Raw genomic sequence first — 56025 nt, 5'->3', positions numbered from 1 at the left:
CCGCAAGGGAAGGGATCACCCGGGCCGACGAGGAGCACATGGCCCAGCCGTGGACGCTCCTGTATGCGGGCAAGCCGGTCTTCACGCTGACCCGGTCGGCCGTGCTCCGGCAGATCATCATCAACCACATGATCCACCACCGCGCGATCCTCTGCGTCTACCTCCGGCTGAACGACATCCCGGTGCCGGGGATGTACGGCCCTTCGGGCGACGAGTAACGCACGGACGACCCTATTCGCGGCCCCAACGTCTCGAGGATCACCTAATGCCCAAAGTCGTGGTTCGCAACTTCGCCTGCTCCATAGACGGTTTCGGAGCCGGCCTCCACCAAACCCAGTCCGAACCCTTCGGCAAGAACGCCTCCCAGATCATGGACTGGTTCAAGTCCACCCGGACCTTCAAGTCCATGATCGGCGGCGAGGGAGGCAGCACGGGCCTGGACGACAGCTACGCGGCCAGGGCTTTCGAGGGCGTGGGCGCCTCCATCATGGGCCGCAACATGTTCAGCCCCCTCCGCGGCCCCTGGGAAAACGAGGATTGGAAGGGCTGGTGGGGCGACAACCCTCCCTTCAAGCACCCGGTCTTCGTGCTGACGCACCACCCCCGGCCCACGCTCGAGTTCGGGAACGGCACCTCCTTCCACTTCGTCGACGGCTCGCCGGAACGGGTCCTGGAGCAGGCCCAAGCCGCGGCTGGGGATCAGGACGTCAAGGTCAACGGCGGCACCGCCACGGTCCGCGCCTTCTGGAAAGCCCGGCTCATCGACGAGCTGCACCTCGTCATGGCGCCGGTCTTCGTGGGGGAAGGCGAGCGGCTCCTGGGCGGGGTGGAGGGCTACGAGGTCGCGGGCTTCGAGGCCTCCGAAGCGGCCGTGCATTACCGGATCGTGAAGAAGGGCTGAACGGGCCCCAGAGGCGGGAAACCATGTCAGTCAAACGGATGGACAACGTCCTCATCGTTGTCGACGATCTCGAAGCCACCAAGGCGTTCTTCATCGCACTGGGCCTCACGCTCGAGGGCGAGACGACGGTCGAGGGGCCTTCGGTCGGGGCGTTGGTCGGGCTGGAGGATGTCCGCTCCACCATCGCCATGCTGCGGACCCCCGACGGACAGGGCATCGAACTGGACAAGTTCCACACGCCCGACGCGGTCAGGTTCGGCCCCACGGCCGCGCCGGTGAACGCGTTGGGCTACCGTCGCGTCATGTTCGCCGTCGAGGACATCGACTCCGTCGTCGCTCGCATGGTCTCCCTCGGGGCCGAGCTCATCGGCGAGATGAAGTACGGGGATTCGTACAAGCTGGCCTACATTCGCGGGCCCGAGGGCATCATCGTCGGGCTTGCCGAGCAGCTCGGCTGAATCGCCAACCACCCGAGTTAGCGACCCCCCACGCCACACGGAGACTCGACATGAGGAAGGTCAGGATTTTCGCGCATGTCTCGCTGGACGGCGTGATCTCCCCGAGCAGCCAGGGCGAGGACAGCGACCACGCGCATGGCGGCTGGACGGCGCCCTATCGATCCCCGGCCGGGGCGGCCCTCGTCACCAAGTCGTATGGCACGGGCTTCGACCTCCTCCTCGGCCGCCGCACCTACGACCTCTGGTCCGGCTTCTGGCCGAAGGCACCGAGCAGCCCGATGTCGGACGGCCTGAACGCCGCGACGAAATACGTCGCCACCCACAGGCCGGAGAGCCTTGGCTGGGGCCCGGCCCGCGACCTCGGGGCCGACATCGTGGAAGGGATTCGCGGCCTCAAGGCGGGCGACGGCCCCGACCTGGTCGTCAGCGGGAGCACGACCTTAACTTCCATGCTGTTCGAGCACGGGCTGGTCGACGAGGTCATTCTCGCGGTGTACCCGGTGTTGCTGGGCCGGGGCAAACGCCTTTTCTCGGAGAGTGTCGACCCGCGCGGACTCGTCTTCGTCAGCACGCAGGCCACGCCCACGGGGGTTTTGTTGAACAGCTATCGGTACGTTGGGCCGCTACAATCGGGATGAGGACAACGCTCATGGACTCCAGCGACTCCCAGGAGCTTGCCCTCGGCTTTGGCGACGCCGAGGAGAGCGCGCACATGGGGGCTGCCGACTTCCGGGTCGGCGGCCGCATCTTCGCGACCCTCGCCCATGAGCATCTGGGGTTCGGGAATCTGATCCTCTCCGCCGAACTTCAGCAGGCCCTGATCGCCTGAGGCCCCGGGCGTGTTCCTCCCCGTCGCCGGCGGCTGGGGGAGGATGGGCCATCGCCGCGCCAACGCCTGGTGGGCGCGTCGCCACACCGACCAACCCAAGACCTCGTCGGTCTCCGGCAGGCGTCCCCATAACAGGCGGACCAGGAGCCGACGGGCCTCGGGCACCGTCAGGGCGATCAACTCCGGCTCCTGGGCCGACTTTTTTTCGGCGGCCCCTCGGCGAGCCTTCGGATCGCCGCCAGGACGGCATGGGCCAGGAGGGCCAGGGTGACGTGCCGATGCCAGCCGGTCGAGCTCCGGACCTCGTAGTCGGCCAGCCCGGCCTCCTGCTTGGCCGACTCGAAGCCGCCCTCGATCGACCAACGAGCCCCGGCGGTCTGGGCCAGCCGGGTCGACGTCGTCCGGCAGGGGCCCGCCGCGATGTAGTACGCCAGATCCTCGGGATCGCCCCGGCTCTTGCGGACCAGCGGCCACCGCCGCCATGCCGGGCCCAGGTCGCTGTTGGTCTCCAGCCACGCCCAGGCGTACCGCCTGGGCCCCTTGCTACCCGCCGCGATGGTGATCCCGTGCCAGGCCCGCTTCGGCAGCGCTTTGGCCAGGGTAGCAACCGTGGCCTGACCGGACCCCGCCCAGCCGTACTGGTTGGCCCGGACCGCCAGCGCGTAAGGCCGTCTCCGCTCCTCCAGCCACCGCCGCAACTCCCACACGCCGTAGACCTCATCGCCGGCGACCCACGCCGCCGGGACCCCGGCGGCGAACGCCCGCTCGAGCATCGCCTTGGCCAGCCGGATCTTCGTCGAGAAAGCAGTCCCCTCAGGGACGCCCGCCGCGACGCACCGCTCGGGGTCGCCGGTCCATCCCTCGGGCAGGTACAGCGTGCGGTCGAGGAACGCCACGCCATGCCGGCCGGCGTAGGCGAGGAAGACGCCGACCTAGGCGTTCTCGATCCGGCCCGCGGTACCGGTGTACTGCCGGGCGACGCCCGCCGACTTGGTCCCCTTCTTGAGGAAGCCGGTCTCGTCGAGGACCAGGACGGCGTCCGGGTCGCCGAGCGACTCGACGACGTAAGCCCTCAGGTCGTCGCGGACGGCGTCGGGGTCCCAGCCGGCCCGACCCATCAGGTATTGGACGCCGTAGGGGTCGGCGTCGCCGATCCGCTCGGAGACCTGCCAGGCGTTCTTCCGCTGGACCGGCCCGAGCAGCCCCCTGAGATAGGCCGCGACCCGACTGCGGGTCTCGCCGCGGGCGAACCGCCGGCCGACCCGCCCGGCCACGGCGTCGAGCTCCTCGCCCCATCGCTGGACTTCCTCCAACTCCACCGCCGTCCCGGTCGCCGCCATGCCAGGCCTCCTGATTCGAGGATCTCCTCGGGCCAGGATAGCCGCCTAAAAGCCGAGTTACCGCTGTAGTACTAGTGGGTCAAGTGCCATGCCCGTAGCCATAAGACCTGAGTGCGAGTACAATCGGTGGCTTCTCGCACCAGGGAGGCCGCCATGTCGCGCCAGAAGAAGGACCCGCTCCGCGAGCTGACCGACGCGGAGCGACGGGAGTTGGTCCAGTTCAGTCGGTCCTCGGCCGCCCCGGCCGCCGAGGTCGTCCGCGCCAAGATCCTGCTGGCCGTCGCCGCCGGCGACGACTACCAGGACGCGGCCCGCGCCGTCGGCCGCCGCTCCGGCGACGCCGTCTCGCACCTGGTCGCCCGCTTCAACGCCGAGGGCCTTGAGGCGTTGAAGCCCCGCCACGGCGGCGGGCGGAGCCCGACCTACGGCCCGCAGGAGCGGGCGCGGATCGCCGCCGAGGCGGCCCGGGCGCCGACCCCGGAGGGCGACGGCACCGCCACCTGGTCGCTCTCGACGTTGCAGCGGACGCTCCGCGCGGCCGCCGACGGCCTGCCGAAGGTCTCGACCTATACCATCCGCCGCGTCCTGCGCGAGTCCGGGGCCAGCTACCAGCGCACTCGGACCTGGTGCCCCACCGGCAAGGCGCTGCGCCGCCGCAAGGTCGGGCCGGTCCAGGTCGCCGACCCGGATTCTGATGCGAAAAAAATTTGATCGAGGCGGCCTACCTCACGGGTACGTCGTCGGGGCTGGAGGTCTGGTGCACCGACCAGGCCGGCCCCTACCAGACGGTCCCCTACCCGGGACGGTCGTGGCGCCCCGAAGGGGACCCGGCGCGCCAGCCGCACGAGTACCTCCGCGACGGCACGGCGAAGGCCCTGACGCTGTTCCGCCCGGCCGACGGCCACGCCCGCGTCAGCGGCGTGACGGCCTGCCCCAACGCCGTCCTGCACCCCTGGCTGAAGCGCGAACTGGCGGCCATCCTTGCCGCGATGCCCGACCCTCCGGCGACGCCGGACGACGGCTGGCGTGGGGCCTGGGAACGCTGGCAGGAGGGCCTCACGGTCGTGCCGACGCTCCCGGAGGCACCGCCGCCGTTGCGGATGCTCTTGGTGCTCGACAACCTGGCCGGCCACAAGACGCCCGAGCTGGTGTGCTGGCTGTTCGACCACGGGATCATGCCGCTGTACACGCCGGTGGGCGGCTCCTGGCTGAACATGGCCGAGAGCCTGCAGCGGATCCTCAAGCGCCGGGCGCTGGACGGGCAGTACCCGACCGACGCGGCCCAGATCATCGCGTGGTATGAAGCCGCGGCGCGGCACTGGGACGCGGCGCCGACGCCGTTCCAGTGGGGCGGCAAGCGGGCGGCCCGGCGGCGGCGGCAGCGTGAGCGCCGTCACCACCTCGGCGGCTCGGGGGCCTGCTCGCGTGTCCCGGTCCCGCGGCGTGCCGACTTATGGCCACAGGCAATCCAAGTGACCCACTAGGTTCTGTCTGACGGCTCGATGAGCCGGAAGCAACGGCGGATCATGGCGAGCTTGACCATGGCCAGGAAGTTGACCGCGAGCTTCTCGAACCGGGTCGCCAGGCGGCGGTTCTCCTTCAGCCAGAGGATGCACCGCTCGACGATGTTTCGTCGGCGGTAGGCCCCGGCGTCGAACTTCGGGTTCCTCCGCTGGTCCTTGCGGGTCGGGATCACCGCCTTGATCCCCCGCCGTCGCAGGTAGCGGCGGATGCGCCGATAGCTATACCCCTTGTCGCCGGCCAGGCGGCGGGGCCGCCGTCGCGGCCGGCCCCGGCCCGGCCGCTTGATCCGCACCGCCTCCAGGGCCGGCTCCAGGGACTTCGATTCGTGGGCCCGGCCCGCCGTGACGACGGCCGAGAGCGGGACGCCGCCGGAGTCGACGACCAGGTGGAGCTTCGTCCCGAAGCCGCCGCGGGAGCGGCCGAGGGCGTGGTCGGCCGGCTCGGCCGTCCCCCTTTTCCCCCCCGGCCCCGGCGGCCGCGCGGCTCGCCCGGATGGAGGTCCCGTCGACGCACCAGAGGTCGAAGTCGATCCGCCCCGAGGCGTCCAGCTCCAGGTGGAGCCGCTCCAGGATTCGGTCGATGGTCCCGTCTCGGGCCCAGCGGTTGAAGCGGTCGTAGACGCTCTTCCACTTCCCGTAACGCTCCGGGAGCTCCCGCCACTGGGCCCCCGTGTGGAGGATCCAGAGGACGCCGTCGAGGGTCGTCCGGTGGTCGTTCCAGCGACCCCCCGGCCTCCCGACCGGCGGCAGAAGGTCGGCGATCAGGGGTGAATTCCTCATCCTTCAACTCGTAGCGACGCGTCATCGCGGCCTCCTTGGGGAAGCCGCCATGGTAACGCTCTACGAGCCGTCAGACAGAACCTAGTACTAAACGGCGATCCGCATACCTTTTGGCTTTTCACCAAAGGTAGCCAGTGCGTGAAGGGCGAGGGCCGTACTGACAAGGAAGCATTGGTGGAAGTGTGTCGCGCCCTACCGCCCACCCGCGACGATGGCGGGCTGGTGGAGGCGTTGGAGAAAATCGCGGCTTCGACCGCTCCATGCCCGGACGATGAGGACTCGATTCCAGCCTATACCAAGGTTATCGACGACTACACGAGACGCGTGGCCCTCGCCCTCGCCCGCCACAAAGCCCAGCGAGGGTGGCGGAGGCGGTATGAGGATTAGTATTACAGTTGCGCTTTGCCTTACGGCGAATGGCCGCGGCTCCGGTAGTGGCATCGCATGGCCTCGGCCTGGTGGCGGCGTCGCCACTGCGACCAGTCCAGCCAATGGTCCGCGTCGCGGGCGACCGGCCAGACCGGACGCGTGAGCAGGCGACGGACTTCGGGGACCGTCAGCGGGATCAGCTCGGCGAAACGCCTCTTCGTCCTCTTTTTGGGGGCGGCGGGCCCGCCTCGGCCCGCAGGGCCTCCAGGAAGGCGTGCGCCAGCAGCGACAAGGTCACGTGGCGATGCCAGCCGGCCCAGCTCCGCACCTCGTAGCCGTCCAGGCCGACTTCCTGCTTCGCCTGCTCGAAGGCCGATTCGATGGCCCAGCGACAGCCCGCCACGCGGGCCAGCCCCTCCACGGTCGTCCCCTTCCGACCCCGGCAGAGGTAGTACGCCCGCTCGTGGGGCTCGGCGATCGAGCGGCGGACCAGCAGGCCCTTGGTCCACGCCCCGTCGGACTGGAAGGCGAACTCGACGAAGGCCCAGTCGTAGAGCCTCTGCCCCTTCGAGCCGGCCCCGCAGCTGAGGCGGAGCCAATCGTCCGCCGGCAGCCCGGCGGCCAGGGCGTCGGCCCGGCCGTAGAAGCCGCCGAGGAACAGCCGTTGGGCCGAGGAGACGGCGACGACGTAGCCGAGCCCCGCCTGCTCGACCAGGCTGCGGAACTTGTAGTCGGAGCCGTAGACCTCGTCGGCCGTGACCCAGGCGGCCGGCACGCCGGCCTTCAGGGCGCGACGCAGCATGGCCCGGGCCTGCTCGGGCTTGGTCGCGAAGGCGACCCCCTCCGGGACGCCGGCCTCGCGGCGGCGGGCCGCGTCGCCGGCCCACGACTTCGGCAGGTACAACGCCCGATCCAGGAAGGCGGCCCCGCGGCCCGTGCGGTAGGCGAGGAAGACGCCGACCTGGCAGTTCTCGATCCGCCCGGCCGTGCCGGAATACTGCCGCTGCACGCCGACCGACTTGGTCCCCTTCTTGAGGAAGCCGGTCTCGTCGACGATCAGGACGCCGTCGGCCTCGCCGAGGCGTTCGACGACGTAGCCGCGGAGGTCGTCGCGGACGGCGTCGGCGTCCCAGCGGGCGCGGCCCAGGAGGCGCTGGACGCCGTGCGGCGTGGCGTCTCCGAGGGCCTCGGCCAGCTGCCACGAGTTCTTGCGATCGACCCGGCCCAGGAGGCCCCGCATGTATGATTCGGCCCGCCGCCGGAGGTCCTTGCGGCCGAACCGCGGGGCGAGCCGTTCGGTCACCTCCTCGAATCGTTCCGGCCAGGCGGCCGCGACGTCGGCGGTCGGCATTCGGAGCCTCCTTGATGGAAGCCCCAGACTACCTCAGAATGAAGCGCGACTGTAGTATTAGCCTGCAATCGTCCGTCGCACCCATGGTTCTGACCAGCGCCGGCACCCTTCCGCCTTTCTCCTTCAGCGGCCCCGTGTACCTGCCGCCGAGCAAGAAAAAGACTGGAGCTCTGAAGCAGCGGCGGGCGTCGAAGAGGCGGAAGAATCGGAGGCGGTCGTGACCGCCGCCCTTCAGACGTTGCTCAGCTCTGCTCGACGTCTTCCTTCACCAGGGCGTGCTGAACGGCACCCCCCACCATGCTGCCGTCCGACACGGCCCCGGTCACGTTCATCATGCCGGTGGACGACGCGTCGCCGATGACGTACACCCCGGGGACCGAGGTCGCGCCGAACGCGTCCGTCTCGACGATGCCGGCCTGCCGGCCCTCCGTCAGCACCTTGCACCCTAGCTTCTTCGGCAGTTCGGAGCGCTGGATCGGCTCCGGATGGACGAACACCGCTCGAACTGCGAGCGGCTGACCGCCATCGAACATTACGGTGTCCAATCGCCCGTTCTTTCCGTCCAGCCCGGCGATCTTCTCCTCCCGCACGGCGACCTGATGGTCCTTGAGCCACTTCACCTGGTCGGCGGTCGGCCGCGGCCCGCCGTTGGTGAGGTAGGTGAGGGACTTGGCCCAGCCCGAGAACAGCGTCGCCCGTTCGACCGCGGACTCGGCCGGGGCGACGTATGCCCACGGCTCGTCCCGCACCTCCCAGCCGTGGCAGAACGGACAGTGGAGCACTCCAGTGCCCCACCAGTCCCGGACACCCGGGATGTTGGGCAACCTGTCAGTGATGCCGGCGGCGAGCACAAGCTTCCGCGCGACGACGGCCTTGTCTTGACCCAGCCGCACCCGGAACCCGGCCCCCAGCCTCGTCGACCCGGCCGTCGTGCCACTCGACGGCGTATGGCTTGAGCTGCTCCCGGCCGATCTTGAGCAACTCGGCCGGGGCGATCCCGTCCCGCGTGAAGAAGCCGTGCACGGCGGGTGAGGTGTGGTTTCGTGGGCTCCCCGCGTCGCAGACCAGTACCTTGCGGCAGGACCGGCCCATGACGAGCGCGGCGCTCAGGCCCGCCGGCCCGCCTCCGACGATCACCACGTCGTAGTCGAACTTCTGTTGAGGGGCCTTCTGTTCCTCGGCGAGGGCGTTGCTCCCGGCGGCCAGCAGCCCGGCCGTCGTCCCGCTAGCCAGGAGGGCGATCGCCTCCCGGCTGCTCAGGTCCTTGGTCTCTTTCATGGCGTTCTCCTTGCCCAATAGGTCCCGTCGGTTCGTGCTCCGTCATCGGAATCGGCGGGGATCAGGCGTACGCCACCCACCCTCGGAAGGTGAACCCGGCGTAAAACAGGCCGACATCCTTGAACCCCGCCTCGCGGAGGACGGCCTCGTCATCCTCCGGCGTGAGCATGGTCAGGTGGGCTTCGACCGTCGTCCGGGCGGTTTGCGCGTCTTTGATCGCCGCGCCGGACGATGCGGCGAAGGCGACGTAGCGCGACAGCCACTCCGACCGCGCGTCCCCGGCTGCGGGGACGCTGACATGGACCGACACGAACGGCGCACCGGGCCTGAGCCGGCGGCGGATCTCGGCCGCCGTGCGCCGCCGCTCATCGCGGGACAGGAAGTGCATCGTGAGCAGGCAGGTCGCCGCGTCGAACGGCCCGTCCGGCGCAGCATCGACGGTGCCCGTGTGCAACCGGACCCGCGAGGCGAGCGAGCCGAGGGTCTGCTCGGCAAGCTTGAGCATCTCAGCCGAGGGGTCGACCCCCTCGAACGTCCAGCCGGGATGGGCGGACGCGAATGTCCGGAGTTCCAGCCCGCCGCCGGCCCCGACGACCAGGACCCGGCCGTCCTCGGGCACCCGCTCGGCGAGCAGGAGTGTCGCCATGCGGTGCATGTCGGCGAACCCCGGCACGAAACGCGGCGGGCCGTCCGCGTAGCGGGCGACGTGCTCCGGGTTCGCGAACGCGGCCTGCGGGGTGAATGGCTCAGGAGTCATGGGCTTGCTCCGTACTCTCCGGTGACTGGCCGCGGGCGATCATTCGGGCGTGGAAGTCGGCGCTGAGCATCGCCAGCGTGACCCGCCCGAAATGGCTGAGCAGCATTTCCTCGGCCTCCCGGAATGCCTCTCCGAGCGCGGCGTTCACGGCCTGCTCGACGAGGCAGCCGGGGGCTTCCGTGCGGTTGCCGATGGCGAGCGTCGCGGGGCTGCCGAGCGCGACGTGGATGTCCCGCAGGGTGACCGCAGAGAGGTCGCACGCCAGCGTCCACCCGCCGCCGTGCCCCTTCTCCGATCGCACGTAGCCCTTCTGGCGGAGGCCGGCGAGGATCCGCCGGACCACGACGGGGTTGGTGTCCATCATCCTTGCCAGGTGGTCCGAGGTGACCGGGTCCGGCCGCTCGGCGATGTGGAGCAGGATGTGGAGCACCCCGGAAAGTCGGCTGTCGCGTCTCATGAAACATTTCTAGTTGCATGACCTGGGCGAGTCAAGTCCCCGGCTCAGAAGCCGTGGACGAGAGATGTCGCGAGCGGGAAGCCAGACAGGGGGAGCCGCATCCCCGGCACAGGAGAACAGGGTGGTGCTCGTGAGGGGTGAGTGTGACGCTCAAGCCCCGACGCCCCCGAGCCGATAAGAGCTGTGTGCTCTGACAGTGCTCCGCGCCAAAAACTCATGCTCCTCGGCGGTTCGCCCGCCCAGGATTGCACACCGCCGCGAGCGGCAGTCGGGGCACCCACAACCGAGGCCGGGTAGGCATCTCCTACCCGGCTTTCGGTGTTTCTGGGGTTCAGCAATCCCGCTTGCCCGTCGCCGGGTCGGCCTCGCAGTCCTCCCCGCCGCCTGCCTCAGCCCGCAAAACCTAAGAGGCGACTTCGACCGCCCGGCGATCACCGGCGTGCATCGCGCCCGTGTCGCGAGAATCGATGACTCTCGCGACGTCCTGCTTCAGCAGGTAGACGGACGCGGCAAGGAGGACGACGTCCTTCATCAGAAAGGCCACGTCGCCCTTCATTGCCGGAAAGCCCGCGGCCGCGTCCCAGCCGTCCGGCATGAACGGGATGATGGTCACCGTCGTGACGAAGGTGCCGACGGACAGGAAGGCCCCAATGACGCCCGCCCTGGGGCTCCAGTAGCCCCAGACCAGCAGCGCCGCCGTCAGCCATTCCGACACGCCCAGGAACCAGGTCGCCCCATGCAGGCCGAACACCGGGTACATCCAGGACGTCAGCGGGCCGTTCCGGATGAAGGGGATCAGGGCCTGGGCCTCGTACTCGAACCATTTCTGGTACCCGAAGAGCACGAAGATCAGGATCATCGAGGCCCGAACGAGGTGTTGGTTCAGGTGGTCCCTGAGGAGCCCGGACTTGGCGAGGACTTTGATCAGCAGGTTCAAGATCTATTCCTTTGGCGGCGACACGGCCGAAGCGGCCGCTTCCAGTGGAAAACGAAACTACGAACGCGAGCGGTCACGCCCGCATCCGGGGTGAGAAGACGCCGCCCTCGTCGTAAACCGTGACCTGACTTCCGGATGGAGCCCCGCTGATCATGCGATCGGAGGCCCCGGCCAAGCGAAGCCCGAGATCAGCCGTTCGGTACCGATCCAAACAGCCCGGCGAGCCCTTCGGCCATCGTCGGGTGGGTCAGGACGGCGTCCCGCAACGCCGTGTACGGCAGGCCCGCCAGGATCGCCACCTGGACGACGGCCATGACCTCACCAGCCTCGGGCCCGAACGCGGTGAATCCTAGGATGCGCTCGCCGTCCGCCTCGACCAGGGCCTTGAAGAATCCCTGCGTCTCGGAGAGGGTCCGTGCCCGCAGCACGCCCTGCATTGGGAGTTTGGCCAGGCGGTAGCTCACGCCACTTTCCTTGGCCTCCCGCTCGCTCAGGCCCACCCGGGCCAACTCCGGGTCGGTGAACAGGCAGTAGGGGACCTGCCGCCCGGTCGTCACGCGGTCACCGCCGGTGAGGTTGGCCAGCAGCACGCGGAAGTCGTCCTCGCCGATATGCGTGAAGTAAGGGCTCCCGGCGCAATCGCCCGCCGCCCACACGCCCTCCGCCGTGGTCCGCAGCCGCTCGTCGACCTTGATGTGGCCCCGTGCGTCCACTTCCACCCCGACCGACTCCAGCCCGATGCCGTCGGTGTTCGGGGTGCGCCCGCCGGCGACGAGCAGGTGCGTTCCCTCGATCGCACCTCCCGCCGTATGCAGGCGGACGGAATCGCCGGACGTCCCCTCGACGCGCTCGACCGCCGTGCCGGTCCGTATCTCGATGCCTTCGTCGCGCAGGAGCCGCTCGACGGCCTTGGTCACGTCCTCGTCTTCGCGGTGGATCAGGGCACCGTTGCGCTCGACGATCGTCACGCGGCTGCCGAAGCGGCGGAAGGCCTGCGCCAGCTCCAGCCCCACGTAGCCGCCGCCCAGTACGAGCAGGTGCTCAGGCAGCCGGTCCAGCTCCAGGGCCTCGACATGCGTGAGGGGGCCGGACTCCGCGAGGCCGGGGGTGTCGTCGAGCCGGGCCCTCGAACCGGTGTTGATGACCACCGTCTTGCCGCGGAGCGTCCGCGAGCCCCCTTCGTTGAGCGCGACCTCGATGGTCCTGGGCGCGACGAAGCGCCCGCTACCCATGACGAGTTCGGCTCCGCTCTCCCGGTACTTCGCCAGGTGCATCTCGACCAGCCCGTCGACCATCTTCCGCTTGCGGTCGCGGACGGCCGCCATGTCGACCTGCCACTCGCCGCGCGAGATGCCGAACTCGGCGCTCCTGCGGACGAGGTCGGCGACCCTGGCGTCGTGGATGATGTTCTTGCTGGGCAGGCAGGCGATGTTCGGGCAGGCACCGCCCACGTAGCGCCGCTCGACGACCGCCACCCGTTGCCCTCGCGAGGCGAGCGCCCAGGCGACCAGCTTGCCGGGGGCCCCGCTGCCCAGGACGACCACGTCGTAATCTTCGGGATGCGCCATGACCTTCTCCTCGGATTCGATGACCACTGTGGCCGGTCAATCGTGGACGACCACCATTTTGCCGCCGGCCTCGTTCGCTTCCATGACCCGATGCGCCTCGCGGATCTCCTCGAAGCGGAAGACGCGCGACGGCTTGGCCTCCAGGCGGCCCGCCGCCACGTCCTCGGCGATCTGCCCGAGCGGGACGTCGGAGAGCGGGAAGCCCGGTGTCCCGAAGACGAAGCTGCCGAAGAAGGTCAGGTAGACGCCGCTGGCCATCTGCAGGAGCGGGTTGAAGTCGGCGATCGGCGCGAGGCCGCCCAGCCAGCCGGCGAGGCAGGCCCGGCCCCCGCGGCGGAGCATTCTGAGCGAGTCGAGGATGGTGCTGTTGCCGACGAGGTCGAGCACCGCGTCGAGCTCTTTGGCCTCGGAGATCCGCGTCGAGAGGTCCGGCAGTTCCTGCTCAGCCCGCACGATCCCCAGCTTCTCCAACATGGGGAACCGTTCCCGGCTGCGGCTGGTGGCGATCACCTTCGCCCCGGCGTTCACGGCCAGCTTCACGGCCGCCTGGCCGAAAGAGGAGGTCGCGCCCCGGATGACGAGCGTCTGGCCCGGCTGGATGTCGAGGTTGCGGAACAGGCAGGTCCAGGCCGTGGCATAGGTCTCCGGCAGCGCGGCCAGGTCGGCCCAGGGGAGGTCCGCCTCGATCAGGGCGACGTTCGAGACCGGCACGCGGGTGAACTCGGCGTAGCTGCCGTTGATGGTCCGCCCCAGGCCACCCATCAGCGCGGCGACCTTGGCACCGATCGGGAACTCGCCGCCGGGACAGGACTTCACGACCCCTACGCACTCGATGCCGCTGACATCGGCGATCTCGGCCCACTCCCCCTTGCGCGTGTGCAGCTCGGCGTGGTTGAGGCCGAACGCCTTGACCTGGATCACCGCGTGGCCCTCTTTGGGCTCCGGCTCCGGGATCTCGCGGATGACGAGGACATCCGGGCCACCGAACTCCGTCCTGAGAATCGCACGCATGGGACGCCCCTCTCGCAGTAGTGAGTTGGCATTTTCAGCGAGGCTACCGAACACTGACAGCGGGCATCCCGGCTTCGCCGCGAATCCATCTCGTTTTCAACAGTTCGTCTCATTGGCTTGCCAGTGGACGCCGCCGGACCGCGACTTCCGGCTCATCCGGCCAGGAATTCCCGAATCGCCACGGCGATCGGACCCGCATGCGTCTCCAGCGCGAAGTGCCCGGTTTCGAAGAGGCGGATGTCGGCGTCCGGGATATCGCGCTTGTAAGCCTCGGCACCGGCGGGCAGGAAGAACGGGTCGTTCCGGCCCCAGACCGCCAGGAACGGCGGCCGGTGCGTGCGGAAGTAATCCTGGAAGGCGGGATACAGGGCCACGTTGCTCGCATAGTCGCGGAACAGGTCGAGCTGGATCTCGTCGGCCCCGGGTCGCGCCAGGTAGAAGTCGTCGAGCGAGTAGCCGTCCGGCGAGACGGCGGTCGCGTCGGGAACGCCGTGGGTGTACTGCCAGAGCGTCGCCTCAGGTCTCAGGAAAGACCGGAGAGCGTCCCGGTTGGCCGTCGACGGCTCGCGCCAGTAGGAACGGATGGGGTCCCAGCCGTCGCTCAGCCCATCCTCATAGGCGTTGCCGTTCTGGGAGATGATCGCGGTGATCCGCTCCGGGTGCCGCATCGCGACGCGATAGCCCGTCGGGGCCCCGTAGTCGAAGACGTAGACCGCGAACCGGTCGAGGCTCATGACCTCGGTGAAGCGTTCCACGACTCGGGCGAGGTTGTCGAAGGTGTAGGCGAACGCGTCTCGGGCCGGCATCGCCGTGCGGCCGAAGCCCGGGAGGTCGGGCGCGATGACGTGGAAACGATCTGCCAGGAGCGGCATCAGGTCGCGGAACATGTGGCTGGAGCTGGGGAAGCCGTGGAGCAGCAGCAGATTCGGGGCCCCGGGTTCCCCGGCCTCCCGGTAGAAGACGTCGAGTCCGTCCACGTCGATCGTGCGATAACGCATCGGTCCGCCTTGCCGTGTGGTACCCTGGACGAGAGGCTATGCTAACCGCATCGCCGGCATACGTGAGGTTACGCCGGCCGTCATAACCGGTCAAGTGGGTTCAGTCTGGTTACAAGTCGGATGGGGATCCCGATGAGCACGCAGAAGCCCCCGGCGTTCTTTATTTCCGGCTGGCCGGGGCTCGATTTCCTCAACACCCTGGCCACGTCGGTGGACGTCCAGGTCGACTGGATCGACTCCGGCGACGGACTGCTCGCCTGGCTGGAGGAGGCGGGGCTCGCGACGGCGGAGGAGCTTAAGGCGTTGCGGGACCGAGCGATCCCGGGCGAGTTCGACGCCGTCGCCGCCCAGGCCCGGGGCCTGCGGGAGTGGTTCCGGGGATTCGTCCGGGAGCGGAGCGGCAGGAAGCTCGGCCCCGACGACGTGCGCGAGCTCGAGCCGCTGAACCGCCTCCTCGACCGGGACGAGCGGTTCTACCAGGTCGTGATCGGGCCAGAAGGCGTGAAGCCAGCCCTGGAGCTCAAGGCGCGCCGACGCCTGCGGACTCCTGAGGCCCTGCTGCTGCCGATCGCCGAGGAGATCGCCCGATTCGTGTGCAGCGAGGACTTCGAGTACGCCAAGGCGTGCGAGGGCTCGACCTGCACGCTTCTATTCGTGGACCGCACGCGAGGCCGCGCCCGTCGATGGTGCAGCATGGCCATCTGCGGGAATCGGGCGAAGCAGGCGGCACACCGCGATCGCCGGAAGGCGGGGGAGTGATTCGGCGACTGTCGAACCGCCCTGAAACGCCTGTTAGGATAAGAGTTTGCGTCGATCTTCCGTGCAGCGGGACCGGAGATATTCCAGGCCCCGGCGGACGCACCCATGATCGACGAAACGCTCGAATTGGCCGCCGGCGACCTCGACGAGGCGCGGGGCAAGATCACCGCGACCCGCGAAGCGTTAGAGCGGGCCCTTGAGGCCGCCGATAGCGACGAAGTCCGGGCGGCGATTGCCCGGCTGGAGAGGATCGAGGCCGAGCTCGCGGCCGTGGAGCGGAAGGTGGCGGGGCAGGCGGTGAAGGTCTGAGCCCCAATGACCTGCTCCCCCTAGGTTGATCCATCTGGTATGAGAGTCGTTCTGGCCCATGAGGACGGAAAGACTCATCAGATGAAACGAATCCGACACACGCCCGAGCAGATCGTCCGCAAGCCGAGGGAGGCCGACTCCGAGTCGGCCAAGGGGACCGGCGTCGCCGAGATCCGCAAGGCCCTGGGCGTCTCCGAGAACACGTATCACCGCTGGCGGAACCAGTTCGGCGGGATCAAGGTCGACGAGGTGAAGCGGCTCAAGGAGTTGGAGGAGGAGAACGCCAGGCTCAAGGCCCTGGTCGCCGAACCGGCCCTGGACAAGGCGATCCTCAAGGAGGCCGCCCGGGGAAACTCGTGAGCCCGGCCCGGAGGCGTGAGGCCGTCGCCAAGGTGATGAGCCAAGCGGATGCTGTCGGTCATCACCAAGCGGGTGTACTCGGCCGAGCAACTGGCGACTATTAACAAGCACGCCACCCCCACCGAGAGGCTGCTGCTGTACCTGGGGCTGAACTGCGCCATGGGGGCGGCGGAGGGGGGACGTCTGGCCAGGGGAGACATCCTGCTGGGCCACCGCCACGAATACGCCGAGCGGTTGCACTTCTCCTCGACGGTCGAGGACAGCTTCGTTCGCCTCCTGCGCTCCAAGACCGAGGTCTTCGGGGAGTGGCTGATCTGGCCCGAGACGGCGAGGATGCTCCGGTGGAGACTGGAGCGGTCCAGGAATATCGGCTCGGAACTGCTTCTCGTTTCCGAGGAGGGCATGCCCTGGTACAGGGAGCATGAGACCAACGCCCAGTACCACTTTGCGAACGTCTGGACCCGCCTGCTCAAGCGGGTGCGGAAGTCCGACCCCGAGTTCCCGATCCTCCCCTTCGGGATGCTGCGGGACACGCTGCCGGACCTGTTGAGGCATCGTGAGAGCGACGACCTGGCCTCGCTCTGCCTGGCCCACGGACAGCCGTTTCAGGGCGACAACCTGCTCGAATGCTACGGGAATCGACCGTTCGGACGGTTGCACGATGCCTGCGGAGGATGCACGCCTACTTCGCCCCGGTCTTCGCCGCCTCCCCCGACGACCCCACCGAGGAGGTGAAGCAGTACTTGTCGGCGGCTGTCCGGGAGAAGGTGCGGGCGCTCATCGCCGAGGGGAAGAAGGCCTCGACCATCGCCAAGGAGTGCGGCGTGTCCCCCATGACCGTCTATCGTGAGATGGGCCGGTACGATTAGTGATGGACCTCATGGGCGACGACGAACTGGAGCGATCGGCGGTCGTCGCCAACTGCCGGATGAACCGGGAGCGGGGCCTCCTCGGCTCCAACGGCTATGATCGGGAACTCGGCTTCAACCCGCTCGACGTGCTGAAGAAAACGTCGAGCGAGGGCCGCCCGGCCGCCTGGCTCGACCTCTGCTGCGGCTCGGGCAAGGCCCTGATCGAGGCCTCCCGAATGGCCCACGACGAGGCCCCACCGCTGCGGCGTCGGATGGCCGGAAGGAGGAGCGGGTCGGTGTAGGTCGCTCGCAATACGGGCTCGGTGGCCCGGCGACGGTCCTGCCGGCGATGGGGGCGGGCGGGCCGGGCGTCGTGGCGATTCGTTTGGCGCGGCCGACGCCCCGCCGATCCGTCGGGCTCCTGCGGCGTCGTGGCTGCGTCCCGCCGCGCACCCGCACGGCCTTCTCCGAGGCGATCCGGGCCGTCGTCGGCCGGGGAGGACGACACGCCGACCCGTGATCCTCTACGTCGCACGGACCCGTTCCATCAAGTGTCGGCGTGGGACGAACCTGTGCCGGAGTGCGAACCGGGCGGGCGTCTACGATGTCCGTCATGCCACACGCGCCCGAAGTGGGCCGACCGTGCGGGGAGGGCTGGATGTGGACGCCAGGGACCGACTGAGGGAGCTGTACGAGTCGCTCGACCGCCGTCGGCGTCCCGAGGACGTGGCCGAGCTGATCGTCGGCGAACTCGACGACCTCGCCCCCAGGGAGCTTCGCACGCTCCAGAAGGTCGCCGGGGGCTCGTTGAAGCGGGGATGGTGGGGCTTCGGCTTTTCTTCGATGGCGGAGGACTTCCGCCGCCCGGTCGGCATGGACCGGCAGCTCGACGTGGCCGAGTCGCTCTTCCATGTCGGCGATCGGCCCTCGGGGACGGACCTGGAAGGCGTCAAGGATTACCTCGTCCAGGCCGGGGCGACGATCGGCAAGGCGTTCGGGCGGGGCGACTTCAAGTACGACCGCCTCGACCGCCCGACCCGCAAGTCGGCCGGGTTGGAGATCCCGAAGCGGCAGTACAACAAGCGATTCCGCCTCGCCGCCCGGATGGAGCGCAAGCGGGATCGTCTGGCGAGGGAGGTCGAGAAGCGGGAGTTCACCCTGATCGGCAAGAGCCGGCTGGCGTCCACGCTCACCTGGGAGGAGTTCTCGAAGGACCGCAACGCCGCCTGCTTCGTCGCCTACCTCACGGCCCGCTGCAACCTCCGCAGCGAGTTCACCATCGCCGGCCAGCAGCGCCCGTTCGACCAGGTCTGCGACCTGCTCTTCCGCCGCTGCCGGGCCTCGGCCTCGACGAACTGGTGGGCGATCGCCCACGCGTTCCCGGACAAGGAGGTGCTCGACCGCCTCGACGACGCCCGCAAGGGCGAGCTGCTGGGCCGGTGGTACGGCATCCTCGACCGGATCGCATCCTTGCTCAGGGAGACTTGGGATCGCAGCAACATCAACCGTCGGACGATGATCGTGAAGAAGGGGAACGACTCCTCGACCTGGAACGCCACGGCGGGGGCCTGGAACAAGGCGAGGGACTCGTGGATCGCCCTGCTGCACGCCCTCGACATGGACGAGGTGCTGGAGGGGCTCTGCCCCGGCAAGGTGCTGCGACTGATGGCCGCCGACGTGGCGGCCTGGCACCGCATGACCGGGGGAGGTCTCGACCCTGACACCCAGGTCTGGAACGAGCTGCCGCTCCCCTGGGAGGTGCTCTCCGGGGCCCTCGACTGCCCGAGGACGCTCGTGGAGGACGCCTGTCGCCGGCACGGCGTCGACCCGGTGAAGAGCGGCTGGTCGGCCCCCCGGACCGGCCGCAAGGTCCACGCCTTCCGCCCGACGCCGGAGCTGGTCCACGGCGTGACCGTCGGGCACCCGGGGCTCGCCCTGGCGCTCCGCAGGATGGGCGTCTTCTCGGGGAAGGGGGTCGAGATCCCACTGGCCGATCTATAGTCTCCTGTCCGGGGTAGCTCAGACGTAGAGCGGTCGGCTCCCACCCGACCGGACGCAGGTTCGAGCCCTGCCCCCGGACATCCCGCCGAACGCAGGTCGTCGGCGGGATGTTCGTTCGATGAAACGATTCTGGGGTAGCTCAGAGGTAGAGCGGTCGGCTCTGGACCGACTGGACGCAGGTTCGAGCCCTGCCCCCAGATCTCTTTCCGGGATGGCGGACGAGGTTTCGTTGAGGCGGCGGTCCTCGTCCCAGAGGTCGCCGCCCAGGTAGCCCTCCATGTGGGCGGCGAGGAAGGTCTCGGGCCTCTGACCGCTGGCCCGGCCGGCCTCCAGGGCCCCGGGCGTAGCGACGATCCGGCCGGGGTGGAACATGGCCGCCCTGGTCGTGTGCATCAGGTCTCGTCTCCGCATGAGGTTGGACTCCGCCGACGCTCTTCCCGATGGTGTCGTCCCGAGCCGGGCGGCGACCGGCTCGGGCGAGCGTGGAGTCGAGGCGGATCAGACGCCGCAGGCGAGGCAGAGCCAGAGCTGCTCGCCCGTCTCGGGGTGCTCGGCCCAGAGGTCCACGGAGGGATCGGGATCTCCGCCGCCGTCGCAGGGCGGTCGGCGATGGATCGATGGCGTGCCGGGCGGTCTGGTTCGACGGGCGTCTCGAACGTCGTGTCGCCGAGGTCGTGATGGAAATTCAGGGTGATCCGACTCGCTCGCTGGTCGTGGGATTGGTGGTTTCGACGTGAGGGCCGGCGGTGTTAGCAACAGGCTCTAGGGCTGGATGCGTGGCTCGTTTTGACGGATTACTCGGGACGTGGCCTTGTCGCCGAGGATTGATTGGTCCGCGATCCCGCATCAACCCCTCGTATATGGAGCGATATCAACACCCTCGCCCACCCGTCTCCGAGTCGATCTCGCACGACTCGCCAGCCACGACCCCCTCGCCTGCCTGCTCAAACGCCTGCAGGAACAGCTCCGGCGGCTGGGCGCCGGACAGGGCGACCTTCCCGTTCACGACGAAGAACGGCACGCCGGACACGCCAAGGTGGCGGGCCTGCTCCTCACCAGCCCGGACGACGTCCAGCCCCTTGTCACCCGCGAGCAGCTCCTCCACCTGGGTGAGACCAGCCCCAGCCGCGATCTCCGCGAGCGTTTCCCGGTCGGCCAGGTCGCGGCCTTCGGTGAAGTAGGCGAGGAACAGGGCTTCGGCCACCGCGTCCTGGACGCCCCGCTCGCCGGCGAGCCAGATGACCCTATGAGCGTCGAGCGTGTTCGGGGTACGCGACTGGCGGTCGAAGTTGAACGCGATGCCCTCGCCCCGCCCGGCGGCGGCCACCTGGGCGTCGAGTCCCTGCGACCGCTCCCAGCTACCGAACTTCCTGATTCGGTACTCGCGACGCTCGATGCCCTCTCGGGGCATGTCAGGGTTGAGCTGGAAGGGGTGCCAGCGGACCGTGGCGGCCCGGCCATTCAGGGCCTTCTCCAGCCGTCGCTTGCCGATGAAGCACCACGGGCAGATCACATCCGAAATCACGTCGATCGTGAGCATCACCCCTCCTTCAGCTACTACACGAGCGCCTCGTCCACGGCCGCCGGGCTCGTCGGGTTCTGGCCCGTGATGAGGTTCCCATCCTCGACGTGGGAGCTGATCGCCATCCAGGCCCTGCCGTACTTGGCGCCACGTTTCTGGAGTTCCTCTTCGAGATTGTACGGCGCCGCATCCTCGCGACTGACCTCGCCCTCCTCGTTCTAGGTTCTGTCTGACGGCTCGCAAGGCGTTACGATAGCGGCTTCCCCGAGGAGGCCGCGATGACGCGACGCTACGAGCTGAAGGACGAGGAGTTCGCCCTGATCGCCGACCTGCTCCCTCCGGTCGGGAGGCCGGGCGGGCGGTGGAACGACCACCGCACGACGCTCGACGGCGTCCTCTGGATCCTCCATACGGGCGCCCAGTGGCGGGAGCTGCCGGAGCGATACGGAAAGTGGAAGAGCGTCTACGACCGATTCAACCGCTGGGCCCGCGACGGCACGATCGACCGCATCCTGGAGCGGCTGCATCTCGAGCTGGACGCCTCGGGGCGGATCGACTTCGACCTCTGGTGCATCGACGGGACGTCCATCCGGGCCGGCCGCGCGGCCGCCGGGGCCGGGGGGGAAAAGGGGGACGGCCGAGCCGGCCGACCACGCCCTCGGCCGCTCGCGCGGCGGCTTCGGGACGAAGCTGCACCTGGTCGTCGACTCCGGCGGCGTCCCGCTGTCGGCCGTCGTCACCGCGGGCCGGGCCCACGAGTCGAGGTCCCTGGAGCCGGCGCTCGAGGCGGTGCGGATCAAGCGGCCCGGCCGGGGCCGGCCGCGACGCCGGCCCCGCCGCCTGGCCGGCGACAAGGGGTATAGCTACAGACGCATCCGCCGCTACCTGCGACGGCGAGGGATCAAGGCGGTGATCCCGACCCGCAAGGACCAGCGGCGAAGCCCGACGTTCGACGCCGAGGCCTACCGCCGCCGCAACATCGTCGAGAGGTGCATCCTCTGGATGAAGGAGAACCGGCGGCTGGCGACGCGGTTCGAGAAGCTGGCGGTCAACTTCCTGGCCATGGTCAAGCTGGCCATGATCCGCCGTTGCTTTCGGCTCATCGAGCCGTCAGACAGAACCTAGGAGAAACCCGTCACGTCCTTCGCGGAGATCAGGTGGTCGCCTCCGGAGAGTTGACCTCGACCAGCCGGGCGGGGCCGTGGCAGACGGCGGAGACGATCTTGCCCGCCGCCCAGAAGGCGGCCGTGCGCTTCGCCAGGTCGGGGCTCTGGAAGTCGAGGGAGACGCCGTGGCCGCCGGTCATGTAGATGGCGTCGTAGGCCGGCACATCGACGGTTCGCGACCTTTATCCTCGTACTCGCCCACGTTGGTCACGATGATCAGGATGCGGTTCGTCCTGGGAATGGCCCGCTCCTCTCCTCCCGCTCGACCATCCACGACCCACGCGAACTCGGCCACAGCCGCTTCCGCCGGTTCCTGCCCGCCGGGCGGCGGCTTCTCCGGCTCGTAGGCGTCGTAGCGGTACATGATTCCTTCCCCGTCGCGGTCAGAGACATCCAGAGGTGGAATCCACGCAGACACCGAGCCGGAGTCGGCCCGGAACTTGCCCTCTTTAGCGGCATGGACAAGCCCAGCTACCTCAACTTCGACAAGTCGAAATACGCCTGGAAGCCCGACGTGGACTACCGGGCGAACCCCGAGCTCTACCGCGTCGGCAAGGGCGAACAAGGCGTCCTGATCTGCGAGCCGTACAAGGGTGAGCTGGTGCCGCTCTGGCGCTTCAAGACGCCCGAGATTGCCAGGGAGAGCAGCCAGGCGATCTACAAGAAGTTCCTCGCCTACCTGCGGCAGAAGGACTTCGTCGGGGCGGACATGGCCCGGAAGTTCCTCCAGATGGGCTTCACACGCGCCCGGCGGTACACGAACTATAAGGGGGGCCGGAAGTACGACCCCAAGGATAAGCACCAGTTAGAGAAAGGCACGGGCGACCCGGTGAAGGCGGAGTCGGCGCAGATCTTCTTCGATGCATGGAAGAAGGCCGAGGCCAAGCCCGCCTATGCCCGGATGAAGGCCGAGTGGAAGGAGCGGTACGGATGAGCGAGCCCGCTTCACGCTGGACGCCCGCCATCGGTGAGACGAGACGAATTCCCTGCGCCGGTTCGCCCTCTCCCTCGGAGCGCCGCCATGCGGGTCAAATCCCCCCGGTTTCGCATCGCCCTTATCGCCGTCCTCTCACTGGCGACCGGCTCCGCCGTCCTGACCTGGAGGCCCAGGATCCACGTCCACCTGGCCGAGACGGCTTGCAACGACGCCGTGGCTGACGGCAAGGTCACCTCTTCGACGTGGACCATCCGACTGGCGCCGTGAAGAAGGACGCGGCCGAAAAGTCCGTCGTCATCGGCGTCTACCGCGTCAGCCCGGAGAAGATGGTCGCGGCCGAACGTCGCCGCCTACAGGAAGATCTTCATGCGGCAGTCCGGCGAGAAGCCTTGAGGCGGCGAGCAACCTCACCTCGCCTTCAGCGTGATCTCCGCTGCCGGGCCGGCCTTCACGTCGATCGTGACGGGCTCGGTCTCCTCGCTCTCCGAGCCCGGATTCGGCCGCCCAGTCAGGACGTAGCGGCCCGGCGGCAGGATCGCGAAATACATCTGGTCCTTGGCGTCGATGTTCCCCGAGCCGCCGTACGAGCCGACCACGTCGCCGCCCTCCGGCGAGAGCTTGACCACGTAGTCACCGGCCCGCTTCTTCCCGGCGAAATCCACCGTGACCCGGATGCCTCCGGCCCTCTTCATGCGGATCTCGACGTTCGCCTCCGGCGACTTGACGGGATGGCCAAGGCCGAGTCCGTAATAACCCGGCTTATGAACCCAGATCGTCGCCGTGCCCGCCGGAATCGGCTCGGCCTGGAAACGGCCGTCGGCGTCCGTCTTGAACTCGTACGCCGAAGGTGAGGCGTATCTGCCGCCGGACGCGGCCTGGACGTTTCCGAACCGCACATCGACGTCGGCAAGCGGCTTCGCGTCCTCGTCGATCACCCGTCCCGAGACCGGGGCCGACCGGACCAGGCCGGAATCGAAGGACTGCCAGCGCGGCTGGCCGTCGAGCCGGGCATATCCGGCGACTCGGGGCACGAAGCCTTCCGTCTCGACGACCACGCGGACCCAGCCGGCCGAGGCCTTCTTCAGCACCCAGCGGCCCTGGGCGTCCGCCCTGGCTTCGGCGATGGCCGAGTAGAGGTGCCCGCCTTTCTGCTGCGTCTCGACGCGCTGGAGACGCATGGTGGCGGCCAGGGGCCGCCCGGTCGTCAGGTCGGTGACCTTGCCTTCCAGCACCGCCCCGTCGGCGGGCGTGAAGCCGTGCGCCACCAGTCGCTGGTCGACGACCTCGATCCCCGTCGGGACGGTCACTGCCGCCCAGTCGATGCCGGCGGTGTAGACGTCGATCTGCGAGGGCGGCGAGGTTTCCCCGACGCCGGTCGGGTTCAGGTCGGGCGGCAGATTGCGGAGCTGCTCCCAGTTGGCCGGCACCCAGACCGTGAACGCCCAGTCGATCTTCGCCGCCGCGAGCTTCTCCGGCTCCTGATTCGGGGCGAGCCAGAAGCTGTGGCCGGTGCCGTCGCGGACGACGATCCGCCGGTTCTTGACATCGAGCTTGGAGAAGTCGGCCAGCACGGCGTTCAGGGCATCGACGTCGCCCCGGCACTCGGAATGCCATTGGCCGCCGCCGAACGGCGGGCCCTCCCACCAGGCGACGCGGCCCGGGTGGTTGAAGATCGCCGCCCCGCCGGCAGGCCAGCCCGGGTCGCGGAGCGGGGTGTTGCCCGTGCCGCCGGTGATCAACGCGGAGGCCTCCCGTGGAGCTGAGACGGCGAGAACCGTGAGCAGCAGGCCGGTTGCGATTCTGTTCATGGTAACCCCCGGAGAGAGGTTGCGGAGGAATGCGTTACCCAGATAGACGGGCCGGAGCCGAACATCTTAGCCCGATAATCGCCTTCAAGGCGGCGACGTTGCCCGACTCGACCCGGGTTCCTCCCTCGACAAGTCCTCCAGGACCGCGTGCATCTGGAGCAGGCGCCGCAGCGTGATCCGGCTGCGAGCGTCGCCCTGCCAGGCCGGGAGCCGTCTGGAGGCCGGCTCGTCGATCGACGCGATCTCGCCCTCTGCCACGGCGATGCCGCTTCACGGCCGGCAAGTCATGCCCGGCCGGCGGATCTGCGTGCCGGGACTTCGAGTTCCGGTTCGTCGCAGCGTTCGCTCGCCTGACCGACGAGGATTGGAATCGGGTGACCCGGATCGAGCCTGGGCCGAAGGCGGTCACGCTCGATCCGAGACAGGAGAAAGGATTCGGCTCTTCCCTCAAGCGTCGGGGGCCCCGAGCCGCCTGTGGGCTGCTCTGCTCCTCCGGCCTTGGAATCGCCGCGCCGTCCTCTGGGAGCGTCGATCGATTCAAGGGTGCGCGTCGTTCGGCCGCTCCGGGATGACCAGCTCCTCCGCGTCCCTGGGGTGCAGCATGACCACCAGGAGGCGGGTCACGGTCTCGCCCGGGTTGCGGGAGACGCGGTGCAGGCACATCGCCGGCTCGTAGAACGTGTCGCCCGCCTTCAGCCTCTTCACCGGCTGGTCCTTGATGCCCCACTCGTACTCGCCTTCCAGGATGTAGGCGAACACGGGGCCGGGGTGCCGGTGAGGTGCGCTCTCCTTGCTCGGCTCGATCGTCACTTCGTATGTCGTCGCCCGGATGTCCTTCCCGTCCAGCTTCTCGGCGATGTCTCGCGCCGAGAACACCTTCATGTCGCTGTGGTCGCGAGCCGACGAGGCCCCGAGTATCGCAACGACCGCCAATGCCAGGACCGTCCGCATGGTCGCCTCCTTCGAAAAGTGGATTCCTCAACCCCAGCCCCATCCGCGAGGACGACGGGTGCTCAAGCACCCGCGTTCTTCGGTTGATACGCCCCGGGCACGCTTCGGAAGCTGATCGCGACGCGGTTCCAGGCGTTGATGGCGGCCACGGCCCACGTCAGGTCTGTAAGCTCCTTCTCGGAGAACCGCCCCCTCGCCTCGGCGAACAAGGCGTCGCTGACGCCTTCGCCGATCCGCGTGACGGCCTCGGTCCAGGCCAGGGCCGCACGCTCCCGGTCCGAGAAGAAGGGCGTCTCCCGCCAGGCGTTCAGCGCGTAGATCCGCTGCTCCGTCTCGCCCGCCGCCCGAGCGTCCTTCGTGTGCATGTCGATGCAGTAGGCGCAGCCGTTGATCTGCGACGCCCGGATCTTGACCAGTTCGAGGAGCGGGTGCTCCAGCCCACACTTCGCGAGGTAGACGTCGAGCGAGTAGAACGCCCGCATGGCGTCGGGGGCGAGTTTGGCGTAGTCGAGGCGCGTTTCCATAGGATCCTCCAATAGAGAAGAGAATTTGAGACTCCTCACTCAACTCCACCACCTCAAGGGGGGCGGGAGACGGCGATCGGGGGGCCACGGGTTCTTTGAACCCGTAGATCGGCCGGGGATTCGGACCACGGCTCGGGACCGGTCCGACGCCGATCCACGGGTTCGCGGAACCCGTGGCGCCCGAAGGGATTCCGCTGGAACTCGGTGGAGTTGAGTGAGGAGTCTCGAGAGGTTTCGATGCTTTTCACCGCGACGGCGGAGAGGTCGAGGGCCGGCTCACGCTCGTTCTCAGGGCGCGGCCTCTTCGAGGTTGCCCGCAACGACGGCCGCGGGACGTGCACCACGCTCGTGCACGTGGGCGGTCGGCGTGCGGTCGATCAGCAGGCTGAGCAACTCCGGGCGGCTGTAGTGGCCGCGAGAATCCATCAGCCGCTTTCGCTTGTCGATCGAATCGAAATGGAGGTCGGCGATCACCACGCCCTCGCCGGAACGCAGGGGCTCGCCCATCACTTCGCCCTCCGGATCGACGATCGCGGTGAAGCAGCCGCCCGAGATCGGCCCGATCGGGCAGCCGGTGTCCTGCATGATCCGGGCCTGCTGGTCGGCGTCGAGCCAGGCGGTGGCGTTGACCACGAAGCAGCCGGACTCCAGGGCGTGCTGGCGGATGTTGACCTCCATCTGCCGGGCGAACAGGTCGCCCGCGAACGAGCCGGGGTACATCGCCGAGTGGATCTGCTCGCCGTCGGCCATCAGGGCGTAGCGGGCCAGCGGATTGTGGTGCTCCCAGCACGCCAGCTGCCCGATGCGCCCGACCGCGCTGTCGACGGCCCGCAAGCCCGAGCCGTCGCCCTGGCCCCAGACCATGCGCTCGTGGTAGGTCGGCGCGATCTTGCGGCGATGCTGGATCAGGGCGCCGTCGGCGTCGAACAGGAGCTGCACGTTGTAGAGCGTCCCCCCGTCGCGCTCGTTGACGCCCAGCGAGACGACCACCCCCGCCTGCCGGCAGGCGTCGCCGATGGCCAGGGTGACGTCCGACGGGACGGTAACGGCCTGGTCGAGCAGGCGTTGATGCTCCGCGGCCAGGCGGTAAGCCGGCTGCACGAAGGAGAAATAGGGGTAATACGGGACCACCGTCTCCGGGAAGGTGGCGAACCGCACGCCCTGCCGGCCGAGTTCGAGGACCTGCCGGATGACCTTGTCCACGGTCCCCTCGCGGCTGTAGAGCACCGGGCTCATCTGGACGGCGGCGGCCCTGACGACGGTCATCGCAAGTCTCCTGTCCATCGGAATTCCAATAAGATTTGACTCGACATTCAAATGCTAGGCGGTACAATTTGGATGTCAATCGAAATCCAAGAGATTGTCGGAGGCCCCATGAGGAAGTCGAAGGCGGAGGCCGCGGAGACCCGCAAGCGGATCGTCGCCGCCGCCGCGGCCGAGTTCCGCAGGCGCGGGATCGTCGCGACCGGGCTCGCCGACCTGATGAAGGCCGCCGGGCTCACCCACGGCGGGTTCTACAAGCATTTCAAGTCGAAGGACCAGCTCATCGCCGAGGCGTGCGCCGAGGCGGGGCGGGAGCTTTTCGAGAAGGTCTCGGCCAACGCCGCGAAGGGCTCGGCCGTCTCGTCGTACCTCTCCACGCGTCACCGGGATGACCCGGCCGCCGGATGCCCGCTCGCCGCGCTGGGGCCGGAGCTGGCGCGTTGCGACGAGAAGACGCGGGAAGCGGCGACGGCGGGCTTCGAGCGGCTCGTCGGCGTCCTCGCGGCAGAATTCGGCAAGCTCCCTCCCGAAGAAGCCCGGCGGCGCGCCCTGGCGTCGGCCGCGACCATGATCGGCGCCCTGGCGATGGCACGGATGGTCACCGACCCGGAGTTGTCGGCGGAGATCCTCCGGGAGGCGGAGTCGAGCATTTCCCATGCGTGATCGAGAAGGCGTTCATTTTCCCGGGAGGACGACGATGAACCGGATCAGCATCGAGCACGTTCGCCTGACGCTGGACAGGCCGTTCGACGCATTCAGAACGGCCTTCGAGGGTCAGCTCGGCCGGTTCGACCCGATCGCCTACGAGGCGTTGGAGCATGGAGACCCGAAGGCGGCGCGGTCGAAGCTCGAGTCCATGACGGGGCCGAGCGGCTTCATGCTGTTTCGAACGAGCGACCATGGCGCGGTCCTTCGGCTCGTCGGAGAACCGAGGAAGGCGATCCAGTACCTGCTCGGCAACCCCCTGATCGCCGTCGAGATGACCCGGCACGCCATCGGCGCGGCCCTCTACGCCCCTCTGCGCGTGCTGCTCTACGAGGACGGGGAAGGAAAGACCTGCGTGGAGTACGACCTCCCGTCGTCGCTCTTCGGGCAGTTCGGGAATGAGGAAGTCGACCGGGTGGCCGAGTCGCTGGACCGGAAGCTGGAGGCCTTGATCGCGGCGGCGGGATGAGACCGGCTGGAACCTGGACGGATGCGTCGGTGGTCGCGTGGCAGGTCGAACCGAGGCCCTCGGGCGGGTAGAATCGCGCCATGAAAATCGCCACCTACAACGTCAACAGCATCGGGGCCCGTCTGCCGGTGCTGCTCCACTGGCTCTCCAGCTCAAAGCCTGACGTCGCCTGCCTGCAGGAACTGAAGACCGTAGACGAGAAGTTCCCGGTCGAGGCCGTCCGCGACGCGGGCTACGAGGCGGTCTGGCATGGCCAGAAAGCCTGGAACGGCGTCGCCATCCTCTCCCGAGACGAGAAGCCCAGGGAGGTCCGGCGGGGCCTTCCCGGCGATCCGGACGACGCCCAGAGCCGCTACATCGAGGCCGTCGTGGGCGGGATCACCGTCGGCTGCCTCTACCTGCCCAACGGCAACCCGGCGCCCGGGCCAAAGTTCGACTACAAGTTGAAGTGGTTCGAGCGATTCCAGGCCCATGCGGCCGGCCTGCTCGAGTCGGGAGGCCCGGTCGTCCTCGCGGGCGATTACAACGTCATTCCGACCGATCGGGACGTCTACAAGCCCGAGCGGTGGGTCGACGACGCCCTGTTCCTCCCCGAGACGCGAGAGGCGTACCAGCGGCTGCTCGCCCAGGGCTGGATGGATGCTTTGCGGGCGATGCACCCCGACGAGACGCTCTACACCTTCTGGGACTACATGCGGGGGGCGTTCTCCCGAAACGCGGGTCTCCGGATCGACCATCTGCTGCTAAGCCCGGAGCTGGCACCGCGGCTGAAGGCCGCGGGCGTCAATAAGGACGTGCGAGCGATGGCGAAGACGAGCGACCACGCGCCGACGTGGGTTGAAGTGGAGTGAGGAGGGGTCGGGCGGACGCCGGGCGAAAGACTGCATCCGAGCGGCCGTCATGAGCCTTCTCGAGACCCTGGCTGCGGAGTGGTACGAGCACGCCGGGTCTATCGTCAGGACGAACGTGCTGACGGGGAAGCGTGCTGAAACGCATCGAGCTGTCAAGCGAAGCGGATTCGTGAGCCCGGCGTCGGGGGGCCGCCCGCGGCAGGTCATCCATCCGGTCAAGGCCGACCCCCATCGCTGAGGCGGCCGCGGCGAAACGCCTCCGCGTCGCCTACGCCTGGCTGAAGCCGTCCGGAGCGTTCGCGATCCGCTGGTAGCCTTGGGCCGAGGAACCGCGTGACCTCCAGGATCGGGAGCGACACCTCCCGGCGGTCGATTGCAACGCGATCTTGAGACGCTACATTGGACGTAACCCGCCCGCGCCGCCCGCCAAGGAGGAGACGACCATGGCCTCTCGCCCGATCCCGCTCGCCGTCCTGCTGCTTTGCTCGCTCATCGCCCAGGCCCCGGGACTCGCGATCGCCGAGGACCCCAGGCCACCGCTCGAGCCCGCCGAGGCGCAGGGGTTGTTCCGCGTCGACTCCGGGCTGAAGGTGGAGCTGGCGGCGGCCGAACCGCTCGTGATCGATCCGGTGGAGATCGCGTTCGACGAGCGCGGGCGGATGTGGGTCGTCGAGATGCGGGATTATCCCAACGGCCCCCCGGACGGCGGCGAGCCGCTGGGACGCATCAAGGTCCTCGAAGACGTCGATCGCGACGGGGTGTATGACAAGGCGACGGTCTTCGCCGACGGCCTGCTGTTCGCCAACGGCCTGATCCCCTGGCGCGACGGCGCGATCGTGACCATGGCGCCGTCGATCGTATTCCTCCGCGACACCGACGGCGACGGCAAGGCCGACGCCCGCGAAACGCTCTATCAGGGCTTCGCCACCGGCAACGTCCAGCTCCGCGTCAGCCACCCGACGCTCGGCCTCGACGGCTGGCTCTACGTCGGCAACGGCCTGCGCGGCGGGAACGTCGTCGCCGCGGACGCCAAGGGCGAGCCGATCGACCTCTCGGGCAAGGACCTCCGGTTCGACCCGACGCGCGGGCTCGCCGAGGCCGTTTCCGGCCCCGCCCAGTACGGCCTGACCTTCGACGCCTGGGGGAACCGCTTCGTCTGCGAGAACCGCCACCACCTCCGCCACGTCGTCTTCCCCGAGCAGGCCGCCCGCCGCAACCCCCGGCTGGCCGTCCGCGACGTCCTGCAAGATGTGCCCGTCGACGGCGAGGGGGGCCGGGTCTTCCCGATCAGCAAGTACTGGGTGACCTCCTCGCTGCACGCCGGGCAGTTCACCGCCTGCTGCGGCGTTCTGATCTACGGCGGCGACGCGCTGCCGGCCCCCTATCGCGGCGCGGGGTTCACCTGCGAGCCTACCGGGAACCTCGTCCACGCCGAGGTTCTGGAGCCCGACGGCGCCACCTTCCGCTCGCGGCCGATGCGCGAGGGGGTCGAGTTCCTGGCCTCCACCGACCCCTGGTTCCGTCCCGTAAACCTGACCGTCGGCCCGGATGGCGCGCTCTACGTCGTCGACATGTACCGCGCCGTCATCGAACACCCCGAATGGATGCCCGAGGAGCTGAAGAACCGCCCCGACCTTCGGCTCGGCGACGATCGCGGCCGCATCTGGAGGATCGTCCCGGAAGCGTCGAAGCCCGCCGATCCGGGCCGGTCCTTGATCGCGCCCGACGCCGACAAGCTCGCCCTGCTGGGCCACCCGAACTCCTGGCACCGCGACGTCGCGCGACGGCTGTTGAAGCAAGACCCCGAGAAGTTGCCGGTCGATCGGTTGGCCCCCCTCGTCGTCGGGGACGGGGAGGGCCTGGCGCGGGTGCAGGCCGCCTGGCTCCTGGAAGGGGCGGGCAAGCTGACCGACGACCAGGTCGTCGCCCTGCTCGACGCCGACTCCCCGCGCGTCCGCGAGCAGGCCGCGCTCCTCGCCGGCTCTCGGCTGGTCGCGAACGAGGCGATCCGGTCCCGCGTCGTCGCCCTGGCCGGCGACGCCGACCCCCGCGTGCGGTTCCAATCCGCGCTCGCGCTCGGGGCCTGGAACGACGCCGGCAAGGTCGAGCCGCTGACGACGATCGCCCTGGAAGGGGCGGGGGACCGCTGGACCCGGCTCGCGGTCGCGAGCGCCTTGCCCGACCACGCCGCCGACGTCTTCGCGAAGGTCCTCGACCGGCTCCGCGACCAGCCCGCCGACCCCGATCGGATCGCCCTGGTCGAGGAACTGGCCGCGCTGGTCGGCGCAGGGAAGGAGCCCGAGGAGACGGCGAAGGCCGTCGCCGCGCTCGACGCCCTCGATGGCCCGTCGACCGACGCCTGGCGGCTGGCGGCCCTGGACGGCCTCTCTGAAGGCGTGGCCCGCACCCGAATCACGTTCGGACGCTTTTTGGAGACGACCCCCGGGCCGACCGCCGAGGCGATCCGACGCATGCTCGCCCGCGCCTCGGCCGTCGCTTCGGACCCCTCGGCCGACGCGCCCAGTCGGCTCGCCGCCGTCCGGCTCCTGGCCTTCGCCGCCTATGAAGAGGCCGAGCCCGCGCTCACGGGCCTGCTGCTGAACGACCCCGACGAGGCGATCCGCGTGGCCGCCGCGCGGTCGCTGGGGAACCTCGGCCGTCCCGAGGCCGCCGACCGCCTGATCGAGCACTGGCGGAGCTACCTCCCCGCCGTCCGCCGCGCCGCGGCCGACGCCTTGCTCCGCGACGGGGCGCGGATCGCCCGGCTGCTCGACGCGATCGAGCAGGGGAAGGTCCTCCCCGGCGACCTCGACGCCGCCCAGGCGCAGCGGCTGCTGGCCTCCGCCGACCCGACGATCAAGGAGCGGGCGGGCAAGCTCCTGAGCCGCCCCGGCGGACGTCGCGAGGCGATTGCGGCGTACCGGCCCGCCGTGGCCGCCGCCGGCGACGTCGCCCGAGGCCGCGCCGTGTTCGAGGCCAACTGCGCCACCTGCCATCGCGTCGCGGACGTCGGCGTCGACGTCGGCCCCGACATCGCCGACACCCGCGTCCGCACCCGCGAGGCCCTCCTCGACGACATCCTCGACCCCAACCGGGCCATCGACGGCAACTACGTCGCCTACGCGGTCGCCACCTCCGACGGCGCCGTCTACGACGGCGTCATCGCCGCCCAGACCTCCTCCAGCCTCACCCTTAAGAGCCCCGACGGTAAGACCGAGATCCTCCTCCGAAGCGCCATCGACGAGATCCGCTCCACCGGCCAGTCGCTCATGCCCGAAGGCTTCGAGGAGAAGATCACCGTCCAGCAGATGGCCGACCTCCTCACCTTCCTGAAAGACTGGCGCTACCAGGACGGCTCCGTCCCGCTGGGCCGGTAGTCGCGACGCCCCCGCCGGACGACCGTCCCGGCGGGGGCCGACTGAGGTGAACGACCGGCCGGACGCATCAACGGCGAAGGCGGCTGAGATCAAGAGGCGGAGGCGAGAGCGGTGCCCCGACGTGACTTCCTCCGGCTGCCGGTCGTCTCCTCCGGAGCCGAGTATCTCGTGATGGGGTACCTGATGCGGCGGAACATCCTCGCCTACAAGGCCCCGCCGCATAACGAGGGCTACGACCTGATCTGCATCCACCCGGACCCCAGGCACGTCCCCGGCCCGGGCGAACTGGCCCAGGTGCGGGTCCAGGTCAAGAGCCGCTACGCCACCGACTGTGACCGAGGCTTCCCCGTCAAGGAGGTCAGCCTCGACGCCTTCGACTTCCTCGTGGTGGTCTTCCTCAACATCGGCAAGTTCTTCGGCAGGAACGAGGGCGGGACCGGCGAGCGGGAGCCCGAGTTCTACACCCTCCCCTGCGAGTTCATCCGGGAGCACCACGACGCCACGTCCTCGTGGCAGAAGGTCCGGTTGAAGAACCTGGGAGCCGAGATCGAGCCCTACAAGGCGCAGGCGGGGTTCGAATTGATCGCCGAGAAGTTGGGGGTTCACAAGCCGAGGAAGAATCGGGGCGTCATCGCCTGCGAAGACGAAAGCCAGCTATAGGGATCATCCGTCGGATCGACGACTGAATCCCGGCGACGCCTCGATCGGGCTCGCGGTCGGACTCTCGACCTGGCCCGGCCGTTCGCGTCAGAACGATCCGAAGACCGATCCCAGGACGATGACGACGGCGGACGCGATGATCGTGCTGACCACCACGGTCATCACCATGTCGCGGTAGCTCTCGCGGTGGCTGAGCCCGCAGACCTGGAGCACCGTCAGGACCGTGCCGTTGTGCGGCAGGGCGTCGAGCGTGCCGGCGCTGATCGTGGCCACGCGATGCATCAACGCGGGGTCGATGCCGTGCTCGGCGGCGAGGCGGAGGTAGGTGTCGCCGAGCGCGTCGAGCGCGATCGTCATCCCGCCGGAGGCCGAACCGGTCAGCCCGGCGAGCGTGTTCATCGCCACGGTGAGCGAGATCAGCGGCCCGCCTTGAATCGACAGGACGGCGTCGCGGATCGCCGCGAACGCGGGCAGGGCCGCCACGACGGCGCCGAAGCCGACGACGCTGCCGACCGTCAGGACCGGCAAGACCGAGGAATTGGCGCCGGCGTCGAGGCTCTCGCGCAAGGACGGGAGGCGACGGAAATTGAACCCGACGACGATCAAGGACCCCACCGCGAGCGCCACGGAAACCGACCAGACGCCGGCCACCGCCTCGATCGTGGTCCCGCCCCACGCGTCCCGTCCCAGGAACGCGAAGTCCATGCGGGGGAGCACGACCAGCGACAGCAGGAAGTTCATCGCGATCACCCCGACGAGGGGCAGCACGGCGACGCCGGCGGGGGGATTCTCGTTGCTGCGCCGGCCGTGAAGGATCTCGGCGGGATCGAATTCGCCGGCCGTCGTCGCATGCTCGCGGATCAATTCGTCGATGACGGGAACGCCCGCGGGAGCGCCGCCGTAACCCTCGCCGGCCAGCCGCGCGGCCTTTTGCGCGCGGCCGAGCCACCACATGCCGAAGGCCATGGTGACGAGAGAAGCGATGCAGCCGAGCCCGGGCGCCGCGAAGGGCGTGGTGCCGAAGTAAGGCATCGGGATGGCGTTGTTGACCGAGGGCGAACCCGGCAGCGCCGACATCGTGAACGTGAACGCGCCGAGACAGATCGTCGCCGGCATCAGGCGGCGCGGGATGTCGGCCGTTCGGAACATCTGCTCCGCCATGGGGACCAGCACGAAGAAGGCGACGAAGACGCTGACCCCGCCGTAGGTGACGACGGCCGAGGCGAGAACGACCGAGAGCATCGCGCGCTCGGCCCCCAGCCGTTCGGTCAGGTAGCGCGCGATCGAGGAGATGGAGCCGCTGTCGTCCATGAGTTTGCCGAACACGCCGCCGAGCAGGAACAACGGGAACCATTTGGCGACGAACCGGGACGTGCTCCCCATGAAGGTCTGCGTCCAGTGCGCCAAGAGCGGCTCGCCCGCCATCGCGGCGGCCAGCAGTGCGGCCAGCGGGGCCACCAGCAACACGCTCCATCCCCGGAAGGCCAGCCACATCAGAACAGCCAGCGCGACCGCGATCCCAAGGAGCCCCATCCTTCAGTCCCCCGTCAAGAATTCTCGAGACTGCGAGTCGGGCCGCCGCCCACTCGACCCGACCGACGGACCAGCGGAGCTTCGCCGCGCGCCACCAAGAAAATAAGTGGGATCGCCATTCGCTTCAAGGACTCCATGCGGAAAGGGACCGAGGCGGGGAGCGCGACACGGGCCTCGCCTCGGAGTCCCCGGGGGTTCTCGGAGCGTGCGCTGCGCCTGAAGCCGGAGGTCGAACGACTTGCTCGAGGCGCGCACGCGGATGAACGGAGATGCTATGATGCGGCGGTAGGGCTTCAACCGCCGCATGGGGATGGCGCCGCTTGCCCGTCAGTCTCACGAGCCAGTCCGAGGGGGAACGCGTGGAGGACCATCCGGATCCGATCGAGGAGGCCATGCTCGAAGCGATCGCCGCGCAGGCGGCGGCGGAACCGGGTCCGGGTCCGGAGGCGGCGGACGGTGCGACTGCGGGGGAGGACGTCGGGCCGGTCGAGCCGATCGCGACATATTGCGATCGCCTGGGCCTGGACGTCCCCGCTCGACTAAGGCTGTTCCAGGCGTCCTGTCGGATGGTCCATGAGGCCCACGGCCGGGGCCGGATCTTCGGCGACCTGGAGCCGTCTCGACTCGGGGCCACCGCCGACGGCGAGCCTGTCCTGATCGCGATCGGCGAGGAGAGGACCGACGATCCGGAGGCGCTCGGTGCCGCCACGAGCCCGGAGCAGGTCCTCGGCGAGCCCCCACGACGGCTTCCGACGTCTACGCCCTGGGCGTCGCGCTTTATGAGCTGCTGGCCGGGAGGCCGCCGATCGCGGTCGATCCGTCGGACCCCTCGGCGACCGCCCTGGCGATCAGCGAGCAGGCCCCGGAGCGCCCCAGCCGGGCCGCGCCCCGGGAGCGTCGCCCGGCGATCGGTCGGGACCTCGACTCGATCGTGCTGGAGGCGCTTCACAAGGAACCGGAGCGGCGGTACGCCTCGGCCTCGGCCCTGGCGGACGACCTCGACGCCGTGCTCGCCGGCCTGCCGATCCGGGCCGGGCGGACCTCGGAATGGGGCCGCGTCGTCCGCTTCGTCAGGCGCCAGAGGTGGATCGCGGCGGCCGTGCTGGCGGGGCTCGGCGCGGCGATCGCCTGGGGGGGCTGGATGGTTCGCGAGTCTTGGAACCTGCGCCGCGAGCTGGAGCGGGCCGCCGTCTCGTCCGCCCGGTCGCGGGACGCGATGGCCACGACCCTCGACCGCCTGACCGACGACGAGTCGGCGATCGGCGACGCGGCCTCGCTGCGTCGGGACCTGCTGACCGAGGCTCGGCGCTACTACCATGACAGGGCCGTCGACGCCGAATCCGACAAGGGCCCGGAGGCGGCGGTGGAGGCGGCCGACGCCGTCACCCGGGTCGCGGCGATCGACGGGGCGCTGGGCGGTCGCGCGGAGGCCGTGGCTGGGTTTCGCACGGCGGTCGACCTCTGGAAATCCCTGGCCGTTCGCCACCTCGGCGACCCGAGCTACGCCGAGCGGTTGGCCGAGGCCCGCGCCGGGCTGGGCCGCGCGCTCGACCCCGGCGCCAGGGCCCCGAAGGCCGGGGCTGAAACCGAAGCCGAAGCCGAAACGGAGGCCGCCCTGACGACCCTCGATGCGGCCCGCGAGGGGTATCTCGCGCTCGCCGACGCCCTCCCCGACGAGCCCCGCATCCGCCGTCGCCTGGCCCGGGTCCTGCACGACCAGGCCGAAATCCACCGTCGGCGGGGGGACGACCTGGCGGCCCTCGGCGCGCTTCGTCCCGCTATCCGGCTCCTGGAGGAGTTGAACTGGGCCGAGCCGGGGCGGCTGGAGACGCGGATCGAGCTGGCCTCCGCCTTCGGCCTGATGGCCCGGATCATGGGCACCCGCGAAGACGGCCTGGCCTCGGCGGCCATCGCCCTGGACCGTGCGGTGTCCCTGCTCGACGCGACCCCGCCGCCGGACGGGTCCTCTCCCCGCGTCGCCTCCGACACGGCGGCCAGGCTGATCGACATGGCCGACCTCCACCGGTCGGCCGGCGAGATCAAGACCGCCGTCGACGCCCTGACGCGCGCCACGGCCCTGCTGGAAAACCTCGCCGCCCGATTCCCCGCCGACGCCTCCTACCGCGCCGAGCTGGCCTCGGCGTACAACCTCGACGCCGAGATGCTCCGCGATCGGGGGCGGCGACCCGAGGCGACGGCCCGCGCGGAGAAGGCCCAGGCGTTGCTCGAACGCCTCATCGTCGAACAGCCCGAGGAGCCCCGGCACGCCGGCGCGCTGGCCTTCACGCGGCAGCTCCGCGGCCGGATGCTCGCCCAGGACGGCCGCTTCGCCGAGGCCCTGAAGGCCTTCCAGAGCGCCGCCGACCTGCTCGAAGGCCGGAAGGATCGCGCCGCGGCCGACTCCTACGCGCTGGCCTGCAACCTCTCGCTCGGACTCACGCTCATCGGCGTCAAGGAGGGCGGTAGGCCGATCGAGGACGCCGACGATCCGTCCCTCACCCCCACCGACCGCCTTCGTCGCGACGTCTACGCCCGACGCGCCGTCAGCGCCCTCCGCCAGGCCGTCGCCGGGGGCTACGACCGCTACGAAGTCTACCGCCAGGACCCCGCCCTCGACCCCCTCCGCTCCCGCGAAGACTTCAAGAAGCTCCTCGCCGACCTCGCCGCCAAGAGCGTCCCGGCGACGCCCGCCCCGGCCGGATGAGCCGACCCCCGCATCCCTTTTCCGCCGGGGAAGGGGGATGCGGGTGGGGCGGGGCGGTGCGTCTTTACGGAGCCAGGCGATTCAATTCCTCGCCGATCGTCGCCATGAGGGGGGCGATGGTCTCGGCGTCGAAGGCGAAGTGGGCGCCGGCGGCCTTGAACAACTGGGGGAGCGGCGCCGCGCCGCCGATGGCCAGCGCCTTGCGATAGGAGGCGACGGCCGCCGGGCGGTTGGTCAGGCTCCGCTTCCAGATCTGCAAGGCGCCGAGCTGCGCCAGGCCGTACTCGATGTAGTAGAACGGGTACAGGAAAATGTGGAGCTGGCGGTGCCAGGAGTGGTCTCGGGCCTCTTCCAGCCCCGACCAGTCGACGTCCCCGCCGAACCGCTGGATCAGGCCGCGCCAGGCCGCCCGGCGCTCGTCTCGGGTGTGGTCGGGGTTGGTGTAGATCCAGTGCTGGAAGGCGTCGACGGTGGCGATCCAGGGGAGGATGGTGACGATCCCCTCCAGCAGCTTGCGGTACGATCGCTCGGCCTGCTCGCCGTCGTAGAAGGGGTCCGCGACCCCCGCGCCGAGGAGCTCCATGGTCATGGAGGCGACCTCGCAGAACTCCAGGGGGCACTCGCGATACGCGGCGAGCGGCTCCCCGCGCGAGGCGAGGGTGTGGAAGGCGTGGCCCCCCTCGTGGAGCAGGGTGCGGACGTCGGAGTCGACCCCCACGGCGTTCATGAAGATGAACGGCAGCCGATCGGCCTCGAACGTCGTCTGATAGCCGCCGGGGGCCTTCCCCTTGCGGTTGGCCAGGTCCAGCAGCTTGTGCTCGCGCATGTAGCCGAACTGGTCGGCGAGTTCCGGGTCGACCTCGCGGAAGATGGCCTCGGCCCCCTCGGCGAGGCGGTCCACGTCCTCGAACGGCTTCAACGGCGGCCGGCCGAGCGGGTCGGCCGAGAGGTCCCAGGGGCGGAGCGAATCCACGCCCAGCCCCGCGCGGTGCTCGCGATGGATCTCGGCGGCGAGGGGGACGACCGTCTTCTCGATCGCCTCGTGGAACTTCGCGGCGTCGGCCGGGCCGTAATCGAACCGCTCGCGGTTGCGGTAGGCGTAGGCGACGTAGTCGGCGAAGCCGGCCTCGCGGGCGATCTCCAGGCGGATCCCCTTCATCTCGTCGAACAACTCGTCGAGCTTTTCGCGGTCGACCAGCCGGCGCTCGGCGGCGAGCGTCCAGGCCTGGCGGCGTACCTCGCGGTCGGGCGACTCCAAAAACGGCGAGAGCTGCGCCAGCGTCCGCTCCTGGCCCTGGAACTCCACGGTCATCGCGCCGACGGCCTTCTGGTACTGCTGCTCCAGCTCCGCGAGCCGCGTCTCGCGGGGGATGTTGGCCTCGCGATAGAGGGCCCGGCGGTTCTCCAGCGAGCGGCTGAAGACGTGGTAGCGCTCCGTCGGGAGCCCCGCGCGGCCGGGGGCGTCGAGGAACTTGTTGCGGACCTCGTTCAGATAGGGCTTGAGCTTGGGCTCGACCTCGCGGACGAACTCCAGGTACGCGGCCTCGCGCGCGGGGTCGTCGGTCTGGCAGGTCATGGCGACGTACCGCGAGGTCCCCTCCTGGCCGACGACCGCGTTCAGCTCGCCCGAGGCGGTCAGCCAGGCTTCGACCTGCTCGGGCGTGTCGACGGGCATCGCCAGCAGCTTCTGATACCAGGGCTCGATCTGCTCCCAGGTCTTCAGCTCGACGCCCTCGGGGAGCCAGCGGCGGGGGTACGTCTCGGGTTCGTAAGTCGTGGTCATCGGGCCTGCCTGTCTTCCTCGGTCAAGGGGGAGAGTTGATCCGTCGGGGGCTCAGGGGAGGCTCGCCTGGACGCACCAGGCCCCGGCGAAGATCCAGAAGGACATGGCGGCCGTCCCCACGACGAGGACCAGGGTCGTCGCGGCGAGGGCCTCGGCGTGCTCGAGCAGACCCCGGGCCAGGCCGATCGAGCCGATCGTCTGGAACAGGGCCATGACCGCCGCCAGGCCCAGCGCGACCGCGCCGATGCCGGTGACGAAGACGATCACGCCGACCCGGCCGGCGGGGTCGCGGCACATCGCCATGAGCAGCGCCAGGATGAAGATGACGAACGCGAGAGTCTGGAGCTTCACCCGCCGGCCCTCTCCGCTCGGCCCGCTTCCGGCCCTCCGCCGCAACTGGGATCATCCCCGCGCGGCCCGGCCGCTGTCAACGCCCCGCGACGGCCGACCGTCGAAGTCACAGGCCCATTGAGCGGCCGGCCGCGTTCGGATTAGAGTACTAGGGCCGACGGCGAACCGCCCGTCGGCCCCCCCACGCGAGCGAGGCCGCGACAGCACGCCTGTCAGTCCGACTGCCAGTCCCCGGAGCATGCGACGCATGAGCACCCCGACCAAGTATCGTTTCACCTTCGGCCCCTGGAACATCAGCACCGGCGCCGACCCCTTCGGCCCTCCCGCCCGCAAGGAGATGGAATACGCCCGCAAGCTGAAGACCTATAAAGAGCTCGGGTTCGACGGCGTCCAGTTCCACGACGACGACATCGTGCCGGCCGACCTCGACTGGCAGGCGACCCTGAAGGGGACCGCCGAGGTCAAGAAGATCCTCGACGGCGAGGGCCTGTTCGTCGAGATCATCGCCCCCCGGCTCTGGGAAGATCCCCGCACCCTCGACGGCGGGTTCACCTCGAACGACCCCAAGGAACGGCAGTACGCCATCGACCGCGCCAAGCGGTGCGCCGACCTGGCGAACGAGGTAGGCTGCAAGAACTACGTCCTCTGGCTGGCCCGCGAAGGGACCTATATCCGCGAGGCCAAGTGCGCCAAGACGGCCGTCGCCCGGATCGTCGACGCCTGGAGCGCGATCCTCGAGCACAACAAGGACATCCGGATCCTCGGCGAGGCCAAGCCCAACGAGCCGACCGACTCCGCCTACATCCCGACCGTCGGCCACATGATGGCGATCGGCTACAAGACCGTCGACCCGGCCCGCTCGGGCGTCCTGATCGAGAGCGCCCACTCGCTGCTCGCCGGCCTCGACCCCTCCGACGACATGGCCTTCGCCCTCTACCACGGCAAGCTCTGGAGCGTCCACCTGAACGACCAGAACGGCCTGAAGTACGACCAGGACAAGACCTTCGGGTCGGTCAACCTGCGCCAGGCGTTCAACCAGGTCTGGGTGCTCGACAAGAACGGCTTCGGCCAGAACGGCGAGTGCGTCGGCCTGGACGTCAAGGCCATGCGCACCACCACCTTCGAGGACTCGCTCCAGCACCTGTCCAACTCGAAGACCATGTTCCTCCGCCTCCTCGACGTCGTCCGCGCCGCCGACGAGAAGAAGATCGAGGAGCTCCGCGCCGCCAAGAAGTACGAGCAGCTCGATCTGCTCATCATGAACATGCTGATGGGCAAGGCGGGCTGATCCCGGCCCGACCCGCCCGTTGAGAAAGAGGCAGGAGCCGCAGGGGGGGACGGATCCCCATCGCATCCGCCTCGTCCTTCATGTCACTTGTGGGGAGAAACGGGCCGGACCAGGCCGATGACGAAGGCCAGGGAGATCAAAATTCCGCCCGTGACCACGGTGGCGAGGAAGCCGCCGAGCATGGTGATGATGGGGATGAACTCCCTCTGCGCCGCCCTGGCCGCGGCGACGCCCATCATCCCGGCGGTCAGATGCACAATCGGGAAAAGCTGGGCGGCGGCGACGATCCAGCCACCATAAATCAGCGCGGACCTCGCCCCTGGCAGGTTCGAGCATGTTCGCCACCCCAGCCCGAACAAGACGAGAATTCCGCCCAGCATCCCAATCTTGCCACTGAGGTTGGTCGTCGACATCCCGAACCCAAGCGGGACGACCAGATTCGTCATGAAGACGGCGCACCAAGCCTCCAACGGCGACGGGCCGATTGTTCTCTTGTCGATCTTGTCGGCCATGGGATCTTCGAAATCCGGATCAACGGGTCGCGTCATGTCACATCTCTTGTCTGGGTCCTGACGTCCGAGGTTGATCCATAGGGGCGGACACCAACCTTCACGTTCCTCCTCGGTCCGCGAGCGCGGCCTTCAGATACGCCCCAGTCAGGCTCTCCGGCACCTCGGCCACCTCGGCGGGCGTCCCCATCGCGACGACGCGACCGCCACGGGCGCCGGCCTCGGGGCCGAGGTCCACGACCCAGTCGGCGGCGGCGACCACGTCGAGGTCGTGTTCGATGACGACGAGGGTGTTCCCCTGGTCGGCCAGGCGTTCCAGCACGCCGAGCAGGCGGTCCACGTCGGCGAAGTGCAGGCCGGTCGTCGGCTCGTCCAGGATGTAGAGCCGATCGCCGCCGACCGGCCGGGCCAGGTGGGCCGCCAGCTTCACGCGCTGGGCCTCGCCGCCGGAGAGGGTCGCGCCGGACTGGCCGAGCGTCAGGTAGCCCACGCCGACGTCGTGCAGCGCCCGGAGGCCGGGCAGGACGCGGGGCTGGGCTTCGAAGAAGGAGAGGGCCTCGTCGACCCGCAGGTCGAGCACGTCACCGATCGAATGGTCCTTGAACAGGATCTCGAGCGTCTGTCGGTTGAATCGCTTGCCCCGGCAGTCCTCGCAGACGACGTACAGGTCGGGGAGGAACTGCATCGGCACGCGGCGCCGCCCCAGGCCCTGGCAGGTCTCGCACCGCCCCCCCCTGGCGTTGAAGCTGAACCGCGCGGGGCCGTAGCCCCGGGTGCGGGCCTCGCGAGCCTTGGCGAAGACGCGGCGGATCTCGTCGAAGACGCCGGCGAACGTCGCGGGGGTCGATCGGGGCGTGCGGCCGATGGGGGACTGGTCGACCTCGACCATCGCCGTCAGCGAATCCCAGCCGCTGATCCGGCCCAGCTCGGGGGCCTCGCGGAGCGAAGCCCGGTCGCGGCGGCGGAAGGCCCGCGCCAAAACGTCGAAGACCAGCGTGCTCTTGCCCGAGCCGCTGACGCCCGTCACGCACGTCAACGCGCCGAGCGGGATGCGGACGTCGATCTCCCGAAGGTTGTGGACGGTCGAGCCCCGGATCGTGATCCATCCCGGCGATCTCGCCAGCCGGTCCGAGCGCGTGGGCGCGTGGCGATCCTCGCCCCGGAGGCGACGGCCGGTGAGCGAGGCGGGGGCCTCCGCGATCCGCGCCGGCGGGCCCTCGGCGACGATCGAGCCGCCGTCCGGCCCGGCGCCGGGACCGACGTCGATGATCCAGTCGGCCGCGCGGATCACGGCCTCGTCGTGCTCGACGACGAGCACGCTGTTCCCCAGGTCCTTCAGCTTGCGGAGGCCGTCCAGGAGCCGGTCGGTGTCGCGGGCGTGGAGCCCGGCGGTGGGCTCGTCGAGGACGTAGCAGACGCCGATGAGATCCGAGCCGAGCTGGGTCGCCAGCCGGACGCGCTGAAGCTCCCCGCCCGAGAGCGTCCGCGCGCCTCGACCGAGGGTCAGGTACTCCAGGCCGACGTCCGCCAGGAATCGCAGCCGCCCCCGGATCTCGCGGAGCAGGGGGGCGGCGACGGCTTCCCCCTCCTCGTCGAACCGGAGCCCGTCGAAGAACGCCCGCGCCTCCTCGATGGTCAGGTCGGAGGCCTGGGCGATGGATTTCCCGCCGATCCGCGCCGCGAGGGCCTCGGGGCGGAGCCGCGCGCCCCGGCAGTCGGGGCAGGGGACCTCCTCCCGGTACGCGGCGAGCGTCGCCTTCACCGCGGCGCGATCGGTCGTCCGGTCGCGCTCCGCCAGCCCCGCCAGCACGCCGGGGAAGCCCCCCGCCTCGCCGTGCAGGAAGGCCTCGAAGGCCGCCTCGGGCCATTTCGCGAGCGGGACGTTTCGACGGAGCTTGTGGCGGTCGAGGAACGCGCCGAGAGCCGGGTCGTTGGAATGGGCCTCGCGGAGCCGGACGCCCAGCTTCGTCCAGGGCTCGACCGCGCCCTGGTCCAGCGACTTCGCCCGGTCGGGGATCACGAGGTCGGCCTGGAACACGGAGACGGCGCCTAGGCCGTCGCAGCGCGGGCAGGCCCCCTGCGGGCTGTTGAAGCTGAACTCGCGAGGCTCCAGGGCCGGCAGGCTGACGCCGCAGTCCGGGCAGGCGTGGTGGACGCTCATCGGCCGGTCCTGCCACGCGCCGTCGACCTCGGCGGTGACGGCGACGACCCCTTCGGACAGCTTCAGCGCCAGGTTGAGGCTCTCGGCGAGCCGGGGGCCGACCCCCTCGCGGATCACCAGGCGGTCGACCACGGCCTCGATCGTGTGCTTCTTCGTTCTGGCGAGCTTGGGCGGCTCCTCCACCTCGACGACCTCGCCGTCGACCCGAGCCCGGATCAGGCCCGCGCGGCGGATCGTCTGGAAGACCTCGGCGTGCGCCCCCTTGCGGCCCCGGACAAGCGGGGCGAGGACCATGATCCGCCGGCCGGTCGGATAGGCCAGGACGGTCGCGGCCATCTGCTCGGGGGTCTGGCTGCGGATCGGCAGTCCGCACTTCGGGCAGTGGGGGGCGCCCAGGCGAGAGAAGAGGACGCGCAGGGAGTCGTTGATCTCGGTCAGCGTGCCGACGGTGCTTCGCGGACTGGGCCGCCCGGCGTGCTGGTCGATCGCCACCGTCGGCGGCAGGCCGTCGATCTGGTCGACGTCCGGGCGCTCGATCTGGTCGAGGAACTGGCGGGCGTAGCTGGAGAGGCACTCGACGTACCGCCGACGCCCTTCGGCGAAGATCGTGTCGAACGCCAACGAACTCTTGCCCGAGCCGCTGACCCCGGTCAGGACGACCAACGCGTCGCGCGGGACGTCCACGTCCACGCCCTTCAAGTTGTGCGTCCGCGCCCCCCGGACCGCGATCGCCGCCGTCGGCCCCGATCCCGATCCCGGCTTCGGCTCCGGCTCTCGCGCCGCGTCCTGCGTCCCGCTCGCCATGACACTCGTCCCCGCCCGCCGCGAACCGTCCCGAGGGGCCGACGCGCGGCCGCCTCGCCCGGCTCGATTATAGGCGACGACGGCGGATCGGCCGAGGCGGCCGTGCGGCGGGGCCTCGGGCTTTTTCGCGGCCGGGGCGTCTGGTACACTTGTCGTCGCGGGGCCGGCGCCTCTCGCCGGCGCGGCGAGGGGCCGCCGCGCCCCGGGGCCCGGGTTGGGGAGGCTCGTCGACCGTGAAACGACGCCAGTCGATGCTTCGGGTTCTGGTGCCGGCGCTGATGCTAGCGATGGCGGGCGTCGCCCCGACGGCGTCCCGGGGCCAGGAGCCGGATTCGGCCCCGAGCGGGCTGTCGGCGGCCGACGAGGAGCGGCTGCGGATGCTGAGCGACCCCGAGGCGCTGAAGCAGGCCGCGGCGCGGGACAAGCTGCGCACGCCGTTCGAGTTCTATCGCTCGCAGGTCGCCCCCAGCGACGTCCTCCCCTGGGTCAAGGCGCGGCACTGGCACGGCCTGACCGTCGAGATGCGCGCGAACCTCGACGACTACGTCGGCAGCCTCCAGACGACGCCGATCGAGATCCCGGGGTCCGCCAGCGACCTGACCTTCGGCCGCGAGGCGAGGCTGGTCAAGGAGCAGCGCAGCCGGCTGGGGATGCCGATCCTCCTCCCTCGTGCGGCCGGCGTGAAAGACCTCCCCGTGGAGATGATCCGGGAGGGCGCGATCCGGCCCGACCAGGTCTACAGCGCCGCCGTGCGTCCCCTCGCCCCTCACCAGATGATCACGCTCGTCTTGTCCAAGGGGGCCAACGGCGGCTACGCCCCCTGGGGGCGCCTCAACGCGACCCTGCCGGCGACGCTCGATCGGGAGGACGTCCAGGCGGCCGACGCGTTCCGCTATTACCGCCTGGTCCTGCCTCTGGAGCCCGACAAGCCGCTCCTGCCCACCCACCCCCTGACCTGGACCGCGATCAGCCATATCGTCTGGGACGGCCTGGAGCCGGACGTCCTTTCGGTCTCTCATCAGCAGGCGCTGATCGATTGGATCCACTGGGGAGGGCAACTCGTCATGATGGGGGGGGCGGGGCCGAAGTTCTCGGTCCTGCGCGAGAGCTTCCTGGAGCCGTACCTCCCGGCCGATTCCTCGGGCGAGGGCCGGGCCCTGACCGTCGACGAGCTGGCGGCGCTCTCTGCCGCGTACCGCCCCCCCCCGGGCGCCGTCGCGGCCGTCGCGCCAGAGGCCGACCCGAACTTCGAGGCGCAACGGACCGCGATCTACGGGCGGGGCCGCGGTCCCGAGTTCGGCGTCTCGCCGCCTCGTCGCGCCTCCTACGACGCCCCCGCCCCGATCCGGCCGCAGGCCGGCCGTCCCGTCCAGGTCGCCGGGCTCCGGCCCCGGCCGGGCGCGACCGTCGTCCCGATCGGGGGCGAGGGCGGCGCGACGCTGGCCGTCGAGCGGCGGGTGGGGCGGGGCCGGATCACCATGCTCGCGGTCGACCCCACCGACCCCGCGCTGGCCTCGTGGAACGGGATCGACACCTTCGTGCGGCGGGTCGTCTTCCGTCGCGCGGAGGAGTCGTCGGTCGCGCTCGGGACGGCGTCCGGGTCGGTCGAGGCGGTGAGGTGCATGCAAGGGCCGGACCTGAGCTGGTATCGAATCGCCGCGCGGGACGCGGACGCGCCGAGCCCGGCGCCGGCGCCCGCCCCCGATCCCAGGCTCGAGATGCGGACCTACGTCCAGCCCAACCCCGCAGGGGGCGAGACGATCGGCGTCGACTATGGATTCACGGGCGGCGAAATCCGCCTGCCCGAACTGGGAGGCGTGGCCGAGTGGCGCGACGAGGCCCGAATCCCACGCCTGGGCCGCGACGCCCTGGAGTCGGCCTCGGGGATCAAGGTCCCCAGCTCGTCGTTCGTGCTCAAGGTGATCCTGGCGTACGTGCTGGCGGTGGCCCCGCTGAACTGGCTGGTCTGCCGCGTGATCCTGCGGCGTCGCGAGGCGGCGTGGGTGGTCGTGCCGATCCTGGCGTTGGGGTTCGCCGTCGGGGTGGAACGGGTCGCCGCCTATGACCTGGGGTTCGATTCCGCCTGCGACGAACTGGACGTGCTGGAGCTGCAGGAGAGCCACCCGCGCGGGCACCTCAGCCGGTTCGTCTCGCTCTACAGCACGGGCCACGGCCGCTTCGCGATCCGGTTCCCGGACGATCCGACCGCCCTGGCCCTGCCGTTCGCCTCCGGGCGGTCGATCGCCGGCGAGGACCGCACCACCTCGGCCTGGCGGTCCTACCCGGTCCCGGCGCTTGAGGACTTCACGGTCCAGCCCCGGAGCCTGGCCATGTTCCGGGCCGAGCAGATGCTGGACCTCCCCGGGCCGATCGCGATCGAGGAAGACGGCCCACGGCGGACGATCCGCAACGGCAGCGGCCTGGAGCTTCGCGACTCGACCCTGGTCGAATACCTGGGCCCCGGCGAATTCCGCGAGACCTATTTGGGCGCGATCGCCCCCGATGCGGACGTGGACCTCGACGGGCTTGAGCCGAGGGACGCCCCGGCACAGGTCGCGGGGTTCGACGGCCCCGATCCCTCGGCGATGCTGGCCGCATTCCGCAACGCGTGGGAGGATCGGCCCGAGGCCGTCGGCGAGGTCCGGCTGGTGGCCTGGACGCCCGGACCGGCCTCCGGACCCCGATTCGAGCCGGCCCTCGACCGCCACCGCGGCGCGACGGTCGTCGTGGCCCACCTGCGGTACGGATCTCCGCCGTCCCCCGGCGGGCGGCGTTACGACCTGACGGCCCCCGAAAACGAGTGAGCTGAGCGACACGAGCCCGGACCCGGCGAGGAGCGGCGCATGATCGAGGTGGTCAACTTCACCAAGCGGTACGGCGAGTTCACGGCGGTCGACGACCTGAGCTTCTCCATCGGCGAGGGCGAGACGTTCGGCTTCATCGGCCCCAACGGGGCGGGCAAGAGCACCACCATCCGGTTCCTGGCCACCCTGCTCCGGCCGACCTCCGGCGAGGGCCGGATCGCCGGCCACTCCGTCACCGAGGACCCGATGGCCGTCCGCCGCGTCATCGGCTTCATGCCCGACGACTTCGGCGTGTACGACGGCATGAAGGTCTGGGAATTCCTGGATTTCTTCGCCGTCGCGTACGAGATCCCCAAGAGCCTGCGGCGGCGGATCATCGGCGAGGTCCTCGAACTCCTCGACCTGACCCACAAGCGCGACGACTACGTCAACGGGCTCTCCAAGGGGATGAAGCAGCGCCTCTGCCTGGCGAAGACCCTGGTGCACGACCCGCCGGTCCTGATCCTCGACGAGCCCGCCTCGGGCCTCGACCCCCGCGCCCGGCTGGAGATGAAGGCGCTCCTCAACGAGCTTCGGCGGATGGGCAAGACGATCCTGGTGTCGAGCCACATCCTCTCGGAGCTGGCCGATTTCTGCACGTCGATCGGCGTCATCGAGCGGGGCCGGCTCCTGGCGGCCGGGAGCCTCCGCGAGATCCAGCGGCAGATCCGCGCCCATCGCGTCCTGAAGGTCGAGCTGACCGGCGGCGAGACCGACGGCGCCGTCGCCATCCTGCGGGACGACCCGTCGATCCGGTCGGTCGAGGCCTTCGGCCGCTCCGTGACCGCCGAATTCCACGGCGACGACGAGGACATGGGCCGGCTCCTCGGCCGCCTGATGGCCGCCGGGGTCCCCGTCCAGTCGTTCGCCGAGGAGCCTCTGAGCCTGGAAGAGGTGTTCATGATGATCACCAAGGGAATCGTGAACTAAACATCATGTGGATACGCGAGAATCCGGTCCTGAATCGCGAGCTGATGACGACGCTGCGGGCCCCGCAGGCGTTCGTGCTCCAGTTCGCCTACGTCGCGGCGCTGGGGGCCCTGGTCTACTTCTACTGGCCGGCGGGCGACGACGGCTCGCGGATGGTCGGGCCCGGTGTGGCGAGGCGGCTCTACGACATCTTCTTCCTGGGGCAGTTCTGCCTGGTGGCCCTGCTCGCGCCCACGTTCGCGGCCGGGAGCATCACCGGGGAGAAGGAGCGCAAGACGTATGAGATGCTCCTGGTCAGCCCGCTCAGGCCGCACACGATCCTGATCGGCAAGCTGTTCAGCTCGCTCGGCTACCTGGTGATCCTGATCCTCTCCAGCCTTCCGCTGATGATCCTCTGCTACCTCCTGGGGGGGCTCCTGCTCTCGGAGATCGCCAGGAGCTACCTCGTCCTGGTGCTGGCGGCGGGGACGTTCGGGCTCTTGAGCATCGCGTGCTCGAGCGGATTCGCGCGGACCAGCTCGGCGCTGGTGGTGAGCTACCTCGTGGTGCTCCCGCTGGCGGCGCTCTGCGTGGCCCTGACGCGGGCCGACGACCCCGCGACGCGCGACTTCGCGTCGGTGGCGATCCTGCCGCCGATCTGCCTGATGATCTGGACGGTGGTGGGGATCGTCGTCAACAACCGCCTGCTGCGGCCCCTGGACGTCGGCGGCCAGGGGGGGGGCGTGGTCGACGAGGAAGAGGAGATGAAGTACGCCATCGGCGTGGTCATCGACCGCGACGCCTTCCCCGACCGGCTGTTCGCGCCCGCGAAGCGGAACGACCTGATGCCCGACGGAACCAACCCGGTCCTCGACAAGGAGCTTCGCAGCGAGATCTTCAGCCAGGGGACGCTGATGCTCCGGGTGGTGATCCAGTTGAGCATGCTGCTCTCGATCCCCCTGATGGCCGCGCTGCTGTTCCTGCGGTCGGACCTGGCGGCGTACTACGTGGCCTACGTGCTGACGTTCAACCTGCTGGTCGGGCCGGTCTTCTCGGCGGGGAGCATCACCCAGGAGCGCGAGCGGCAGACGCTGGCGCTCCTGCTGACGACGCTCCTGACCCCGAGCCGGATCGTGATCGCCAAGCTGACGGCGGCGATGCGGGTCTCGACCGTGCTGACGTTCCTGCTGACCGAGCAGATCCTCCTGGCGTATCTCATGCTGCCGGAGCTGCGGGGGAGGCCCTGGACCCTGGCGGTCTTCCTCCTGATCATCGCGGCGACGTGCCTGACGACCTCGTCGGTCGGCCTGATGTGCTCGGCCCTGTCGCGGCGGACGTCGACGGCGATGGTGCTCTCTTACATGACGCTCCTGATCCTCTTCGTGCTCCCCCTGGGCGTGCGCTGGTACTTGCAGGGGGTGTCCGGCGAGGCCGCCCTCTCTCCCGGCCGCCTGGCGGCGATCACCGTCACCAGCCCGTACGCCGCCGCCGTGAGCGTGCCGATGCACCTCTACCGCGCCGGCGACTCCTGGGGGAGCGATCGTCCCGATGTCGCGGCCTCGCCGCTGGTCCAGTTCCCCGGCGGCTGGGACGCCCCCGTCTGGATGGTGTTCCTGGTCGCCTGCCCGATCCTCGCGGTCGTCTTTTCCGGGGTCGCCTGGCTCGCCTTCCTCTGGCGGTGGTGGCGGGCGGGCGACGGCGCGTGAGGCCGGATCGGACGGAGGGCCGACGAGGCGCGAGGAGGTCAGGCCGGGGCCGAGGGCTCGCGGGCCTCGCCGGGCGCCGTCGCCGGGACGTACGCCGCGACGGGGAGGCGGACGGTGAAGGTCGACCCTCGGCCGGGGGCCGACTCGAGGTCGATCGCCCCGCCGTGGTCCTTGACGATCCCGTAGCTGATCGACAGGCTGAGCCCGGTCCCCTGGCCGACGGGCTTGGTGGTGAAGAAGGGGTCGAAGATCCTGTCGCGGTCTTCCGGGGCGATCCCCCGGCCGTCGTCCGAGACCCGGATCTCCAGGCCCTCGCCGACCGCACGGGTCTGGACGAGGACCTTCCCGCCCGGCCGGCAGGCGTCGATCGCGTTGGAGATCAGGCTCTGGACCACCAGGTTGATCTTCGCCGGGAAGCAGGTCAGGAGCGGGAGGGGCGCGAGGTCGGTCTCCAGCGCGACTCGCCGTTCCTCGGCGACGGTGCGCATCAGGCGGACCGTCGTGGCGATCCCGGCGTTCAGGTCGGCCTCCTTGAACTCGGCCTCCTCCAGATGCGCGAAGTCCCGGAGGTCCGCGACGATCTTCTGGATCCGCATCAGGCCGACCCGCGACCGATCCAGGAGGCTGTCTAGGTTCTCGAGCACGAAGGGGAGGTCGACCTCCTCCTCCAGGTCGCAGATCCGCGCGTAGAGGTCTTGCTGGTATTCCTCCAGGGTCTGCGCGGCCTGCTGGTAGAGCCGGAGGATGTCGTGCAGCCCGGCGACCTCGCGCCTGAGGACGACGAGGTTGTTGGTGACGAAGGCCAGCGGGTTGTTGATCTCATGCGCCACCCCGGCGGCGGTCTGGCCCAGGCTGGCCATCCTCGCCTGCTGGAGCATCCGGGACTGCGCCTGCTTGAGTTCCTGGTGGGCCTTCTGGAGCGAGTCGTGGGCGCGGCGGGTGTCGCGAAGCGCCAGGGCGAGTTCGTCGTTCGCGCGGCTCAGGTCGCGGGTCCGTTCCTCGACCTTGACTTCGAGCAGGTCGCGGGCCTCTCGGAGCTTCCTCTCGACCCGCTCGATTTGGCCGCCGACGCGGCCGGCGATCCGCTCGCAGATGATCCCGCACAGGAGGATCGAGGAGGCGGCCAGCGCGGCCGAGGAGACCGCGGCGGAGGAGGCGCCCGAGGTCGTGGTGATCAGGTGGGTCAGCCAGGCGACGACCCCGACGGTCCCCATCACCAGGGGGAGGAAGGTCCGCAGCAGGCGGGCTCGCACCGACGGCCCGGAGAGCCTCAGCAGCGGGAACGCCCGCGGCCCGGCTGCCGTCGCGATCCCCGCGCCCAGGGCGATGAAGCAGAGGGCCGTGTTCAGGGCCATCGGGATCGACTCGGTGCCGTAGAGCAGGGGGGCGTTCGGGCTGAACAGGTAGCCCAGGGCGAACACCAGGCCGGTCATCGCCGCCGCGACGCCGCCGACCCCGGCCGCGTGGTCCATCCAGGCCCGGCGGTTCGCCAGGCTCAGCATCACGAGGGACGCGCCGGAGACCACGAACGCCGACGCGGTCGTCAGCGCCATCTTGCCGATCGGCGCCAGGCCGAACCGCCCCCCCGGGATCCGGAGGAACCAGGCGTCGACCTCGAGGCCGTCGCCCAGGGCGAACTCCCCGACCCGCAGCATCGCGATCAGGGCGACCAGGAGGCCGCCCGCCGCGGCGAACCGGCGGGCTCGCGCCCCCCCGGCGGCGATCGCGGGCAGCCCCGGACCCAGGACCAGGAACGCCAGGGCGGTGTTCGGCGCCATCGGGATGTAGCTGGCGCGCAGGCCGAGGAGCACCGGATTCCCCGTGGCCCATCCCGCGAGCGCCAGCAGGCCGACCACGGCGACCGACGCCCCGCACGCCTGCGTCGGCCTCCGGAAGATGGGACGCGAGAGGTGGGATCGTTCCACCGGTCACCTCAAGGAAGATATGTCTGGAGACGGGGCGGGGGGCTCATCCCGCGTCGTCGGCGGCCTTCCTCGGGGCGCGTTCGGCCAGCGTGCCGTCGTCGAGATACCACATTCCGTCGGGGCCCTTCACGAAGCTTCCCCCCGTCGGCAGCGACCAGATGGGCCCCTGCTCGCGCCGGCCTCTGACGAAGACCTGCGCCGTCCAGGTCGCGTCGATCGCCGTCTTGCCGCCGCTCTTCTCCGACTTGAACCCGGAGATGACGAACACCAGCGGCGCCGAGCCCTTCGCGCGGCCCTCGCGGAGCTGCTTGAGCCGTTCCTTCCAGTACCGCTTGAAGCCCTCGAAGGACGCGAACTTCGACGAGGTCCGGCCGGCGTTGTCGAGGAGCAGCCACATGCGCTTGTAGTGCGGGAAGTGGTGCGAGAGGGCGTTGTAGTAGTCCCGGAGCGCCTGCTCGGGGGTCATCCGGACCGGGCGTTCCAGGGTGATGAGGATCGGGTAGAGGAAAGCCAGGCCGACGGCCCCGCCGACCGCGAAGACGACGAGCGCCGCCGCGTACAGCTCCGTGGCCAGGCAGATCCAGAGGACGACCAGGACGAGCGCCGTCCAGAGGCCCAAGGCGGCGAGGGTCGGCCCCCACTCCGAGCCGCGCGACCAGACCTGATCGACGGCCGACGCCCCTTCGAGCCGACGCGCCGCGGGCCGCTCGCGAGGCGACGGCCCAGGCTCCTCCTTCGCCTTCGCGCGCTCGACGGCCTTCGCCGCGTGGGCGGACTCGGCGGCGGGCTTCCACTCCGAGTCGGCAGGCGGCGCGGGGGGGCGTCGGGGGGCGACGTCGGGAGCGTCGGCCAGGTCGAAACTCTCGCCGCCGGGCGCGACGATCGGCTGTCGGGGAGGGCTCCCCGGCCCCGGCTCGTCCTGGAAGAGCCATTCGGCCGCCGCGTGGTCGGCGTCCTTCTCGGGGTCGGGACCGGTCGGAGAGGCGGCCATGCGGTGCGAACCCCCAGCGGGGCCTCCATACGTCGTCTGTGGCGTGCGTGCGTCGCGTCGTCTCCATCCTCGCAATCGGCGAGGGTCCGCGACAAGGCCCGACCGGCGCGCCGGGTCAGCGGGCCTCGAACTCGACCAGGACGGCCGCATGGTCCGAGGGCCAGACGCCGGGAGCCTCGTCGATCCTCGTCGCCGACAGCGGGAAGATCGCGTCCCCCTTCCAGAACACGAAGTCGATCCGGTCCTGGATCTGCTCGGGGAACCGGGGCGACCACGTCCGGTCCTTCCCGCGGTCGACGACCGGGTTGCACACCCGGTAGGCGTCGCGGTATCCCGCCTCGGCGACGGCCCTCGTCACGGGCCAGGGGACGACCAGCCCGTACTGATCGCGGGCGAGTTCGGTGTAATCCAGGTGTGAGTTGCTGTTGAAATCCCCGGCGACGATCACGGGGAGGCCCGGCGTCCCGGCCGTCTCCGCGGCGGCGCCGTCGAGGATCGCGCGGACTTCCTCCACGCGGCTCGGGCCGTCGTCGGCGACGAGCTTCTCGGCCGATCGGCCGTCGCGCGAGCGGGGGTCGGTCCAGACGTCGTCGACGTAGTGGACCCAGACCGAATAGACGGCGATCGGCGGGCCGCCGGGGGGCTCGATCAGGGCGCCGACGCAGTGGAACGGCTTGTAGACCGAGAGGTCGCGGCGGATCGGCCAGCGGCTGAGGATCGAGACGTTCGTCCCTCGGGGGTGGAAGTGGAACCCCAACTCGCGGGCGATCGCCTCGCCGCTGCCGTAGGTTTCGACCATCGCCACGACGTCGGCCCGGCTGGCCCGGATGACCTCGGCCACCCGCCTCTGCTTGGCGAGCTTCGCCTCGGGCGCCTGCTCGTCCATCGCCCGGTCCCCGCCCCGCCAGATGTTCCAGGTCAGGACGCGGACCACCTTCGGGGCCTCGTCGCCCCGCGCCGGGGCGATCGCCAGCACGGCCGCCAGGCTCGAGATCAGGAATCGGAGTCGTCGCGACATTCGGATTCTCCTCATCTCAGTCGACGGCAGGTGCAGGTCTCGCCTTCGCGGAACCGGACCTTCAGCGGCCCGTCCTTCGAATCGTACGCGCGGGGGCCGTCGTCGGTGGAGATTTCCCAACGTCCCTCGGGGAGCCAGACGGAGAAAGGGGAGCCGTCGACGATGCGGGCGGTGAGCTTGACGACGTCGGGCTCGGCGGCGAGGTCGAGGACGTGTCCCTGGGCCTGGACGCCGGTGACGGCCAGCGACGGGGCCTTCGACGGCAGCTTCGGGTCGATCTTCAGCCCGCCGGGGCGGGGCTCGACGCCGAGGAAGCCGTAGAGCATCACCTGGGGCGTGAGGACGCTCTCCATGAATTCCTGGTCCAGCCCGAGGCCCCCCGCGGGGCCTCCCCCTTGCAGCGTACCCCGGCCGGGCTTGGCGTAGTAGGCGCGGTAGCCCCCTTCGGCCTGGACCTCGCCGAACCAGTCGAGGATGGCGCGGAGGCGGGCCCAGGCGTCGTCGGGGCCGTTGACGCGGAGCCTCGACATCATGTCGAAATGGGAGAAGCCGAGCACTGCGCCGCCGTCCTGGACCTGGCCGCCCCAGGGGATTCCTTCGGGGGCCGACCAGACCCAGCCGTAGGTTTCGACGTTGCGCCGGGTCGTCGAGCGGGGGCCGAACCGCCAGTGGTAGATGTCGGCGCCTTGCGAGGTGTCGCCGGCGACGAGGCGGCGGCCGTCGAGCCAGTCGTAGACCGCGCGGGCCTGCTCGTCGGTCGCCAGGCCGTAGGCGATCGCCTCGGTGTTCACGAACACGAAGCCGTAGTCGTACGCCTTGCCGTCGCGGTCTCGCCAGCCGGCGAACCGGCCGGTTTCGGCGTTCCAGAAGGTCTCCCCGAACTTCGCCTTCACCTGCGCGGCAAGCGCCCGCAGTTCGTCGGCCGCGAAGGGTTCGACGTCGGCCGGGATCGCCCATTCGGGGTGATCGACGATCGCGGCTTCCAGGTCGGCCTGACGGCGAAGGGCGTCGTACAGGTAGATGGTCGCCAGGCCGTCGTCGCCGCCGAAGGGGAGCAGGTCCCAGTAATTGTTGCCGACCCCCGTGCCGTGGAGCAGCGTCTTCGTCCCGTCCGGGCCGAACGCCAGGCCCGAGCGGCCGTCATGCCCCACCCAGGGGACGCGGACCAGGTGATGCTCGCGAACGCCGAACTCCCGGAGCGCGTACCGCAGCGCCCCGCGCATCCGGCCGATGTTGGCCTTCAGGAACGGGAGGTCGGTCGTCCAGGCGAAGTACTCGGCCGACCCGACGACGAAGTTGATGTTCGTGATCGGGTGCCGCGTGTCGATCGCCGAGATGATCGACTTGAGGGTCACGACCGCTCCCTTGGCGCCGTCGAGTTGCAGCCGGACGCGGGACAGGGTCCCCTCGTACCCCGGTCGCCGGTGGAGCGGCACGTCGGCGAAGGCCTGCGCGCCCGAGGCGGGGGGCGTGGACATCGGGGCGCGGCGGTCGGCCTTCCATTCGGTCTCGCCCTGGAGGATCCAGTCCAGCGAGGGCCTGGCGTCGGGGCCCAGGCCCTCCGCCCCCCATTCCAGGCGGACGTACGGGGCGACGAACGTCTTGCAGGCGAATGCGGGCGTGGCGACGGTCGCCGAGTCCTCGGTGATGCGGAGCCGGAGGCCGCGATCGGGAGCGATCCCCTCGACCACCGCGCCCTGGATCTCCCAGCCGTCGGTGTTCGTCAGGGCCTTGGTCGGGAAGTTGTCCATCAGGTAGTTCTCGCCGGCCGTCGAGAAATACCAGCCGACGCCGCCGGCCTGCTGGAACGTCGGGAAGGGCCATCCGTCGCTGTGCGCCAGGCCGCGATGCTGCTGCATGGCGACGTACCCTTCGTCGTCGATCCGGCGCTCGAGGAAGACCTTCCGGTAGTAGTCCCGCGTGGCCTGGGCGGTGGGCGCCGGGCCGACGGCCGGCCAGAGCGTGGCGTGCGGCAGCCAGGCGTCCCAGAGGGTGCAGTTCGTGGCCGCCCTCGCGTGGTGGAGCCGGAACAGCTCCTGGAGCCTCGCCATGGCGGGCTCCTCGCCGGGGACGACGAACCGGGGGAAGTCGTCGGCGGGGGCGGCGGGGGGCTCGCCGCCGACCGCCGAGGCGGCCAGGAAGCCGAGGAAGCCCATCTGGAGCATGAGGCGGGGGAGGGTCATGGGGAGGGATCCGCGGGGTGGGGGAGGGACGACGGACGTCGAGCTTCGGTATAACACGCCCCGCCCGGTCGGTTCCAGGGCGCGGCGGCCTCGCGCTTGCGTCGCGCCCCCGGAGCGGGGCCGGGCGTTCCACGCCCGTAATGGGGTCGTCAGGCTCCGCCCGCTCTTGCGGCCTGACGCCGCACCATTGATGATCCGAAAGCCCCTCGGCTCGTCGAGGCGCACGTGCCGAGGGGGGGGCAGTGGA

The 56025-nt window shown here is 69.9% G+C and carries 51 protein-coding genes, 2 tRNA genes and 3 pseudogenes (1 of these 56 running past the window's edge); 29 read left to right on the top strand and 27 right to left on the bottom strand.

All coding sequences use genetic code 11. The features are described 5' to 3' along the window. The 5 genes in view from VT85_RS22005 to VT85_RS21985 are tightly spaced (at most 50 nt apart) and all read left to right on the top strand, a layout consistent with a single transcriptional unit that may run on beyond the window. Window positions 1–218 carry the final stretch of a DinB family protein gene (locus VT85_RS22005; RefSeq protein WP_068420057.1) on the top strand. Its footprint begins 283 nt before the window's first position, so 218 of the gene's 501 nt are visible here — the last part of the coding sequence; the start codon falls outside the window, past its left edge; it ends in the stop codon at window positions 216–218. Between the two features lie 47 nt (window positions 219–265). Beyond that, window positions 266–901 (top strand): dihydrofolate reductase family protein, encoded by a 636-nt coding sequence (locus VT85_RS22000; protein ID WP_068420055.1) that lies wholly within the window; start codon window positions 266–268, stop codon window positions 899–901. A gap of 23 nt (window positions 902–924) precedes the next feature. Next, window positions 925–1359: a VOC family protein gene (locus tag VT85_RS21995; RefSeq protein ID WP_068420054.1), complete on the top strand. Its 435-nt coding sequence runs from the start codon at window positions 925–927 to the stop codon at window positions 1357–1359. Between the two features lie 50 nt (window positions 1360–1409). Next, window positions 1410–1997, top strand: a complete 588-nt coding sequence (locus VT85_RS21990) for a dihydrofolate reductase family protein (protein ID WP_068420052.1) — start codon at window positions 1410–1412, stop codon at window positions 1995–1997. Window positions 1998–2008: 11 nt separating this feature from the next. Beyond that, window positions 2009–2188, top strand: a complete 180-nt coding sequence (locus VT85_RS21985; RefSeq protein WP_156513016.1) for an MmcQ/YjbR family DNA-binding protein — start codon at window positions 2009–2011, stop codon at window positions 2186–2188. Window positions 2189–2415: 227 nt separating this feature from the next. On the opposite strand, the pseudogene VT85_RS21980 reads toward VT85_RS21985, so the two are convergent. After that, window positions 2416–3528 (bottom strand): annotated as a pseudogene (locus VT85_RS21980) (IS701 family transposase); the annotation flags it as partial. 153 nt (window positions 3529–3681) lie between these two features. Between VT85_RS21980 and VT85_RS21975 the strand changes: the two are divergent. Further along, window positions 3682–4239 carry a helix-turn-helix domain-containing protein gene (locus VT85_RS21975; RefSeq protein ID WP_068411620.1) on the top strand — a complete coding sequence of 186 codons (558 nt, stop codon included), beginning with the start codon at window positions 3682–3684 and terminating at the stop codon, window positions 4237–4239. Next, window positions 4236–5012, top strand: coding sequence for a transposase (locus VT85_RS21970; RefSeq protein ID WP_082858376.1), 777 nt, complete (start codon window positions 4236–4238; stop codon window positions 5010–5012). The genes VT85_RS21975 and VT85_RS21970 overlap by 4 nt, the downstream gene beginning before the upstream one ends. Here VT85_RS21970 and VT85_RS27000 read toward each other — a convergent pair. From VT85_RS27000 to VT85_RS21915, 10 genes and pseudogenes are all read right to left on the bottom strand, one after another. Then, window positions 5009–5856, bottom strand: a pseudogene (locus VT85_RS27000) (IS5 family transposase). The gene VT85_RS21970 and the pseudogene VT85_RS27000 sit on opposite strands and share 4 nt — an antisense overlap. Before the next feature lie 588 nt (window positions 5857–6444). Continuing rightward, window positions 6445–7551: pseudogene (locus tag VT85_RS21955) on the bottom strand (IS701 family transposase); the annotation flags it as partial. Between the two features lie 242 nt (window positions 7552–7793). Further along, window positions 7794–8402 (bottom strand): NAD(P)/FAD-dependent oxidoreductase, encoded by a 609-nt coding sequence (locus VT85_RS21950; protein WP_197490930.1) that lies wholly within the window; start codon window positions 8400–8402, stop codon window positions 7794–7796. Next, window positions 8380–8829, bottom strand: coding sequence for an FAD-dependent oxidoreductase (locus VT85_RS21945; protein ID WP_156513015.1), 450 nt, complete (start codon window positions 8827–8829; stop codon window positions 8380–8382). Before VT85_RS21945 ends, VT85_RS21950 begins: the two co-directional genes overlap by 23 nt. Window positions 8830–8890: 61 nt before the next feature. Further along, window positions 8891–9586, bottom strand: coding sequence for a class I SAM-dependent methyltransferase (locus VT85_RS21940; protein WP_068420040.1), 696 nt, complete (start codon window positions 9584–9586; stop codon window positions 8891–8893). Beyond that, window positions 9576–10043, bottom strand: coding sequence for an Rrf2 family transcriptional regulator (locus tag VT85_RS21935; protein WP_068420038.1), 468 nt, complete (start codon window positions 10041–10043; stop codon window positions 9576–9578). The genes VT85_RS21940 and VT85_RS21935 overlap by 11 nt, the downstream gene beginning before the upstream one ends. A gap of 403 nt (window positions 10044–10446) precedes the next feature. Further along, on the bottom strand, window positions 10447–10980 hold the full coding sequence (locus VT85_RS21930) for a YkgB family protein (protein ID WP_068420037.1): 534 nt from the start codon (window positions 10978–10980) through the stop codon (window positions 10447–10449). Window positions 10981–11168: 188 nt separating this feature from the next. Next, window positions 11169–12548, bottom strand: a complete 1380-nt coding sequence (locus VT85_RS21925) for a dihydrolipoyl dehydrogenase family protein (RefSeq protein WP_068422479.1) — start codon at window positions 12546–12548, stop codon at window positions 11169–11171. Between the two features lie 36 nt (window positions 12549–12584). Further along, entirely contained in the window at window positions 12585–13559 is a 975-nt protein-coding gene (locus tag VT85_RS21920) for a zinc-binding alcohol dehydrogenase family protein (protein ID WP_068420035.1), read from the bottom strand. 152 nt (window positions 13560–13711) lie between these two features. Further along, on the bottom strand, window positions 13712–14557 hold the full coding sequence (locus VT85_RS21915; RefSeq protein ID WP_068420033.1) for an alpha/beta fold hydrolase: 846 nt from the start codon (window positions 14555–14557) through the stop codon (window positions 13712–13714). 132 nt (window positions 14558–14689) lie between these two features. Here VT85_RS21915 and VT85_RS21910 point away from each other — a divergent pair, with 132 nt between their 5' ends. The 9 genes from VT85_RS21910 (at window position 14690) to VT85_RS21870 (ending at window position 19037) form a co-directional block, all read left to right on the top strand. Further along, a complete protein-coding gene (locus VT85_RS21910) occupies window positions 14690–15316 on the top strand; it encodes a CGNR zinc finger domain-containing protein (protein ID WP_068420032.1) in 627 nt (208 codons plus the stop codon). A 105-nt stretch (window positions 15317–15421) separates the two neighbouring features. Next, window positions 15422–15625, top strand: coding sequence for a hypothetical protein (locus VT85_RS21905; protein ID WP_068420030.1), 204 nt, complete (start codon window positions 15422–15424; stop codon window positions 15623–15625). An 81-nt stretch (window positions 15626–15706) separates the two neighbouring features. Then, window positions 15707–15985, top strand: coding sequence for a transposase (locus tag VT85_RS21900; protein WP_197490929.1), 279 nt, complete (start codon window positions 15707–15709; stop codon window positions 15983–15985). 48 nt (window positions 15986–16033) lie between these two features. Beyond that, window positions 16034–16720 carry a hypothetical protein gene (locus VT85_RS21895; RefSeq protein ID WP_068420025.1) on the top strand — a complete coding sequence of 229 codons (687 nt, stop codon included), beginning with the start codon at window positions 16034–16036 and terminating at the stop codon, window positions 16718–16720. Next, window positions 16717–16854, top strand: coding sequence for a helix-turn-helix domain-containing protein (locus VT85_RS28720; protein ID WP_197490928.1), 138 nt, complete (start codon window positions 16717–16719; stop codon window positions 16852–16854). The genes VT85_RS21895 and VT85_RS28720 overlap by 4 nt, the downstream gene beginning before the upstream one ends. A gap of 11 nt (window positions 16855–16865) precedes the next feature. Then, window positions 16866–17138 (top strand): hypothetical protein, encoded by a 273-nt coding sequence (locus tag VT85_RS21885; protein WP_156513014.1) that lies wholly within the window; start codon window positions 16866–16868, stop codon window positions 17136–17138. Between the two features lie 358 nt (window positions 17139–17496). Beyond that, window positions 17497–18837: a hypothetical protein gene (locus VT85_RS21880; RefSeq protein ID WP_197490927.1), complete on the top strand. Its 1341-nt coding sequence runs from the start codon at window positions 17497–17499 to the stop codon at window positions 18835–18837. A gap of 7 nt (window positions 18838–18844) precedes the next feature. Continuing rightward, window positions 18845–18916: transfer RNA gene (locus tag VT85_RS21875), tRNA-Gly, on the top strand. 49 nt (window positions 18917–18965) lie between these two features. Further along, window positions 18966–19037, top strand: a tRNA-Gln gene (locus tag VT85_RS21870). Window positions 19038–19708: 671 nt separating this feature from the next. Here VT85_RS21870 and VT85_RS21865 read toward each other — a convergent pair. After that, window positions 19709–20377: a DsbA family oxidoreductase gene (locus VT85_RS21865; RefSeq protein WP_068420019.1), complete on the bottom strand. Its 669-nt coding sequence runs from the start codon at window positions 20375–20377 to the stop codon at window positions 19709–19711. A 260-nt stretch (window positions 20378–20637) separates the two neighbouring features. Between VT85_RS21865 and VT85_RS26995 the strand changes: the two genes are divergently transcribed. After that, a protein-coding gene (locus VT85_RS26995; protein WP_231871424.1) for an IS5 family transposase occupies window positions 20638–21484 on the top strand; the annotation gives its coding sequence in 2 pieces (ribosomal slippage) (window positions 20638–20976 and window positions 20978–21484; 846 coding nt in all). Between the two features lie 28 nt (window positions 21485–21512). Here the strand turns inward: VT85_RS26995 and VT85_RS27905 are convergent. Together VT85_RS27905 and VT85_RS27900 are read right to left on the bottom strand one after the other, a co-directional pair. Beyond that, window positions 21513–21689: a hypothetical protein gene (locus tag VT85_RS27905; RefSeq protein ID WP_156513013.1), complete on the bottom strand. Its 177-nt coding sequence runs from the start codon at window positions 21687–21689 to the stop codon at window positions 21513–21515. After that, entirely contained in the window at window positions 21662–21889 is a 228-nt protein-coding gene (locus tag VT85_RS27900; protein ID WP_156513012.1) for a hypothetical protein, read from the bottom strand. The genes VT85_RS27905 and VT85_RS27900 overlap by 28 nt, the downstream gene beginning before the upstream one ends. Before the next feature lie 93 nt (window positions 21890–21982). On the opposite strand from VT85_RS27900, the gene VT85_RS21850 reads away from it, so the two are divergent. Both VT85_RS21850 and VT85_RS21845 read left to right on the top strand, forming a co-directional pair. After that, on the top strand, window positions 21983–22459 hold the full coding sequence (locus VT85_RS21850) for a DUF4385 domain-containing protein (protein ID WP_068420016.1): 477 nt from the start codon (window positions 21983–21985) through the stop codon (window positions 22457–22459). An 87-nt stretch (window positions 22460–22546) separates the two neighbouring features. Continuing rightward, window positions 22547–22729, top strand: coding sequence for a hypothetical protein (locus tag VT85_RS21845; protein ID WP_068420014.1), 183 nt, complete (start codon window positions 22547–22549; stop codon window positions 22727–22729). 140 nt (window positions 22730–22869) lie between these two features. Here VT85_RS21845 and VT85_RS21840 read toward each other — a convergent pair whose 3' ends face one another. The 4 genes from VT85_RS21840 to VT85_RS21825 form a co-directional block, all read right to left on the bottom strand. Further along, window positions 22870–24270, bottom strand: a complete 1401-nt coding sequence (locus tag VT85_RS21840) for a carboxypeptidase-like regulatory domain-containing protein (RefSeq protein ID WP_082858793.1) — start codon at window positions 24268–24270, stop codon at window positions 22870–22872. A gap of 537 nt (window positions 24271–24807) precedes the next feature. Next, complete coding sequence (locus tag VT85_RS21835) at window positions 24808–25221, bottom strand: cupin domain-containing protein (RefSeq protein ID WP_068420010.1); 414 nt, start codon at window positions 25219–25221, stop codon at window positions 24808–24810. A 62-nt stretch (window positions 25222–25283) separates the two neighbouring features. Beyond that, window positions 25284–25745, bottom strand: coding sequence for a carboxymuconolactone decarboxylase family protein (locus tag VT85_RS21830; protein WP_068420008.1), 462 nt, complete (start codon window positions 25743–25745; stop codon window positions 25284–25286). Window positions 25746–26033: 288 nt separating this feature from the next. Then, complete coding sequence (locus VT85_RS21825; RefSeq protein ID WP_068420006.1) at window positions 26034–27011, bottom strand: nitrilase-related carbon-nitrogen hydrolase; 978 nt, start codon at window positions 27009–27011, stop codon at window positions 26034–26036. A gap of 108 nt (window positions 27012–27119) precedes the next feature. Between VT85_RS21825 and VT85_RS21820 the strand changes: the two genes are divergently transcribed. The 5 genes from VT85_RS21820 to VT85_RS21800 all read left to right on the top strand — a co-directional run bounded on the left by VT85_RS21820 (window position 27120) and on the right by VT85_RS21800 (window position 33070). Further along, window positions 27120–27671, top strand: coding sequence for a TetR family transcriptional regulator (locus tag VT85_RS21820; protein WP_068420004.1), 552 nt, complete (start codon window positions 27120–27122; stop codon window positions 27669–27671). A gap of 34 nt (window positions 27672–27705) precedes the next feature. Continuing rightward, entirely contained in the window at window positions 27706–28182 is a 477-nt protein-coding gene (locus VT85_RS21815) for a DUF302 domain-containing protein (protein ID WP_068420002.1), read from the top strand. 80 nt (window positions 28183–28262) lie between these two features. Then, on the top strand, window positions 28263–29033 hold the full coding sequence (xth, locus tag VT85_RS21810) for an exodeoxyribonuclease III (RefSeq protein WP_068420000.1): 771 nt from the start codon (window positions 28263–28265) through the stop codon (window positions 29031–29033). A gap of 443 nt (window positions 29034–29476) precedes the next feature. Then, window positions 29477–32410 (top strand): PVC-type heme-binding CxxCH protein, encoded by a 2934-nt coding sequence (locus VT85_RS21805; protein ID WP_068419998.1) that lies wholly within the window; start codon window positions 29477–29479, stop codon window positions 32408–32410. A gap of 111 nt (window positions 32411–32521) precedes the next feature. Continuing rightward, window positions 32522–33070, top strand: a complete 549-nt coding sequence (locus tag VT85_RS21800) for a hypothetical protein (protein ID WP_197490925.1) — start codon at window positions 32522–32524, stop codon at window positions 33068–33070. Between the two features lie 87 nt (window positions 33071–33157). Here the strand turns inward: VT85_RS21800 and VT85_RS21795 are convergent, their stop codons facing one another. Further along, window positions 33158–34603 carry a GntP family permease gene (locus VT85_RS21795; RefSeq protein ID WP_068419996.1) on the bottom strand — a complete coding sequence of 482 codons (1446 nt, stop codon included), beginning with the start codon at window positions 34601–34603 and terminating at the stop codon, window positions 33158–33160. A gap of 931 nt (window positions 34604–35534) precedes the next feature. On the opposite strand from VT85_RS21795, the gene VT85_RS21790 reads away from it, so the two are divergent. Beyond that, window positions 35535–37307: a hypothetical protein gene (locus VT85_RS21790; RefSeq protein ID WP_068419994.1), complete on the top strand. Its 1773-nt coding sequence runs from the start codon at window positions 35535–35537 to the stop codon at window positions 37305–37307. 64 nt (window positions 37308–37371) lie between these two features. On the opposite strand, the gene VT85_RS21785 is transcribed toward VT85_RS21790, so the two are convergent. Together VT85_RS21785 and VT85_RS21780 are read right to left on the bottom strand one after the other, a co-directional pair. Continuing rightward, window positions 37372–39090, bottom strand: coding sequence for a M3 family oligoendopeptidase (locus VT85_RS21785; protein WP_068419993.1), 1719 nt, complete (start codon window positions 39088–39090; stop codon window positions 37372–37374). 51 nt (window positions 39091–39141) lie between these two features. Further along, complete coding sequence (locus tag VT85_RS21780; protein WP_068419991.1) at window positions 39142–39441, bottom strand: hypothetical protein; 300 nt, start codon at window positions 39439–39441, stop codon at window positions 39142–39144. A 247-nt stretch (window positions 39442–39688) separates the two neighbouring features. On the opposite strand from VT85_RS21780, the gene VT85_RS21775 reads away from it, so the two are divergent. After that, window positions 39689–40729 carry a TIM barrel protein gene (locus VT85_RS21775; protein ID WP_197490924.1) on the top strand — a complete coding sequence of 347 codons (1041 nt, stop codon included), beginning with the start codon at window positions 39689–39691 and terminating at the stop codon, window positions 40727–40729. Between the two features lie 83 nt (window positions 40730–40812). Here the strand turns inward: VT85_RS21775 and VT85_RS21770 are convergent, their stop codons facing one another. Both VT85_RS21770 and uvrA read right to left on the bottom strand, forming a co-directional pair. Further along, window positions 40813–41277 (bottom strand): hypothetical protein, encoded by a 465-nt coding sequence (locus VT85_RS21770; protein ID WP_156513011.1) that lies wholly within the window; start codon window positions 41275–41277, stop codon window positions 40813–40815. Between the two features lie 61 nt (window positions 41278–41338). Beyond that, complete coding sequence (uvrA, locus tag VT85_RS21765; protein WP_082858792.1) at window positions 41339–44203, bottom strand: excinuclease ABC subunit UvrA; 2865 nt, start codon at window positions 44201–44203, stop codon at window positions 41339–41341. 233 nt (window positions 44204–44436) lie between these two features. Here uvrA and VT85_RS21760 point away from each other — a divergent pair, with 233 nt between their 5' ends. The 3 genes from VT85_RS21760 to VT85_RS21750 are packed head-to-tail and all read left to right on the top strand — an operon-like array spanning window position 44437 to window position 49661. Next, window positions 44437–47007: a hypothetical protein gene (locus tag VT85_RS21760; RefSeq protein WP_156513010.1), complete on the top strand. Its 2571-nt coding sequence runs from the start codon at window positions 44437–44439 to the stop codon at window positions 47005–47007. A gap of 39 nt (window positions 47008–47046) precedes the next feature. Continuing rightward, entirely contained in the window at window positions 47047–47976 is a 930-nt protein-coding gene (locus VT85_RS21755) for an ABC transporter ATP-binding protein (protein WP_068419983.1), read from the top strand. A 5-nt stretch (window positions 47977–47981) separates the two neighbouring features. Beyond that, window positions 47982–49661: an ABC transporter permease gene (locus VT85_RS21750; protein ID WP_068419981.1), complete on the top strand. Its 1680-nt coding sequence runs from the start codon at window positions 47982–47984 to the stop codon at window positions 49659–49661. 38 nt (window positions 49662–49699) lie between these two features. Here VT85_RS21750 and VT85_RS21745 read toward each other — a convergent pair whose 3' ends face one another. The 4 genes from VT85_RS21745 to VT85_RS21730 all read right to left on the bottom strand — a co-directional run bounded on the left by VT85_RS21745 (window position 49700) and on the right by VT85_RS21730 (window position 55778). Continuing rightward, window positions 49700–51586, bottom strand: coding sequence for a sensor histidine kinase (locus VT85_RS21745; RefSeq protein WP_068419980.1), 1887 nt, complete (start codon window positions 51584–51586; stop codon window positions 49700–49702). 43 nt (window positions 51587–51629) lie between these two features. Next, complete coding sequence (locus VT85_RS21740) at window positions 51630–52577, bottom strand: phage holin family protein (protein WP_068419978.1); 948 nt, start codon at window positions 52575–52577, stop codon at window positions 51630–51632. A gap of 115 nt (window positions 52578–52692) precedes the next feature. Then, window positions 52693–53595: an endonuclease/exonuclease/phosphatase family protein gene (locus tag VT85_RS21735; RefSeq protein WP_068419976.1), complete on the bottom strand. Its 903-nt coding sequence runs from the start codon at window positions 53593–53595 to the stop codon at window positions 52693–52695. Window positions 53596–53606: 11 nt separating this feature from the next. Further along, window positions 53607–55778: a glycosyl hydrolase family 65 protein gene (locus VT85_RS21730; RefSeq protein WP_068419974.1), complete on the bottom strand. Its 2172-nt coding sequence runs from the start codon at window positions 55776–55778 to the stop codon at window positions 53607–53609. Window positions 55779–56025 lie beyond the last annotated feature (247 nt).

Source organism: Planctomyces sp. SH-PL62 (genome assembly GCF_001610895.1).
Lineage (GTDB): Bacteria > Planctomycetota > Planctomycetia > Isosphaerales > Isosphaeraceae > Paludisphaera.
This window is presented reverse-complemented; position numbering and strand designations above follow the sequence as displayed.

Coding starts and splice junctions, on each gene's coding strand:
- VT85_RS21750 (WP_068419981.1), top strand. CDS start 47,982: ATGTGGATACGCGAGAATCCGGTCCTGAATCGCGAGCTGATGACGACG.
- VT85_RS21815 (WP_068420002.1), top strand. CDS start 27,706: ATGAACCGGATCAGCATCGAGCACGTTCGCCTGACGCTGGACAGGCCG.
- VT85_RS21820 (WP_068420004.1), top strand. CDS start 27,120: ATGAGGAAGTCGAAGGCGGAGGCCGCGGAGACCCGCAAGCGGATCGTC.
- VT85_RS21995 (WP_068420054.1), top strand. CDS start 925: ATGTCAGTCAAACGGATGGACAACGTCCTCATCGTTGTCGACGATCTC.
- VT85_RS21735 (WP_068419976.1), bottom strand. CDS start 53,595: ATGTCGCGACGACTCCGATTCCTGATCTCGAGCCTGGCGGCCGTGCTG.
- VT85_RS21985 (WP_156513016.1), top strand. CDS start 2,009: ATGGACTCCAGCGACTCCCAGGAGCTTGCCCTCGGCTTTGGCGACGCC.
- VT85_RS21830 (WP_068420008.1), bottom strand. CDS start 25,745: ATGGAAACGCGCCTCGACTACGCCAAACTCGCCCCCGACGCCATGCGG.
- VT85_RS21795 (WP_068419996.1), bottom strand. CDS start 34,603: ATGGGGCTCCTTGGGATCGCGGTCGCGCTGGCTGTTCTGATGTGGCTG.
- VT85_RS21905 (WP_068420030.1), top strand. CDS start 15,422: ATGATCGACGAAACGCTCGAATTGGCCGCCGGCGACCTCGACGAGGCG.
- VT85_RS21775 (WP_197490924.1), top strand. CDS start 39,689: ATGAGCACCCCGACCAAGTATCGTTTCACCTTCGGCCCCTGGAACATC.
- VT85_RS21785 (WP_068419993.1), bottom strand. CDS start 39,090: ATGACCACGACTTACGAACCCGAGACGTACCCCCGCCGCTGGCTCCCC.
- VT85_RS21975 (WP_068411620.1), top strand. CDS start 3,682: ATGTCGCGCCAGAAGAAGGACCCGCTCCGCGAGCTGACCGACGCGGAG.
- VT85_RS21835 (WP_068420010.1), bottom strand. CDS start 25,221: ATGCGGACGGTCCTGGCATTGGCGGTCGTTGCGATACTCGGGGCCTCG.
- VT85_RS21850 (WP_068420016.1), top strand. CDS start 21,983: ATGGACAAGCCCAGCTACCTCAACTTCGACAAGTCGAAATACGCCTGG.
- VT85_RS21935 (WP_068420038.1), bottom strand. CDS start 10,043: ATGAGACGCGACAGCCGACTTTCCGGGGTGCTCCACATCCTGCTCCAC.
- VT85_RS21990 (WP_068420052.1), top strand. CDS start 1,410: ATGAGGAAGGTCAGGATTTTCGCGCATGTCTCGCTGGACGGCGTGATC.
- VT85_RS21895 (WP_068420025.1), top strand. CDS start 16,034: ATGCTGTCGGTCATCACCAAGCGGGTGTACTCGGCCGAGCAACTGGCG.
- VT85_RS21885 (WP_156513014.1), top strand. CDS start 16,866: ATGGGCGACGACGAACTGGAGCGATCGGCGGTCGTCGCCAACTGCCGG.
- VT85_RS21940 (WP_068420040.1), bottom strand. CDS start 9,586: ATGACTCCTGAGCCATTCACCCCGCAGGCCGCGTTCGCGAACCCGGAG.
- VT85_RS27900 (WP_156513012.1), bottom strand. CDS start 21,889: ATGTACCGCTACGACGCCTACGAGCCGGAGAAGCCGCCGCCCGGCGGG.
- VT85_RS21925 (WP_068422479.1), bottom strand. CDS start 12,548: ATGGCGCATCCCGAAGATTACGACGTGGTCGTCCTGGGCAGCGGGGCC.
- VT85_RS21730 (WP_068419974.1), bottom strand. CDS start 55,778: ATGACCCTCCCCCGCCTCATGCTCCAGATGGGCTTCCTCGGCTTCCTG.
- VT85_RS21845 (WP_068420014.1), top strand. CDS start 22,547: ATGCGGGTCAAATCCCCCCGGTTTCGCATCGCCCTTATCGCCGTCCTC.
- xth (WP_068420000.1), top strand. CDS start 28,263: ATGAAAATCGCCACCTACAACGTCAACAGCATCGGGGCCCGTCTGCCG.
- VT85_RS21805 (WP_068419998.1), top strand. CDS start 29,477: ATGGCCTCTCGCCCGATCCCGCTCGCCGTCCTGCTGCTTTGCTCGCTC.
- VT85_RS21915 (WP_068420033.1), bottom strand. CDS start 14,557: ATGCGTTATCGCACGATCGACGTGGACGGACTCGACGTCTTCTACCGG.
- VT85_RS21825 (WP_068420006.1), bottom strand. CDS start 27,011: ATGACCGTCGTCAGGGCCGCCGCCGTCCAGATGAGCCCGGTGCTCTAC.
- VT85_RS21755 (WP_068419983.1), top strand. CDS start 47,047: ATGATCGAGGTGGTCAACTTCACCAAGCGGTACGGCGAGTTCACGGCG.
- VT85_RS22000 (WP_068420055.1), top strand. CDS start 266: ATGCCCAAAGTCGTGGTTCGCAACTTCGCCTGCTCCATAGACGGTTTC.
- VT85_RS21900 (WP_197490929.1), top strand. CDS start 15,707: ATGAAACGAATCCGACACACGCCCGAGCAGATCGTCCGCAAGCCGAGG.
- VT85_RS21770 (WP_156513011.1), bottom strand. CDS start 41,277: ATGACGCGACCCGTTGATCCGGATTTCGAAGATCCCATGGCCGACAAG.
- uvrA (WP_082858792.1), bottom strand. CDS start 44,203: ATGGCGAGCGGGACGCAGGACGCGGCGCGAGAGCCGGAGCCGAAGCCG.
- VT85_RS21840 (WP_082858793.1), bottom strand. CDS start 24,270: ATGAACAGAATCGCAACCGGCCTGCTGCTCACGGTTCTCGCCGTCTCA.
- VT85_RS21910 (WP_068420032.1), top strand. CDS start 14,690: ATGAGCACGCAGAAGCCCCCGGCGTTCTTTATTTCCGGCTGGCCGGGG.
- VT85_RS21945 (WP_156513015.1), bottom strand. CDS start 8,829: ATGAAAGAGACCAAGGACCTGAGCAGCCGGGAGGCGATCGCCCTCCTG.
- VT85_RS21740 (WP_068419978.1), bottom strand. CDS start 52,577: ATGGCCGCCTCTCCGACCGGTCCCGACCCCGAGAAGGACGCCGACCAC.
- VT85_RS21865 (WP_068420019.1), bottom strand. CDS start 20,377: ATGCTCACGATCGACGTGATTTCGGATGTGATCTGCCCGTGGTGCTTC.
- VT85_RS21920 (WP_068420035.1), bottom strand. CDS start 13,559: ATGCGTGCGATTCTCAGGACGGAGTTCGGTGGCCCGGATGTCCTCGTC.